Annotated in this window: 34 protein-coding genes and 5 pseudogenes (1 of these 39 running past the window's edge); 23 read left to right on the top strand and 16 right to left on the bottom strand. The window is 68.2% G+C overall.

The features are described from left to right. The 3 genes from BM242_RS23035 to BM242_RS23025 form a co-directional block, all read right to left on the bottom strand. Positions 1-331: the 5' portion of a helicase-related protein gene (locus BM242_RS23035; RefSeq protein ID WP_093840826.1), read on the bottom strand. It extends 2,786 nt beyond the left edge of the window; the window shows 331 of its 3,117 coding nt (coding positions 1-331); the start codon lies at positions 329-331; its stop codon lies off the left edge, out of view. Continuing rightward, positions 328-5,625 carry a DEAD/DEAH box helicase gene (locus tag BM242_RS23030; RefSeq protein ID WP_093840825.1) on the bottom strand — a complete coding sequence of 1,766 codons (5,298 nt, stop codon included), beginning with the start codon at positions 5,623-5,625 and terminating at the stop codon, positions 328-330. The genes BM242_RS23035 and BM242_RS23030 overlap by 4 nt, the downstream gene beginning before the upstream one ends. A gap of 113 nt (positions 5,626-5,738) precedes the next feature. Continuing rightward, positions 5,739-6,638: an NERD domain-containing protein gene (locus BM242_RS23025; RefSeq protein WP_281254711.1), complete on the bottom strand. Its 900-nt coding sequence runs from the start codon at positions 6,636-6,638 to the stop codon at positions 5,739-5,741. A 503-nt stretch (positions 6,639-7,141) separates the two neighbouring features. On the opposite strand from BM242_RS23025, the pseudogene BM242_RS31235 reads away from it, so the two are divergent. Further along, positions 7,142-7,309, top strand: a pseudogene (locus BM242_RS31235) (helix-turn-helix domain-containing protein); the annotation flags it as partial. A gap of 18 nt (positions 7,310-7,327) precedes the next feature. Beyond that, on the top strand, positions 7,328-9,346 hold the full coding sequence (locus BM242_RS23020; RefSeq protein ID WP_245834425.1) for a tetratricopeptide repeat protein: 2,019 nt from the start codon (positions 7,328-7,330) through the stop codon (positions 9,344-9,346). Between the two features lie 556 nt (positions 9,347-9,902). On the opposite strand, the gene BM242_RS23015 is transcribed toward BM242_RS23020, so the two are convergent. Continuing rightward, on the bottom strand, positions 9,903-13,052 hold the full coding sequence (locus tag BM242_RS23015; protein ID WP_093840823.1) for a DEAD/DEAH box helicase: 3,150 nt from the start codon (positions 13,050-13,052) through the stop codon (positions 9,903-9,905). A gap of 493 nt (positions 13,053-13,545) precedes the next feature. Between BM242_RS23015 and BM242_RS23010 the strand changes: the two genes are divergently transcribed. The 4 genes from BM242_RS23010 to BM242_RS22995 are packed head-to-tail and all read left to right on the top strand — an operon-like array spanning position 13,546 to position 21,789. Continuing rightward, positions 13,546-14,802 (top strand): PD-(D/E)XK nuclease family protein, encoded by a 1,257-nt coding sequence (locus BM242_RS23010; RefSeq protein ID WP_245834423.1) that lies wholly within the window; start codon positions 13,546-13,548, stop codon positions 14,800-14,802. After that, entirely contained in the window at positions 14,799-15,956 is a 1,158-nt protein-coding gene (locus BM242_RS23005) for a restriction endonuclease-related protein (RefSeq protein ID WP_093840822.1), read from the top strand. The genes BM242_RS23010 and BM242_RS23005 overlap by 4 nt, the downstream gene beginning before the upstream one ends. Then, complete coding sequence (locus tag BM242_RS23000; RefSeq protein WP_245834421.1) at positions 15,953-19,219, top strand: hypothetical protein; 3,267 nt, start codon at positions 15,953-15,955, stop codon at positions 19,217-19,219. The genes BM242_RS23005 and BM242_RS23000 overlap by 4 nt, the downstream gene beginning before the upstream one ends. After that, positions 19,213-21,789, top strand: a complete 2,577-nt coding sequence (locus BM242_RS22995; protein ID WP_093840821.1) for an RNaseH domain-containing protein — start codon at positions 19,213-19,215, stop codon at positions 21,787-21,789. Before BM242_RS23000 ends, BM242_RS22995 begins: the two co-directional genes overlap by 7 nt. Here BM242_RS22995 and BM242_RS22990 read toward each other — a convergent pair. Further along, a complete protein-coding gene (locus BM242_RS22990) occupies positions 21,761-23,002 on the bottom strand; it encodes a toll/interleukin-1 receptor domain-containing protein (RefSeq protein ID WP_093840820.1) in 1,242 nt (413 codons plus the stop codon). The genes BM242_RS22995 and BM242_RS22990 overlap by 29 nt on opposite strands. Before the next feature lie 964 nt (positions 23,003-23,966). On the opposite strand from BM242_RS22990, the gene BM242_RS22985 reads away from it, so the two are divergent. Further along, a complete protein-coding gene (locus tag BM242_RS22985; protein WP_093840819.1) occupies positions 23,967-24,251 on the top strand; it encodes a hypothetical protein in 285 nt (94 codons plus the stop codon). Positions 24,252-25,012: 761 nt separating this feature from the next. Here BM242_RS22985 and BM242_RS22980 read toward each other — a convergent pair. From BM242_RS22980 to BM242_RS22970, 4 genes are all read right to left on the bottom strand, one after another. Then, positions 25,013-27,109, bottom strand: coding sequence for an AAA family ATPase (locus tag BM242_RS22980; protein ID WP_093840818.1), 2,097 nt, complete (start codon positions 27,107-27,109; stop codon positions 25,013-25,015). 248 nt (positions 27,110-27,357) lie between these two features. Next, a complete protein-coding gene (locus BM242_RS29000; RefSeq protein ID WP_139238409.1) occupies positions 27,358-27,678 on the bottom strand; it encodes a PHP domain-containing protein in 321 nt (106 codons plus the stop codon). Between the two features lie 440 nt (positions 27,679-28,118). After that, entirely contained in the window at positions 28,119-29,009 is an 891-nt protein-coding gene (locus BM242_RS22975) for a phosphotransferase enzyme family protein (RefSeq protein ID WP_093840817.1), read from the bottom strand. Next, positions 29,006-30,400 (bottom strand): helix-turn-helix transcriptional regulator, encoded by a 1,395-nt coding sequence (locus BM242_RS22970; protein ID WP_093840816.1) that lies wholly within the window; start codon positions 30,398-30,400, stop codon positions 29,006-29,008. The genes BM242_RS22975 and BM242_RS22970 overlap by 4 nt, the downstream gene beginning before the upstream one ends. A 135-nt stretch (positions 30,401-30,535) precedes the next feature. On the opposite strand from BM242_RS22970, the gene BM242_RS22965 reads away from it, so the two are divergent. From BM242_RS22965 to istB, 12 genes and pseudogenes are all read left to right on the top strand, one after another. Continuing rightward, positions 30,536-31,090 (top strand): ATP-binding protein, encoded by a 555-nt coding sequence (locus tag BM242_RS22965; protein ID WP_093840815.1) that lies wholly within the window; start codon positions 30,536-30,538, stop codon positions 31,088-31,090. Next, positions 31,090-31,599, top strand: coding sequence for a DUF6415 family natural product biosynthesis protein (locus BM242_RS22960; protein WP_093840814.1), 510 nt, complete (start codon positions 31,090-31,092; stop codon positions 31,597-31,599). Before BM242_RS22965 ends, BM242_RS22960 begins: the two co-directional genes overlap by 1 nt. Then, positions 31,596-32,438: an endonuclease/exonuclease/phosphatase family protein gene (locus tag BM242_RS22955; protein ID WP_245834417.1), complete on the top strand. Its 843-nt coding sequence runs from the start codon at positions 31,596-31,598 to the stop codon at positions 32,436-32,438. The genes BM242_RS22960 and BM242_RS22955 overlap by 4 nt, the downstream gene beginning before the upstream one ends. Positions 32,439-32,684: 246 nt before the next feature. Then, a complete protein-coding gene (locus tag BM242_RS22950; RefSeq protein ID WP_093840813.1) occupies positions 32,685-32,852 on the top strand; it encodes an FxLD family lanthipeptide in 168 nt (55 codons plus the stop codon). Between the two features lie 89 nt (positions 32,853-32,941). Beyond that, positions 32,942-36,022, top strand: a complete 3,081-nt coding sequence (locus tag BM242_RS22945) for a lantibiotic dehydratase (RefSeq protein ID WP_093840861.1) — start codon at positions 32,942-32,944, stop codon at positions 36,020-36,022. After that, positions 36,019-37,290 carry a lanthionine synthetase C family protein gene (locus tag BM242_RS22940; protein ID WP_093840812.1) on the top strand — a complete coding sequence of 424 codons (1,272 nt, stop codon included), beginning with the start codon at positions 36,019-36,021 and terminating at the stop codon, positions 37,288-37,290. Before BM242_RS22945 ends, BM242_RS22940 begins: the two co-directional genes overlap by 4 nt. A 23-nt stretch (positions 37,291-37,313) precedes the next feature. After that, positions 37,314-39,404 (top strand): methyltransferase, FxLD system, encoded by a 2,091-nt coding sequence (gene fxlM, locus BM242_RS22935; protein WP_093840811.1) that lies wholly within the window; start codon positions 37,314-37,316, stop codon positions 39,402-39,404. Positions 39,405-39,449: 45 nt separating this feature from the next. Then, positions 39,450-40,565 (top strand): hypothetical protein, encoded by a 1,116-nt coding sequence (locus BM242_RS22930; protein WP_093840810.1) that lies wholly within the window; start codon positions 39,450-39,452, stop codon positions 40,563-40,565. 148 nt (positions 40,566-40,713) lie between these two features. Next, on the top strand, positions 40,714-42,240 hold the full coding sequence (locus BM242_RS22925; RefSeq protein WP_093840860.1) for a PQQ-binding-like beta-propeller repeat protein: 1,527 nt from the start codon (positions 40,714-40,716) through the stop codon (positions 42,238-42,240). A gap of 501 nt (positions 42,241-42,741) precedes the next feature. Continuing rightward, positions 42,742-43,362 (top strand): annotated as a pseudogene (locus tag BM242_RS22920) (site-specific integrase); the annotation flags it as partial. Positions 43,363-43,939: 577 nt separating this feature from the next. Beyond that, complete coding sequence (locus tag BM242_RS22915; protein WP_093840808.1) at positions 43,940-45,442, top strand: Mu transposase domain-containing protein; 1,503 nt, start codon at positions 43,940-43,942, stop codon at positions 45,440-45,442. Continuing rightward, positions 45,443-46,234: an IS21-like element helper ATPase IstB gene (istB, locus tag BM242_RS22910; protein ID WP_093840807.1), complete on the top strand. Its 792-nt coding sequence runs from the start codon at positions 45,443-45,445 to the stop codon at positions 46,232-46,234. A 183-nt stretch (positions 46,235-46,417) separates the two neighbouring features. Here istB and BM242_RS22905 read toward each other — a convergent pair whose 3' ends face one another. Genes BM242_RS22905 through BM242_RS22895 form a run of 3 tightly spaced genes read right to left on the bottom strand, consistent with a single transcriptional unit; the run spans position 46,418 to position 51,894 of the window. Further along, the gene (locus BM242_RS22905) at positions 46,418-48,148 is read right to left on the bottom strand and encodes a hypothetical protein (RefSeq protein WP_093840806.1); all 1,731 of its coding nucleotides are present in this window, start codon (positions 48,146-48,148) and stop codon (positions 46,418-46,420) included. Further along, entirely contained in the window at positions 48,145-50,556 is a 2,412-nt protein-coding gene (locus BM242_RS22900) for an AAA domain-containing protein (RefSeq protein ID WP_093840805.1), read from the bottom strand. The genes BM242_RS22905 and BM242_RS22900 overlap by 4 nt, the downstream gene beginning before the upstream one ends. Next, on the bottom strand, positions 50,557-51,894 hold the full coding sequence (locus tag BM242_RS22895; RefSeq protein ID WP_139238408.1) for a serine/threonine-protein kinase: 1,338 nt from the start codon (positions 51,892-51,894) through the stop codon (positions 50,557-50,559). A 143-nt stretch (positions 51,895-52,037) separates the two neighbouring features. Between BM242_RS22895 and BM242_RS31060 the strand changes: the two are divergent. Next, positions 52,038-52,163 (top strand): annotated as a pseudogene (locus BM242_RS31060) (DUF397 domain-containing protein); the annotation flags it as partial. Positions 52,164-52,401: 238 nt separating this feature from the next. On the opposite strand, the gene BM242_RS22885 reads toward BM242_RS31060, so the two are convergent. From BM242_RS22885 to BM242_RS22870, 4 genes and pseudogenes are all read right to left on the bottom strand, one after another. After that, positions 52,402-52,731, bottom strand: coding sequence for a hypothetical protein (locus tag BM242_RS22885; RefSeq protein WP_139238407.1), 330 nt, complete (start codon positions 52,729-52,731; stop codon positions 52,402-52,404). Positions 52,732-53,044: 313 nt separating this feature from the next. Next, positions 53,045-53,431 (bottom strand): annotated as a pseudogene (locus BM242_RS22880) (DUF3631 domain-containing protein); the annotation flags it as partial. A gap of 473 nt (positions 53,432-53,904) precedes the next feature. Then, the gene (locus BM242_RS22875; protein WP_093840802.1) at positions 53,905-54,696 is read right to left on the bottom strand and encodes a bifunctional DNA primase/polymerase; all 792 of its coding nucleotides are present in this window, start codon (positions 54,694-54,696) and stop codon (positions 53,905-53,907) included. Then, positions 54,683-54,883, bottom strand: coding sequence for a helix-turn-helix domain-containing protein (locus tag BM242_RS22870; RefSeq protein WP_093840801.1), 201 nt, complete (start codon positions 54,881-54,883; stop codon positions 54,683-54,685). Before BM242_RS22870 ends, BM242_RS22875 begins: the two co-directional genes overlap by 14 nt. A 38-nt stretch (positions 54,884-54,921) precedes the next feature. Here BM242_RS22870 and BM242_RS22865 point away from each other — a divergent pair, with 38 nt between their 5' ends. The 3 genes and pseudogenes from BM242_RS22865 to BM242_RS31055 form a co-directional block, all read left to right on the top strand. Further along, positions 54,922-55,533 (top strand): helix-turn-helix domain-containing protein, encoded by a 612-nt coding sequence (locus tag BM242_RS22865; protein ID WP_093840800.1) that lies wholly within the window; start codon positions 54,922-54,924, stop codon positions 55,531-55,533. After that, complete coding sequence (locus tag BM242_RS22860; RefSeq protein ID WP_093840799.1) at positions 55,526-56,728, top strand: tyrosine-type recombinase/integrase; 1,203 nt, start codon at positions 55,526-55,528, stop codon at positions 56,726-56,728. The genes BM242_RS22865 and BM242_RS22860 overlap by 8 nt, the downstream gene beginning before the upstream one ends. A 567-nt stretch (positions 56,729-57,295) precedes the next feature. Beyond that, positions 57,296-57,671 (top strand): annotated as a pseudogene (locus tag BM242_RS31055) (DIP1984 family protein); the annotation flags it as partial.

The raw sequence follows: 57,671 nt of genomic DNA, 5'->3' as shown, positions 1-57,671 counted from the left end.
CGATGCCGGACAGGCAGCGGAACGGGCCGGCGCCGTTGGCGGCCGAGATCCGCAGGGCGGTGCGCAGCAGGGAGGCCGAGGCGAAGTCGCCGATCAGCTCGCTGCCGGGGGCGGGGCGGCCGTCTGTCCGGGCCGTGGCGGACGGGGCGGGGGGCAGTTCGGGGGCGGCGAAGCGGGAGTCCCGGGTCTCCTCGGCGAACAGCAGCGCGTCGTACTCGCTGTCCCCGTCCAGGGGGCGCACCCGCACGAATTCCGTGGTGGTGCCGGGCAGCACCACCCAGTCCCGGCCACGGGCGTGCACGACCGCGCCGGGGGCGTAGGTGTGGGTCATCGCGGTGCCCTTCCGGGGCCGAAGACGTTCGGGTGGTCCCGCACGACGTTATGCCACTCGTGCTCGCCGCCCGCACCGACCTCGATGACCAGCCAGCTCCGGTTCTCCAGGCGGATGCGGGCCCGGGGGCCGCGCAGCTCCTCGGGGACCTGGTGGCCGGGCAGGTCCAGGAAGACCGCGACCTCGGCGTCGGGCAGCCGGTAGACGAAGTCGGGCACGGCGCGGGCGGCGGGGATCTCCTCGCCGGTGGCGTCGGGGAGCCGGTAGCCGTGGGTGCGCAGCCAGCCGAGGAAGTCGTCGGCCCGGCCGTGGGGGGAGCGGGAGGCCAGCGCGGCGGCGTGCTCGTCGGGGCTGGTGGCGCGGGGGCGGTCCGGGATCGCCTCGCAGGCCGCCAGCTCGCTGAGCACGGGGACCGCCGTGCGGCGCCGGATATCCGGGTGGAAGAGCTGGTTGTGGTAGGTGAGCAGGCAGTCGTAGCAGCCGTACTCGCAGGGCTCGCTGGCGCCGTCGGCACGGCCCAGGTCGTGCCACCGGCCGTCGCGCTCCTGGTGGTGGATGATGTCCAGGGCCTGGCGGGCGACGGCGGCGATGGTGCCCGGTTCGTCGTGCAGCAGCCGCAGCACACCGGCACCGCCCTCGGCGCCCTCGACGAACAGCATGCGGGCCCGGTCCTCGGGGTCGGGCAGGTCCTCGCTGTACAGCTCGGCGTCCTCCAGTTGGAAGTACGCCTCGATCCCCCGCTCCAGCGCATAGCGCAGGGTGACTTGGGCGTATTTGTCCACCGGGTACGCCAGCCGCAGGACGGCGATGTTCTTGCTGTCCTGGACATAGGGCACGACCTTCTCGGTGCGGGCGATGCCGGCGAAGGAGCCCATGGCCTCCGCTTCCGCCGAGGTCTCGGCGCGCTCCGCCGCCTTGGTGTCGCTGAGCCACTGACCGGAGACCGGGTCGAGCCAGAAGCCGTCGTCCCCCGGGGCTCCCCGGGTCCGGCTGCGGCGCCGGCCGAGGTTGATCACCTGGACCGCGGCGTCGCCGTAGGTGATCTCGGCAATCGTGCGGCCGGTGCCGCCGCCGGTGCCGCGGGAGGCGCCGGGGGTGCGGAAGCGGGCGGTGAGGTGGCCGTGGTGGAAGCGGTAGGCGGTGCGCAGGGCGAAGGGCTCGCGCAGCCGCTCCTCCTCGTCCGAGGAGATCCGGCGGCGCGGCTCGGCGTGCACGGTGGTCAGCGGCATCAGCCGGCGCAGCACGCGGACCAGCCGAGCCTCGCAGTGCGCGCACCGGTCCTCCCCGTCCTGGCGTTCGTGCCAGTAGCCGCACTCGTCGCACACCTTGGCGTCCAGGGTGGCGATCCGGCCCGGAGACTCGCCGATCGGGATCTGCGCCCGGGAGACGGTGTAGCGGCGGCCCTCGTGGTAGATCAGCGCGCCGGGGCCGAACTCGCCGATGGCGATGAAGCGGGGGCGCTGGATGTAGGCGCCCTTGCGCTGCCCGTACTTGCCCTCCCCCGCCTCACCGGGGACAAAGGCGGCGAGTGGCAGCCGGGGGAAGGAATAGCCCGGCAGAAACCCTTCGGAGGCGAAGTAGCGGTAGGTGTAGAAGTCCGACCGGCTGTCGTCATCGGTGGAGTCGTTGCGCAGCAGGTCCAGCTGGCGCTCGGCCTGGATGCGGCGGGCCCGTGCCTGGCGGCGCTCGCGCGCGGTGACGGATGAGTCGTTGGCCAGGCGGTCCTGCTCCTCCCGCTCGTTCAGGGCGCTCCGGTAGAGGCGGCGCCAGCGGTCGCAGGCCCCGTCGAAGGTACGCGGCGCGTCCCGCACCTGGTCCGCGATCCAGCCGTCGTACCACCAGGCGGTGCGGTCCAGGTCCGCCGCCAGCGGGGCGAGGATGCGGGTGCAGCGCTCCACGGCGGCACGGCGGTGGACATCGCTCTCCATCGTGGTGCGCAGCTCGGGCAGCAGCGGCAGCGGGGCCTCACCGTCCGGGGTGCGGGCCGTCACGTCCAGGATTTCCGACATGCGGGAATGCAGCGCGGCACCCGTTTCGGCCAGCCAGACCGCGTGCACGTGGGAGCGGAGCAGGTCCTCGTTGGTGAGGTCGATGCGTGGCGGGGCCACACTGCCGGACACCATCAGGCTGGGCCGCCGGAAGTAGTACTGGTCATGGGCGCTGCCGGTGGAGCAGTAGGTGGTCACCAGGGCCGGCTGGCCGGAGCGGCCGGCCCGTCCGGAGCGCTGCGCGTAGTTGGCCGGGGTCGGCGGCACATTACGCATCGTGACGGCGTTCAGCTCGGCGATGTCGACGCCCAGCTCCATGGTGGGCGAGCAGAACAGCAGGGGCAGCTCCCCCGTCCGGAAGCCTTTCTCCCGCTTGACCCGCACCGGGGCGTCGACCTGGGCGGTGTGTTCCCTGGCCTCCAGTCCGGCGAGCTGGTCGGCGGTCTCCCGGTACAGGTCGCGGAAGAACGGGTTGACCCGGCCGCCGGCCGCGTCCGGGTCGAAGGTCTTGCGCACCGGGTCCGGCTCGGCGGCGTCGCCCTCCCCGCGTTGCCAGATGAGCGCGGAGACCTTGAGCTGGTGGCCGAGGGCGCCGTCCGGTCGTTCCTCGGCCACCCGCAGCAGGCCGGCCTCGCACAGCACGCGCAGCAAGTCCCGGATGATCTGTTCGGCATCCGCCTCGGTGAGCCGCTTGCCGGGCAGAAACTCGCCGGGCCTGCGCAGGTAGCGGCCGAAGCCGCCGCGTACGCCGAAGTGCACGGTGTCCGTTGCCTGGGCCCGCTGGGGGCGCGGCCCGGCGAACGCGATCCGGGCGGGAACACGGGGGTCGGTGTCCGGCACGGCCCACAGCCCGATCAGCCGCTCCCGGCTCCTGGCCACCAGCCGCTCGTGGCCTTCCTTGGTCAGCAGCTCCTCATGGACGGCCAGGCCCCGGCGCAGCTCATCGAGAAGTGTCCGGGCGATCTTCTCGCGGTGCGCAGGGTCGTCGCCCTCCAGGGCCGGGTGGGTGGTGCGCCACAGGTCGGCGTCGGCGGCGATCTCGGGCAGGGAGAGGTAGTCGAAGCGCAGCAGGCCGGTCTGGGACAGGTTCGGCATGGTGAGACGCCAGCCGCGCTCCAGGTCGGCGTAGAGGCGGTAGGCCAGGGCGAGCCGGAGAGCCTCCTGGGTTTCCTCCCACGGGCCGTACTTGGCCTCCGGGTTCTGGGCGTACGCCTCCCGGGGCAGGTCCAGCGCCTCGGCGACGGCCTGCGGCAGGGTGTCGTGGCGCAGGCCCTCCGGGTGGGCCTTGTGCAGCGCCCGGTAGAGCGCGCCCCGGATCTGGACCACCTGGACGAAGTCGTTGAAGTGGCCGGCCTGGAGGCTGGCGTCCTGCCGGTTGTCCACGAAGGTCAGCAGCTTGCGGGCGCGCTTGTTCAGCTCGGGCTGGGCCCGCAGGGAGCGGACGACGCTGGCGCTGACCAGAGAGACGGCGGAGCTGCGGCCCTCGGCGGCGAAGGTGGCGAGTTTGGCGAAGTCCCGGATGCGGGGCTGCTCGTATCCGACGCGGCAGCGCGGGCAGAAGCGGAAGGGGCCTTCGATCCACCAGGCGCGCATTCCCTTGCCCGGTTCGGTGTGCTTGCCGTCGGGGCCGACCCACACCTCCCGCGGGAGGTCGCCGGCGCGGGCCTGGACCACGGCGCGCCGCCCCTGGTCGTCCGTCTCCACCCAGCTTTCGGGGAGGCGGTCCAGGATCTCCGCCCGGTCGGCGGGCCAGGGCCGCTCGACGTCCACGTACAGGTATCCGTCGCCCGCGTCGGCGGGCGCCTCGGGGTCCTTGCGGGCGAAGTAGCGCTCATGCTCCCGGTCGAAGGTGACCGCGAGGAAGTCGTGGCCGCACTCGCGGCAGAAGTGCAGCGGCACCAGCGGCCGGTCCTCGTTTCCGGGCACCCGGAGCTGGTACTGGCTGGTCAGATGCCGGGGAGCGTCCGGGGCCTCAAGGCTGGCGTAGACGGTGTCGCCCTTGGAGAGGAACTGGTGCAGGCGGAACGCGAACAGGGGACGCTTCTTCTCGTCCTTGGCGCGGGCGCCCGCCAGCAGCATGGCCCTGATGGCCTGCTCGCAGTCGGCCTCCGGGACGGTACCGCCGCATGCGTCGCGCAGTTGCGCCGTGGCCTGCCGGATGGTGACCGGCGTGCGGCGGCGCAGCCGGCCGGTGCCCTCCTCCAGCTCCAGCCCGAAGGTGTCCTCGATCCACACGGCGAGCGGGTCGCTGCCGAGCTCCCGATAGGACGCCGGCAGGGCGTCCGGGCCAAGGGCGGCGCGGCGCACGGCGTCGGCCAGCGCCGCCCGCTGCTGCTCGGCATCGCCCGGCCTGCCGGATGGGGTCGTGGCCCGGTGCAGGGTCTCCCCGATCACGTGCTCCGGCCGCACCGTGGTACCGAAAAGGCGGGTGGCGACGGCGGCAACGGTCTCCTGCGTCTCGGCGAACGTCCGCGCCCTGGCCATGGTGGCCGAGGTCCCGATGCACTGGAGCCCGGGGGCCTCACAGGCGTCGCGCAGCCGGCGCACCAGCAGGGCCACGTCCGCTCCCTGCCGGCCGCGGTAGGTGTGCAGTTCGTCCAGCACGAGGAAGCGCAGGCCCTTGGCCGCGGTGATCAGCTCCTGGCGCTCCTCGGGGCGGGTGAGCAGGTACTCCAGCATCATGTAGTTGGTGAGCAGGATGTCGGGTTTGCGGCGCAGGACCGACTCCTTGTCCCTGCGGTTCTCCTGCCCGGTGTAGCGGTCGAAGGTGACCTTCCTGCTCTCCTCCGGTACCCCCTGCACCAGGTACCGCTCGAGCTCATGCATCTGGCTGTTGGCCAGCGCGTTCATCGGGTAAACGATGATCGCGGAGATGCCGTCCGGGTTGGGGTTCTTGAGAACCGCGTCAACGATCGGGATCACATAGGAAAGGCTCTTCCCCGATCCCGTGCCGGTGGTCAGCACGTAGGAACACCGCGCGGCGGCCAGCCGGATCGCTTCGCGCTGATGGTGGTGAAGCGTCAGCGTGGCCCCCACACTCTTTCCGTCCCGGCCCTTGTCCCTGAAGTACTCCATGCACCGGTGGTCCAGCCTCCCCTCGACAGACTCATCATCTGCGAGCTGGGCCACGGTCCCGCCCTCCCGGAACCTGGGATTGAGGGAGATCCACGGATCGGGCCATCGGGTCTTGCGCCGGCTCTCCTCGTCCAGATGGCGCCGGATATCCGGATCGCGGACCCACACCAGGGAACGGGTGAACTCCTCGTAGTCCTCGATGAGCTGCTGATGCGCCCTGAAGACATCCATGGTGCCGACGGCCTCCCTCGCCCGACTGACGGCGCCGTACCCGGCGCTCCCCCTGCCTCGGCACCGGGCCGGACGGGCAAGTCCGCACATTCCGGTGGAGACAACCCATCACCCTACTGGCCAGGAGTACCGTGCCGGCCCGCGAGTACCGGTTGTGATCGGATCGCGACAGCCGACCTCGCGGCCGCTCGGTACCAAACCGACCGACGCCCTCGTGTGTAAGGTAAGAGAGATCGCCGCCGTCGCCGCGCGGCGCGGTCCACCTTCAGCCGCTGCTGTTCGGATGCCGCCTCGCCGGCCAGATAGATACGTACCCGGCCACGCTCCTGCACCAGGCCGTCGTCGCGGAAGGCGAGCCGGTCCTCCCAGCCGGGGCCCGCGTCCAGGACACCCGGCTGCAGTCTCCAGTCGTCCCCGTACCGCAGGTGCGCCGTGGAATGACTGATGCCGATGTGCTTCATCAGTGCTTCGACGAGCTGACCGGTCTGAGGAGTGATGCGCCAACCTTCCCGTTCCGGCGGCAGGCCGAGCAGATCGTCCCAGATCCGCGGCAGCCCGCTTCCGCCGTCGTTGAGCCCGAAGATACCCGGCCTCCGGAACTCGCCCTGCTCGCTCCGCAGCGTCGGGTCGTGCAGGAAGACGGCCGGCTTGATGAACGGCACCCGGCGCGGGTCCTTGCCGGTGGCTCGGGCCGCGCGCTCCAGCCGGCTCTTGAACTCCTTCGTCTTCAGGTCCGTGAGGTGCAGGGGGTTCTTCAGGGTGCGCACCCGGTCGCCGTGGAACTGCCAGGTGTCTCCGTGGTTCACCAGGCGTCCGGGATGCCCCTTGAGTTCCAGCAGGTAAAGGCCGCCCGGAACGATGATGAGCGGGTCGCACTCGTTGACGCGCCCGGAGGCACCGGTGAACTGGAACGTCCCCCAGGCACGGTAGGGCTCTGCCTGCGGCATCAGCCGCCGGATGTGGTCCAGGCCCTCCTGCTCCCATCGGTAGCCGGAACGGCGGGCTGGAACCAGCGCTCCTTGCGCGGCGGCGGTCCGGGCTTGGGCACGGAGGACCGCGCTACGGGCGTCACAGGGGTACCTCCAGTCGTCGAAGCGGCCGATGAACGCAGGCTACTCAGTGAGCCGCCGGGAGCGTCCACCGCGGTGGACGCCTTGCCGGGACGACCCCGGCTCTGCATCCTAATCGGCCCCCATGACCTCCGCGGATGGTCCGACAAGCCGCTCTCTGCACGCCGTGCGACACAGGAACACACATCCGACCGTACCCCGGACGACCCCACGGTCCGGCCGACCGGTAGGTGCGCCGTCGCTTGAAGGTTCCCGAACAGAGACTCGAATAGCTCCTCCCGTTTCCTGTTTCCAACCTCATTTGGAAACAGGGAAAACCTCACATCCCGGCTCCACTTGTGGGACGCTTATCCGCGTCAGGACCGAGCCACGTCATCTCCGACCCAGTCCAGTTGCCACATCTCTCACTTCCGTCAGATTGCGCCTCAGAATGGGAGTCACCAAGAATGGTCCGCTGTTTCGGTGATGAACTCCGCAGGAGACGTAAAGAGAAGGGATTCAGACTGAATGAGTTCTCCCGGTCGATCGGCTACAGCAGCGGTTATGTGAGCAAGGTGGAGAGAGGGGTGATCCCGGCATCCCGCAGATTCGCCGAAGCATGCGCCCTGGCGCTGGAGTCATATGAGGAATTAGTGGCACTGATCGACGAAGGAACGACAACGGGGAAAGAGATCAGCGACATGAAGGCTTCCTGCGGACTTCCAGTTCCTCCCTCCCACTTTTCCGGACGCTCGGCACAACTCGACCGCCTCGTCACATTCCTCACCGATGAGTCCAGCGGCCCTCTCTGCGTGCTCAGTGGTATGCCCGGATCCGGCAAGACCGCCTTGGCACTCCAAGGGGCCTGGAAGGCGGCGGCTCATTTCTCCGACGGATGCCTGTTCTTCGACGCCGGGCACGAGTCGTCCGGCGGAGTGGAGGATATTCTCCTCTCGCTACTCAGGCTGCTCGACGTGCCCGAGAAGAAGATCCCGCCCCGGTCGGACGCGATGGCCAGTCTCTGGCGAAGTCAGATTGCCGGCAAACGCCTGCTGCTCGTCCTCGACAATGTCCTCAGCTCGGCGGACGTCGTTCCGCTGCTGTCGACTGAGCCCGGCTGCAAGGTCATCGTCACCAGTCGGAAACGCCTGAGCGCTCTCGACGACGCGGCCCGCCTGACCATCGGCGTCATGAAGGACGCGGAGGCCGACGCACTGTTCCGAACGATCGGAGGGGAGCAAGCTGCGCGCGCCGCGGACCATAGCGTCCGGGCGGTGGTGGACCATTGCGGCCGGCTGCCGCTGGCGGTGCGGATCGCTGCTGCTCGACTGCGCAACGGGCCGGTGCTGACCGTGGAAGAACTCGAAGCGAGGCTGTCGCACGAAGCCCACCGGCTCGAACTGCTCGACGACGGAGACCGCAGTGTCACCGCCGCCCTGACGGTGTCATGCGACGCCCTGAGTACGGAGCAGCGTCGCGTCCTCGCGCTGCTGGCGCTCTATCCCGGGCCGGGTATCGATCTCCACAGCGTCGCCGCCCTGGCGAACGTGACCCTGGCTCGCGCCGCCCTGCTCGTCGATGGCCTCGCGGATGTGCACCTCGTGTCCCACGAGTCGTCCCATCGCATCACGGTGCACAGTCTTGTGCGTCAGTTCGCCGGGCTCGTCATCCTCCCGCAGATCAGCATCGCGGAGCAGCAGGCCGCCACCCGGCGTCTGCTCGACCACGGCCTCCGCCTCGCCGTAGCCGCGGACAAGCTGCTCACCCCGCAGCGGTACCGGCCGCCCGTTGTTCTCGACGACTTCCCTGTAAAGGCCCTTCCGTTCGACAACCGGATTGCGGGGCTCTCATGGCTCGAATCGGAGTGGCGCAGCCTCGTCGCACTCTGCCATACGGCCGCAGACATCGGTCTTCACTCCCTGTGCTGGCAGTTGGCCTTCGCGCTGCGAGATTTCTTCTTTCTCACGAAACGGTGGGGACCTTGGATCGAGACCCATCTGCGGGCCGTTGAATGCGCCCGAGCGGGAGGCACTCGTGCATGGCTTGCCATCAGTCTGCACAATCTCGGTGTTGCTCACTCGGACCGGGGTGATTTGACCGTGGCCGTCGGCTACTTCAAGCAGTCTTTGGCCCTCTACCAGGAGCTGGACGACGATCACGGTGTGGTCAACGCCCTCTCCAGCCTTGCCTGGACCGAGCTCTACCTGGGCGACTACGTGAAGTCCATGGACGGTCTGCGCAGGGCGCTGATGTACTACCGGCGTCTGGGGAACACGCGCAATGCCGCCATAACCCTCCGCGGTATCGCTCTGCTGGAAGCCGAGCTGGAACTCTGCCCTGCCGCTGTCCGGCACGCTCAGCAGGCCCGTGCGGAATTCCACGCCCTGGGGCTGGATCTGGATGCCGTGATGGCGGTGAACTGCGCCGCGTGGGCGCATTTCCGTTCCGGCGACCATGATGCCGCCCGCGCCTGTTACGAGGAGGCCCTGGCCCTGGCCGACGGGTGCGCCAGCCGTTACGAGAAGGCCCGTTCGCTGACCGGGCTCGGCAACATTCAGCAGGCAGCGGGCCACCGTGACAGGGCGGCCGAGCTGTGGAAGCGCGCCGATGCCCTGTACGGCGGACTCGAACCGATGATGCTCGGGGAAGCGCGTGTCCGTCTGGCCTCCTGAGGCAACCCGGCATTCTCCCGCACCGGTCCCGGAGGTGACCCCGGCGGAGGTGCTGGCCGCACTCAGGAATCTTCGCAAGGGCTTCGGGATCGACGATCCCCGGGCCCTGAGCCGTGCGGGTGACGCTCTCCGCCAGGTCGCCGGTGTCGCCAAGGATGAGGGAGCGGCGGTGACGCGCGCCAGGATCAGAAGCTTCCTGCTGGAACTGACCGGCGAGCTGCCCCCGGGCATGACCACGCTCGGCAGGCAGGCGCTGGCCCTGGAAGGTTCTGCTGCCGGACGGTTCGGACAACGGCTGAACGGCATCGCCGCGCAGCTCGACCGTGACCCGCGCAGCGCCCGCCGGCGGGTGGACGCGGTACTTGAACGCCTTGCGGAAGAAGCGGTGGCGGTTACAGCGAGGCGTTCCGACCTGCCCGACGGCCGGACGGCCCCGGTGACAGCCACCGGTGGCCGCGCGGACCGTGACCCGTCCGCGCACATCCAGGCACCGGACAGATCCGGCCGCCGGCGGGAAGGGGTTCCGCACGAACGCCGACCCGTACCGTACCGGAGATCAGCCGGTCGCGGACGGGAACGGAGCCCTGGAGCCGCCCGCTCCGGCTCCTCCGCACGCGGCCACCGCGGCCTCCTGCACCACCCGTCGACGCTCGGGATCGCCGCCGACACAGTCGAGCAGCAGATGCGGATCGGCCTTGAGGATGGCCTCGGGCGAGGCCAGTCCTTCCCGGGCCAGAGCGAGGTACACGGGCCGGTGGAGTGGGATCTCCGCATGCCAGGCGATGGGGACCAGGCCGGCGACGATGCCGAGTTCGAGCTGATGAGGCAGGACGTCCGGCAGACTGCCCAGCTCGGCGGCCGGCTGGACATGGAGGGCGATCTCGATGACCGTCCGGATCACGTCGGCGGCTCGCTGCACCGCTTGCTGGACCGGACCGGGGATCTCACGCCTCGTGATCTTCTCCGGGTCTGCGATCGCCCGTTCGATATCGGCAAGCCCCATTCCCTCTGTCCACATCAGGCAGGCGTAACTTCTGCGCGCCCGGCCGATGCTGATGCCGTCCCTGGAGCGCGCGCCGAGAAGCCTGGAAAGCACCTCTTTGGCAGTCCCGCGTCTTCTCAGTTCTCCGGCGAACCGGTTGTGTTCCTTGTGCGGGGCACGCGGGTGCCGCTGAAACCGGACGTCGTCCAACTCGGATGTGAGCTGCGCGGCACAGATCAGCGTGGCGAAGTTGATCCGGTCGCTGGGTACGGACTCCAGCGCCTGCGCCACCGCGGTGACGGAGTCGACGGTGAGGCCGCTATGGACCGTGAGCCTGCCCAGGTCCGTCAGAGCGAGCCCGTGCGGCAATTCCTCCGTTCCGGTGGGCGTCCCGTGAAGGAAGCCGCCGGTGACCAGTTCGTCCACCAGCCGCCGGACGTCCGCCCTCGGGAAGGGATGGACTCCGCCGCGGCTTCGGGACTGGTGTGCGGCGAAGGTGGCCGCCAGAAAGCGCTCCACGTCCGGGCCCGAGCGACGGCGCGTGAGGGCAGCGGGTTCGGCCAGACCGGCGAGGATCACCGCACGGATGTCGGTGGCCGGCTGGAGCAGCACCGACCGCACGGGTTCCGGCTTACCCCGGATGTACCGCTGCCACTTCTGTTCGGCGTCGGCACTGCCGCGGCCCAGGATGATGGCTCGCCCCTGTTTCCTCCCACGGCCGGTGCGCCCGGCCCGGCCGGCCATGTTCTTGTACTCGGAGACGGAGTACGGCCGGCCGTCCGCCGAGGGTTGATCCAGATCGCCGATGACAACGGAATCAGCGGGAAGATTGACGCCCTGGGCCAAGGTTGTCGTGGCCACAAGGACACGAACCTCGCTCTCCGGGCTCCCGAAGGACTCCTCCAGCAGAAGCCGTTCCTCGTTGGTCAGGTCTGCGATGTGGAACGCCACCCCGCGCCTCAGGCAGGCGCGCAGCAGCTCCGTCGTCCGGCCGCCGTCCCCGCCGGACAAGGCTGCGAGGGGGGTGTGGGCGGGAGGCAGGGCGAGCCTCTCGGCGAGCCGAGTGGCGAGGTCACGGGCCCGGTGGCGGGTGGACCGGAAGACGATGACCTGCTGTCCCTCCGCGACCAGCCTGCTCACCAGCCGCGTCACCGGTCCGTCGTCGCCTGTGGGGCCGAGGGCGTCGGGCCCGGCAGCACCCTCGGGCCCAAGGAGCAGTTCGGCGGACTCGCCGCCCTGTCGATCCGCATAACGGTAGCGGCCGTCCGGGCACATCACGCCTTCGAGCAGGGGGACGTCTCGACGGGCACCCGTCACGAGGTTCGCACCGAGCCACCGGGCGAGCTCGCCGGGTTCGCCGAGCACCGCGGACAGACCCACGATCTGAGGCGTATCGGTGAGACCTTCCCGCACCCGCAGCCAGGTGAGCAGAGTCTCCAGCAGCGGACCGCGCTCAGGCAGCGTGAGGGAGTGGATCTCGTCGATGACCAGGACGCCCACGTTCAGCAGACCCGGGCTCCTGGGCAACAGGCCGACGAACTTCTCATAGGTGAGGACGGCGAGGTCGAACTCGCCACTGATCAACCTCGGCATGTGGTCGCGCAGTTCGCCCGTGGCACGGATCGTCCTGATCCCGAGGGGCTCATAGTCGAGCCGGAAGTTCTCATACTGCTCATGGACCAGGGCACGGGTGGGAAGCAGGAACACCGCCTTCCTCCCCAGCGTCACGGCTCGCAGAGCGCTCAGCTCCCCCACCATGGTCTTCCCTGTCGATGTCGGCGCGCTGACCAGAACGTTCATGCCTTCCAGCAGGGCGCCCTCGTTGACGGCGGCCACCTGCAGCCCGTTGAGTTTTGTGATACGGCTCCGCCACACATCCAGAACCGGGGACGGAATCCCGTAGGGCTCGAGCGATGTGAACTCCGCGGTCACGGGCTTTGGCCGGGTGGCGTCGGCCGTGGCCAGATAGTGCGAACCCTGTTTGAAGATGTCCAGGGAGAAATTCGAGACGCTGCCGCTCAGAACCGGGTCCTGGGTCTTCTTGAGCCGGTGCTGTCCGTGGGAGCTGACACTCTTCGACACATAGTGAGCCAGCTTGAGCATGTACACCTTGCCGTCGTCGACGGCATCAGGCTCCCCGAGCAGTCCCTTGATCAGGTAATGGCTGAGCAGGCCATGACGGACACGCGGGTCCTCGAAGGCTTCCTGGTCCTGGTCGCAAGCGGCAATGACCACATGTCCGTACCTGCGAAGTGCATCGAGCCTTCTCGTCACCGAGACGGAGCCGTTGCGGCTCGTGCAATCAGCCTGCGAAATTCCCAGAGCCCGGTCAGCAGTGCGCCCCGAAAAACAGCAATCCAGCACCAGGAGGAGGGAGCGCGCCCGAATTTTACGCGCCAGTTGTACAAGTTCGTCAAGCGACAGCGAGTGTTCACCCGAGTCCTCCGGAAGAATACCATACGCGGCAAGGGATCCACCGGGCATACCGTGCCCGGAAAAAGTGATCACGACGAAGTCCTCGTCGGTACTCGCCTCCGCCAGGTGGTGCATTTCTGCCACGAACCGCTCCTTGGTGGCGTCACCATCGAGAAGCAGAGTCGACTCCCCTTCGAGATTATCCTTGAACAGGGCGCCGAGTACGGTGGCATCGCGCTTTGCAAAGCGTAAGCGCGTAAAGGCCGACTCATAGGAGTCGATACCGACAAAGAGTCCGCGAAACCTCATCCCGCCCCCTCTGACCCAACACACAGCATCGGCGTTCTTCTACGGCAACTCACAGAGTACCGCGATTCGCGTATCGTACGACAATCGGAGAGCAGTGATAGAGAATCCAAGAAGCACGGAACCAAGTCCTACACAGGACGAGCTTGTTCGAATTCGTCTCGCCGACGTTCGACGCCGCGAGAGGCAGTGCCCTCAACAACTGGCGGCGAAGATACGTCCCGGCACGCCTCGCCCCCGCCCGTCCGCCGTGTCCCGTGCGGCCCCTCGCGCCCTGACCAGCTGGGCGCTGCGCCCGCTGCACGACATCCTGGACCGCATCGAGTTCTGGGAACTGGCTCCGACAGAGGCGCTGGCCCGGTGGAGAGCCGCTCCCGGACGCCCTGCTCACCCCGCGCTCGTCCAGTGGACCGAGCACGCCGTCCAGGGATATCTCGCTGCGGCGGCAGCCATACCCAAGGCACCCGGAGTGCCACCCGACACACCGTTGGCACCCGTGTCGCGCCTATGGGCGCGTCAGCGCCGCCGGCGGAAGCCCGGCGACCCGGACATGTACGAGGAGATGGTGACCGACCGGCGCTACGCCGGATACGGCGTCCGCGAACTGCGCATCACCAGAATGGGATCGGTGCAGGACCGCCCACAGGACGACGTGGAGATCGCCGTGGCCGTGGGCGTCCTGGCCGGCGGAAGCCCGGTGCTGAGTTCTCAGTGGAACCGGGCCCCGCTCACCCTCGGGCGGTTCGAACCCGCCCGGCGCGTACGCCTCGTGGAGATCGGCTGCGCCGATGCCTCCCATCGTGTTCTCTTCGAGGGAACTCCGGAGGAAGCCCATGCCCGCTGCACCTCGGAGGTCGAAGCGCAGCTCGACCGCATTGTCATGGGCGGCTCGTACCGCCCCGGCAACGACTGCGCCCGGTGCAAGGCCGTTGCGTCCTGCCCCGCCGTCCCGTCCGTTCCGGACCTCCTCGGCATCAGCGGGCCGGGCGCTCCCCGCCGTTCCTGGTCGGTCGCGACAGGACGCACCTACCGCCGCTGTCCCGCCCGCGCCCACCTGGAGGGCCTGTTCCTGCCACGGGACAGTGCGTCCGAAGACAACGAAGCGGCCATACGCGGCAAGGCCGTACACGCGTGGATCGAGAGTCGGCACCGTCGCACCCCGCACCGGCCCTGCACACCGGACGACGTGCCGGGCCCGCCGGACGCCTGGCAGTACGCAGAGTGGTCGGTGACCGGGCTCCAGGCCCGGCTCGGCATTCAGATGATCGCCGACCACGCCCTCGTCTGCCCGTTGCGGGACCACCCGGACGACGCGGAAGTCCACCCGGAACGGACGGTTGCCGCATACGACCCCGGTGCCGACGTCGTGGTCATCGCCAAGACCGACCTTCTCTACCGCGCGGCAGGCCGGTGGACCTTGCGGGAGACGAAGACAGCCAGAGTCCCGGACGAGGGCGACCTGCTGGACCAGCACCCTCAACTGGCTCTCGCCGTGTTGCTCGCCCGCACCGGAGCACTGCCCGGAGACGGACACTGCCATGTGGAGCTGGAGCGGCTGACCGGCAGCGGCCCTGTCGTCACGCCACTTGATGTCACGGCTCCGGATGTGGTCTCCGAGGCGCGACGAATCGTGGCCGCGTACGTCCAGCCATGGCACGCGGACACTCGCTACCCGGCTAAACCGGGCAAGGCGTGCGCGGACTGCCCGTTCACCAGGTGGTGCCCCGACGCGGCGGAGGGAACCGGACGATGACGCAGTGGCTGACCGGCCCGCGGGACGACCCCGCCGAGCGAGCCCACCGCATGGTGGCAGCTTCCTTGCGGGCCGCGTACGCATGGTCGGTCCGGCGGCAACAGCCCGACGCCATGCGGGAGGTCGCGAGAATGACCGGTGTCGTCATGGAGGCGCATGGGCCCGGTCATGGACCGGTGACTCCGCTGGATCTCGTCGGCTGTCTGCAAGAGCGCCTCGGAATGATGCCTGCCCTCGCCAGTGACCCGGACCAGGCGATCGCGCAGGCAGTGCTCCTCGACAGCGACGGCCGGCTCACCGCGGAGGCATACGACCTCGCATGCGAATACGCACTCCCGATGGGCGAGCCGCCCAACACCCCTCACTGGATGCCCACCTGGACCCGGATGTGCGCCGACCAGATTCGCAGCGAGACCTTCAACTCGCTGACCGATGGCAAGGATCAGGAGAAGTATGTGGTTTCCAGGCGTTTCCTGATCGAGCACCCGGCGGATTCCCTCTCCGAACTACAGCGTCTGGTCAGCGAGACCGGGGTGACTCCTCCTCCAGGCGGATATACCGAGATTCCCGCCGATCACGTCTATCAGTCACCCGGCGGAGAGCCGTGGTGGTGGCCCTGCCCCTACTGCCGCTGGCCGATGGCGGTGGCGGGCACGACCGTACGCTGCCGGTACGTTCCCCATGCCGCCGTCTACCAGCTCACCGAAGGCAGGACAGCCATGTCCCGGCCCACGCTGAGCCGTGTCGATGAAGGACGGCCGCGTCTGACCACACCGGTGGCCCGGCCGGCGGCCGGTTCTCGCTGTGTGAGCTTCGGCGTCTGGCGATTCGTCGTGGTCCCCGGCGCGAGCGAGCTCAGAATCAAGCGAAGCCTGGAGAAACTGGGTGCGGCGGTCACGCTCTGGCCGAAGCTCGACCATTACGACCTTGAGGTACGGGCGGGTGAAAAAGAATTCCGGATCGACGTCAAGGAGTACCGCTCTCCACATCGGCTGATCGCCGATCTCCGGACGAAGGCACCCAACGCCAGAATTCTCCTCCCGAAGACGCATGAGCACCAACTGGGAACCGTGAAAACTGTGATGCCGTCGCTCCAGATCACCACAGAGACAAAATTCTCCACCGAGGTACGACGCGCGCTGAGGACAGCATGAGTACCCAGGCACCCGAAACCGAGCAGGTATTCCCCCGGATCATGGCAGTGGCAATCGGACTTGCTGCCGCGTTCTTTCCCTCCGGGGGCGGCAGCGGATTCAGGCGTACGACCACCCGCGACGACGTCTTCTACGTGCTGGACGGCCATATCGCGGACTGGTCCGGCTGGCACAACCTCTCCGAGACGGATGCCCGTCGCTTCGCAAGGCTGCTGCACCGGCGTCCCAACCAGATGGCGAACGCCAAGGCGGCCGGCCCGATCCTCGACAGGCTGCTCAGCGATGGCCGGATACCCGGCTGTACGGTCGATGACCAGGCCGGAGGCGCCGGACAGATAACCGTCGACCCCGGCATGCCGCTCCCGGCCTACATCGACACATTCCTGGGTCAGCTCGATGAACTCCACGCGGCGAAGAACCGCTCGCTCCCGCCCGCCCAGGCAGGTCCGCACATGACTACAACGAGGGTGGTCGTGGAGGACGGCCGGAAACAGACATTCGTCGACTTCCACTATGGGGTCCGCCCTCATCATCTCGACCCGGGGCACCCGATACCTGCCGTCCGCGACGCCCCGGACCTGCCCGAAAAACTTGTGCTATTTGCCGAGCTGAAGGAGATCGCCCACCTCATCGACCAGGAGGAGCGGAAACACGGCAGAAGCGCCCACCGCAGGGACGCAGTGGACCGCTTTGAAGAGCAAGTCCGCACCCGTGAGAACAAGACCGTCAAGGGACTGCACCTGACGGCCGGCAACCTCAACGAACTACTCGCCTACACGGGCTTCGGGAAGTCGGTCGTCCTTGTCGAAACCTTCGCCTGCTGGGCCGTCCGCCACGAGGTTCCGGTGGCCTTCGTCCTGCCGACCAACGCGGATGTCGTCCGGGCCACCCACACTATCGAGCGTGCCCTCAAGCTGTGCGGAGTGCAGTCGAGGAACGGAGTTGTGCCGCTGGTCTCACCCCGCGCGCTGATCAAGGTGGCCGAAACCGCGGCCTCTCGGGTCACCGCGGGCGGCCCGGACGCGGACTGGATCTGGGGACGGTTCGGCTACGGCTGCGCCCTCGCCTCCGTGGCCGAGTCCGACGACGGCGTCGACCGGTGGCAGCCGGGGAACGAGCCATGCGCCAAGCTGCGCAAACCGTCCCGGGGCCGCAGGAAGAACGCCACGGTCGCATGCCCTTGGCGGACCAGCTGCGGGCGTTACCGTGCCGCACGCCAGGCATGCACGGCCGACGTCATCGTCACCTCGCATGCGAATCTCCTGCTCGGAGTTCTCCAGACGCCCGTGGACGACGGCTACGGCGTGAACGACCGGCTGACCGTCGAAGAACTGCTGATGCGGCGTTGCCAGGTCATCGTCATCGACGAGGTTGACGTCTTCCAGAGCACGGCCATCGACCACGCGGGCCGGCATCTCGTCCTCGACCACGCGGGACAGACCAACACACCCCTGCGCAGGTTCGACCACGACTTCGCAGCGGCGTCCGGACGGCTCCAGGACGAGGTCGACGCCAGTGTCCGCGACTCCTATCTCTCGCTCCGCTACCTCTCCGAGACCTACGTGAGCCATCTGACCTACGAACGCCTCGGTGCCACCGTCCCCGCGAAGGGTCGCCGTCCCCGCGGGCCCGGACGCTACTGGATGGTGCCATGGCGCTGGGACAACTGGCTGACCGCCCGGCTGTTCGGCCTTGATCCCAAGGAGGTCGAGCCCGAACACCTGAAGAGGTTCAGCTCCCTCTTTCCGAACGGTCCGGCGCCCCGCGACAAAGAATCCGAAGACTTCAGGGAGGCTCGGCGGCACCTCGAGTCCGTCGTCTCCGGCGGGTCCGGCGGTTTGTCCCTGCACCGGGCACGAGCCGCGCTCGAACAGCTCGCCAAGAACGTACCGGAGGAGCACCGCACCAAGGTGGTCAACCGTATTCTCCGCCGGACCATGCTGGAGCCCATCCGGATGTTTCTGCACCGGCTGATGGCCAACAATGCCCAGCTGGTCGATATCGGCGTGGAATCCGCACAGGACTTGGCGGACGCACTGGGCACCTACGGCCGTTGGCGGGTGACTCCGACCGGTCCCCTGGGACGGCTCGTCTTCGCCTTCACCGAGTACTACGACGACACCGGAGGCGCGCCGGCCCGCCTGTCGACGGCGGCATTCGGCGGCGACCCGCACACCTACACGGTGGGGCTCGGCGACACCACCGCCCTGAGCCATGCCGGGGTCCGCCGCATCGTGCTCGGGATGTCCGCCACCTCGTATTTCCCCGGCGCGCCACACCACCACCTCCACACCGTGCCGAAATGGTGGGTGGCGGACAACCAGGAGAACGCCGTACGCATCCGGCCCGCCCGGATCGACGACGAAAGGGGACGGCCACGCCGGATCTCCGGCCTTGACGGAGCCGAGCGTGTCGTGGCAACCCGGCGGATCGCCAGGGCGCTGTGGGACACGTACCTCCGAGCCGAACTGAAGTGGCTCCACGACAACAGGCGGGAACGGCATCGGGTACTTCTCGCCACGACGTCCTACGAGGCCGCACGGCACGTGGCGGAAGGACTGTCCGCGGCCGGAGTCGACGCCGGACTCATCTGCCTGGCGGTCCGGCCGGGCATTCACGCGGACGAAGAGAGCACTGCGGTGGATGCCGGCCGTTGGCGGGAGATCCCGGCCGACCGGCTGGAAGAGTTCCCCGCCGTCACCGGGGCCGACATCCTGATCGCGCCCCTGGCCAGGGTGCAACGGGGGGTGAACATCATCGGGGAAGGTGACAAGTCCGCGCTGGGGTCGGTATGGCTGATCATCCGGCCGATCCCGCTGATTGACGAGCCGGCGGAACTCGTCGCGCACATCCAGGCGCGCGCACTGGCCAAGCACCGGGGCCCGTCCAGCGACCCGCGGGCCCTACTCGCCGAGCGCCGCAGTGTGGCCGGTCAGTACCTCGACGACATCATCCGCCGTCCGCCCTACTTCCAGGCACAGCCACTCGACGTCAAGCTTGGAGTGGTGGCCGAGATCATCAACGGAGCCGTCCAGCTCATCGGCCGGGCCCGGCGTGGCGGCACCGACGCGACGCTGCATCTGGTGGACGGTGCCCTGCTCGACCCCTCGGGCGGTACTGATCTCGCCACGCTCATCCTCAAACTGCGCGACACATGGCACCGCGACGGCGTACTGCCCGCCATGCGGCAGTACTACGGCACGACGCTGGAAGCCTTCCTGACCTACGCGGAGCAGCCCACCGAGGGGGACATCCTGTGCTGATCACGCTTGCCTACCAGATCCCGCGGCAGGACATGGACTCCGTGCTCGGCACCGTGACCGCCTACCCGCTGACCGAGAAGTTTGCCGCCGCCTGGGAGGACCTGCCCAAGCGGGAAAACCAACACCGCCCGCGCTACTCCGCCCTGGCCACGGGGCTCATCGCCGCGACGGGTCAGCCCGTCAGGCTGTTCGGGGAACGTGAACTTGCCGAGGAGGAACGGTCCGCGCGCAGCCGGATGCTGCTCCTCACCTGCGAGGGCGCCTTGGACGACCGGCTGCGCGTCGCCGTCCGGGCCTGGGAAGGACACATCCGGGACGGGAAGGGTACCGCCGCCCTTGTCGGGTTGCTGCCCGCGCCGGAGCAGGCGCGCTCCTACGCCGATTTCGTGAAGTTCCGCCCCGGGCAGGTGCCGGTCATGCCGGGCTGGGTCTTCGGTACGGCGCAGTGGCAGGTGATGCGCAGACTGGCCGCGAAGCGGCTCCGTGTGGACGGCCGGAAGCCCGTCTGTCTGCGGATGGACACCGACGGATCATTGCTGGCGTGGACCCCGCAGGATCTCCTGGTCAACCATGCCGGAACAGCATTCAGCATGCACAGGCTGACCGCACGGCTGACCACTCGGGTCGGTGTCGAGGACCCTGTCCTCTGCTTCGACGCTCACCTGTCCAGAATCTCGCCCCAGGGGAACTGGGCCAAGAACGTATGGATCGACCGCGGTGAGGACGGCACCCCCATTCTTCGGCTCCCGTTGAGGCGCCGCCGGGACGAGGAGACCGGCGAGTGGCACAGCCACCTCGATCCCGCCATCGCCAGAATCCTCGAAGCATGCCAGCTGTCCCCGCTGGACATGCCCCGTGAACTGCCCCGCGTGCCCGGAAGAATCAGGCCACAGCTGGCGAGCGCCCGGTTCCACGCGCTGGGAAGCGGCCCCGGCCCCAGGTTCATGATGCGGCTGCACGAACACATCGTCTCCGCCCTGCCGTCGCTCGTACCGCTGACCTACGAAGTGGACAAGAGGATCAAACTGGCGCCCCGTGTCACGAAGTACTCGCCAGGCGGTCTCACCTCAGCCGCGGTCGGACCGAGCGGTTTCCGTCACGTCACTCTCGCCTGCGTCTACGCCACGCCCGAAGGGCGTGACCGCATGCTCGCCGAAATCGCGGAGCTGGCGGGCAGTCCGGTGAACCCGCCCGAAGGAGGATCGTCCCTTCACCTCAACGCTCGCCTGGATGTCGTCGACCGCTACTGTCCGGATCTGCTCGCCCATAACACGGTGAACCGTGCGGATTGCCTCAAGACCCTGGACCTGCCCATTCCTGCGGACGGACTGGCCGCTGCCTGGCTGGAGACCGAATACCACCCTGACGCGCCCCGTCCCGAAGTCGACGCCAAGCCGCATCTGCGGCGTCTGCTGGGACACCTCGGGATACCGGCCCAGTTCCTCGCCACCGAGCCCGTCCTTCTTCCGCCGAAGGCCACCGCCGCCGGCCCGGAGACCAAGAAACACGCCGCCCGTGCCGCCCTGCGAGACCTGTTGCGGGCCGCAGGGGTCCTGGACCACCGGCTGCTGGACGCCGTGACCGCGGGCGGGCGGCCCCACGGACTCGACAGGAAAGTCCTGCTGGTCGGCATCCATGCCCGCAGGCAGCAGACCGGGAAGGAAGGTAAACCCCTGGTCCTGACCATGGTGGCGCTGTACATCGACCCGGACGATCTGGCGAACTGCCGACTCCTGGTGTACAGCGACCGACGGCAAGCGTGGGTTCGCGGTGCCGGAGGGACGGCGGACTTCCACTCCGGTGCAATCGGGACCACCCGCTTTGGTCGCACCGGAGAGAAGTCGGAGCTGACACGTGCCGTGGTCGAAGCCAGACTCGACGCTCTCCACATGTCCCTGAAGCCCGATGCCCCACGCAGCACCGATGACCCGTCCGGAACACCGATGGTGGTCTTCGTCGACACACAGGAGACCCGGACCATCTGGCCCGGAATCCAGAACACGAAGCTCGGTACCGGCCCTCTTCCCGGAGACACCCTTCACGCCAAGGGTGCCGATGTCGCCGTCGTCCGACTGAACACCGAGATCAGTGAGATCGGACGCCCCGTCACACGACGGGAGAGGGCCAACATGCCGAGCGATCCGCAGAAGCCGGCCGCGCCGGACCGGAAGGTGTACCGGCTCGCGGACACCGACCGGCACTGCTGGCTCTTCGCCGGCCGGTCCGCGTCGATCAAGGCGAAGGGCGGCGACCGGGGCGCGTTCTACACCCGGTGGACCTTGCCGTCGGCGCTCACCTCCCAGCTCGCCGTCCCGTGGCATTCCTACACGGGCAAGGAGATCGTGGTGGTGAGGGCAGGCTCCTGGGCTCCTGAGCAATTGGCAGGGCTCACAGCGAGCCTGTGCGAGCAGGCCCTCGTCTGGGACGACCGCACGCAGATGCCCGTTCCGCTGCACCTTGCGACCGTCCTCGACGAGGACCATCCCGACTACCGGGTTTGGGGGGGAGGAGGAGACCTGACACCTCACCGGCGCCCGCCCGTCACGGCTCGCTGTCACCCTCCGGCCTGAAGACACTCGGCGGCAGCTGACCGAGTGGCGGCGGGGCGTGCCGGGATACCCCGGTCATCGCCCGCAGCAGTTCGTCGATGCCCTCACGGGTCAGCTGCTCGACCTCGTAATGATCCGTCGTCCACGGCTGGAGCAGTTCGGGAATGTTGTCCACCAGCTCGTGTGGCAGGACGACGGGCAACACCTTGGCCGTCCACTCGTCACGGCATGTGTGGAGCTTCTCCATGATGATCTTGGCCTCGCTCCGAATCCCCGGGTGCTCAAGGCCGTCGACGTCACCGTCGAACGCCTTTCGACAGATCGGTGAGGCAAGAACAATGACAAAATCGACGGCGTTGATGTGTGCCAGCGCCCACTCAGCCCAACCCTTCCGGCGGTTGACATCCCACTGGTCCATGCGCACGTCGACGCCATTCCTGACCAGAAGGTTGCCGAAGCGTCGCACATAATCCTTGTGCTCGGGCGTGTCGTGCGCGTAGCAGATGAAAACCGAAGGATGGTATTCCCCGCTCCGGTCCTCGACCGTTGTGGAGAGCGGGGCTTTGACAAAACTCGAAGGCTTCTCGCGCGCGGTGAGACTCAGATAGAATTCGGCCGGTGACTGCGTGGGCCGGTATGCGTCATCGGGGCCGGTCGCCAGGTCGTATCGAACAGAGAACTCTACTCGCTGTTCCCGCTGTCCGGCGGGGGTCAGCAGGACGGTCCAAGCGGCGTACGACCCTGGGCGTACACCGGTTTCTTCGTGCGCCACGTGCCGCCAGCGGACGCCGTTGCCGCCGATGCCGAACGCGTCGATCTTCTCCACGGCCGCCGGAAGAAGGGCATACGTCGACGCGCCGTCCTCGCTCAGCACGAAGTTCAGATACCGATTGAGCACGTAGGACTTGGGAACGTCCGCAAACGTTCCAGAACGGGGGAGTGCGTCGACGACGATAGCCTGACCCTGCTCCTCTCCGGAGGGAAAGGCGAAAGCAACCTCGAACCAGGGCATTCGAGGCGACCCGGGTTCAAAATCCAGATCATAATTAATTTTGACAAAGTAGGCGTCGCGCCCCTCGAACATGTCCACAGGTGCGTCGATACGATCGATCTGCCAATTCCGCAGACATACAGCGCCGACCGCGACACCATTCGGCATGGGGTCCATCTTTCGACCCCCCTCGCCAACGAAGGTGAGATCGACGCGGACGGCCTTCTGGTTCTGTGAATGCACTGCTGCACCTCTCGATGTCACGCTGCAATGAAGCCCACGCTAAAGGCGCCGCCGCCACTTCGCCGGCCATACGAATATAATGTCACCTATCTGTCAACTTCTGCTGAGCCTCACGCCGGGTGGCCAAGGCGGTGGCGGAATGAACCGGGCTTGCTCTGCGGGGTCCTACAAGGGAATGAGAGGGCAGGAACGACGAGGCGGGGGCAGATTCGGGCTCCTGGTTGCGCTGTTTCTCCACCGACGGACTCCCCCTCGGGCTCCCGCGACGGCAGCAGGGCCGCCCGTCGACTGGTCGAGGAACTGGCGCCGGAGTGGACACCACGACATGACGTGCGCGCGGTCGAGCAGCTGTCGGACGGCAGGTGCCTGGCCGCTCTCGACCGCGTACAGCTCGAATCCTGGCTGCCGTCGGGCGAGCGTGAACGGGCGGTCACCGACCAGGACGGCGGACGGGAGATCGTGGTCGCCGCCGATGAACAGTCGGCCTGGGTCAGCGTGACAGCTTCCCGTGATGCCGGCGGGTACCGGCCTCCACGGATCGTCGCCCGCCGCTCACTCACCGACGATGCGGAACTGGACCGTGTCGTCCCCTCCCGCCCCGTCTTCCTGCTGCTGCGATCCGCGGACGGCCGGCCCGTCCTCATGCCCAGGGGTACGAACGGTGTCCGCAGTTTCCCTCCCGGTCGGGCGCGGGCGCCGGATCTATTTCCAGGAGACGGAGGGTCGGGATACACCATGGCGCCCCGCTCCGGCAAAGCAGCGGCTTGCCACCGTTGTTCTGCCCGCGAGCGGAAGGGGACGCCCGCAGGAGCCAATTCGTCCCGACGCCCAGTGCCTCTTCCCTTTCTCCTCGATACCAGGCGAGACGCACTTCGGCGGACCAGCAGTGGAGGCCCCGGACGGAAGGCTGGTCCAATCCGGAACGGTCCACGACGGCCGAAAACTTCAGCCAGGTGGCTCCTTGGTGGTGCGGTGGTCCCTGACCGACGGAGCACCGCGCTGGGTCTTCCGCACCGACAGGCAGGCCACCGCGCTGGACGCCGACCCCGACACCATCTCCATCTCCATCTCCTACGACGACGGCGAGATCGTCGCGCTCGCACTCGCCGACGGCAGCGTGTCCTGGCGGCAGTACCTCACCGTCGGGGAGGTGCCGGCGATACCGACCGCGCTCACCATCACCCAGCCGGGCCGGTTGCTCATCGGTACCAGTGACGGACGCATCCTCCTGTGCTCGACGGAACACTGACCCAGCCCCGTCACCTGCATCAGCCCGGAATACAGAAGGTCGGCGGTGCGCATGGCGCACCGGCTCGCAATGCCAGTGCCCTGCGTAGCAAGATCAATGCAGACGATGGCGCCTGGTTCTGGTCTGCAAAGGCGCGAGGGGTAGACCTGCGCTTCTGGCTGGCGTCCGCCCCAGCTTGCCCTCAATGCGCCAGATGAGGACATGAGCCGGGGCGTGGGCAGTCTCGAGTTCGCGCTGGGCTGCTGCGGTAGCGAGGTGGCGGCTGGGTCATGGCTGGCTCTCTGGGGCTGGGAGAGGGAGGCGGCCAGGGCAGGCCAGGCGGGCTCGGCGAGGATGCGATCGACGTGGGCCGGGAAGGTGGCGCGCAGCGCATCGCTCACACAGCGGGGGCGGCTTGGCCGGGGTGATGGCCCGCAAGCAGAGGGAAGGGGAAAGGCCAGGTCAGAGGGGGTCTGACCTGGCCTTTGTGGAGCCGCCTAAGGGAATCGAACCCTTGACCTACGCATTACGAGGGCCATCAAGATCATCCCGGGTGATGGTGCGCGGTGCCACCGCATCCCGTTCCCCCTGGTCAGAGGCGGACTCTCCTCCCGGCCATGCCGCCGAGTCCGCCGGGTGCCACCCCGTCCGCTCACGCATCGCTCACGCAGACCCCCCTCGCCTGCAGTGTCGCGCCCCAGGCGATGCTCTTCAGGATGCTCATGGACACGAGTGCCTGGTTCCAGCCTCGCCCAAAAATCACCCCGCCTGGGAGCCTCCTCTCACCCTCTCAGGGCAGCTCTGTACACACTGAGTTCATTGTTGTAGCGGCGTTCCCGAGCCATGAAGGCTTCCGTCCCGCCTTCCAGAATGTCTTGAATATCACGGCGCACGCGAGTCACCTCAATGGACCCTGCGTGCTGAACGAGATCACCTGCTTCAGATTCTCCACCGGCCTTGCTTGATTTCACCCGGATGGAATCTCCATCATTCTCGACTACGATGACACGCTCAGCGTCTGCATTGACCGGAATGTTGGCGTTATGCGTAACTACGATTACTTGACGCACCCAGCGACTCTTCCGAATCTCAGGGACGATGAGCTGGGAGATCCACGCTGTGTCTAGATCATCTTCCGGCTGATCAAGCACCAGTGGCTCGACGCCATGGTGAAGGACGAAGCTCAGCATTGCCGCACTTCGCTGTCCTGGAGAGCTAGTCGTAACCGACTGCCAATCTCCGTCACACGTCGCGTTTCCCCCGTCACGGAGGAAATACATATGAACGACGTCATCCGGATAAAGCATCGCGAGTCGAATGCGTTGGCCGGTATCAAGTTTTACAAGCTTGGACCACCAATTAACCCTGCACGCAACCTCCTTCTTGATCGGCTCAAAGGTGCCACTAAGAACACATTCCCGCCAAACCTTCAGCCGCTGCGACTGGACCTCTTGAGAGGTCTCCCAAATCCATTCAGCAAGCGCGGGAATGTCTTCCACGAATCCATCAGCTCGGATTCCCAGGAGCTCACGGACCTCCCTAACCCAGCCGCTAGAATTCCCGAAATGGTTCACCTTGAACCGAAGTGAACCACTACGCTGTTCGACTTCATTGAGAAGTTTCTTCCTTCGCCCGGATCTATTCTCATAAATCTGCCGAAGTCGACTCCAGGCGCGAGCCTCCGCTTGGCGCAGGTCATCAAGTCCTCGCGAAATTTCGTCAAGAGACCTGAGTTCCTCGATACTTCCGTTCAATGATTCAGTCAGAGAAAGGTATGTCGTAGGGTCAATACCCAGCTCATTCATGTACTCCTGGAAGGAAATGATGGAACGCTCTGCGGACTCAACCTTGACTGCCCAATCTTCGGATTGCTGGCGCTTACGCGCCGCCTCCACTTCTTGAAGGGAATCAGCGATTCTCTGACGGAGATCTCTCTCTAGCTCATCGCGAATCCTATTCAATTCCTCGTAATACGATGACACATCACTCGTGGCAGGCGAATGCGGAGCCGAACCTGCTTCCAGGTGACGCAGTAGTGATTCCTCAAGTTGGTGGACTGTATCAGTCAGACGCCGCGTAGAGGATGCGAGATTTGCCTGCTCGCGCAGAATTTCTTCGCTCTGTCGGCGCCGGCTCTGACTCTCCGCATCTCCGAAGGCTGAAACTTGTTGCTGAAGTTCTCTGATCCTCGCCTCTATCCCGGGACGACGTGACAAGCGAACTTCGGCATTCAGTCGCTCAGCTACGCTCGTCAAGCAAGCAGTCTGCGCGGCCTCAAGTGTCTGCTGGAAGGTACCGGTGAAGCCACTCTCGGCCTCTAGGGCGCTGTCGACGAGAGTGAACAGATGTCGCGACGCGGCAAATCTATCTTGATGATCTTGCGCAGTGCGCTCAAAGAGTTCCTTCTGACTGAAGATACTCATCGGGAAAGTTGTTGCGAGTGCACCGTTCCCGTGACGCATTTGCGAGCCGCTCTGTGCACTCCACTGCGCAGTGCCTGTCTCACGGGAGATCGCAATGCGATGACAGGCTGAAAGATCTGCCGAACGGAAAACTCCTTCGACAAACACCTGAGCCTCGCGCTGTATTCCTGGAGGTAGAAGATCAAGCCGACCGTACAGCTGGCGCAAGGCTGCGACAATTGTGGATTTTCCCGCCCCGCGTCCACCAATTATCACATTCAAACGAGGATCGAACCGTACTTCTAGCGCCTCGCTTGAATTTCCGAGATCTCCCCCCAGGCGCACCCTCTCAACCCAGGCGTGATCGACAACGTTAGGATCCGAATTTCCACGCAGCCGAACATCCCAACTAGGAATGATGCGAGCTTCGTAGTCAAGAAAAGCTTGACGCAGAGCCTCCTTCGAAGGCGAATCCATTCTGATCCACGTATACCTGCTGCCCAATTCGTCGAGTGAGTAGGCATCTGATGTTGCGATGAACGGAAGTCTTCGAATGCACGGCAAATCATCCAACCTGCGGCTTCGAAAGCGCCCTGCCCAAGAGGGGGATGCTGAATCGGACGGGTTCACGTCTCCAACGTCGATAGCCCCAAGTCGGTCGTGATGGAGAGCCTTCCATCGCAAGTCTCCCTGGATTGTCTTCTTCGACGCAATTCCATTGTCGTTCAGTGCGTGCGGTGCAACTGCAAGCCAACCCTCTGGAAGATTGTCGAGAATTTGCGTGACCGTATGTGGCGCCGGGGCAGGATGCCGAGTTTCGGATTCAGACGAGGATGATCTTCATTAAATCCACAAGTCTGCGCCAACATAAGGTCGATGTCGTGCTTGCTGCGATCCAACTCTCCAATGAGCAGGAGATGAACACCATCTGAACCAGATCCAGTTGTTACTTCAACCCCAGGGAAAACGATGACACCGTGACGTTCACCAGCGACCTTCATATCGTCAAGCCAGTCGCCTGTATTGTGATCCGCTAGCGCGATCACATCGATTCCTTGATCACGCAACTTTCGCATGTACTGATCAGCGAAGCCCTCCCGATCACTCCTACGAGAGAAATCGAAGTTCGCGCCAGGGGGAGCTTAAAATCGTACGCAGGTGTAGCTACCTGCAGGTCACACTTATACCAGCGAGACGCCTCACTCACCACTCTCTGCAACTAGAACCTCGGACTTGGGGGGGCAGAGACAATCATGAGGTGCCGCGATGCAGCTTCGCAGGGGATTTTTCCATCCTGTGACCATCGCTCGACGCGAAAGGAACTACTCGCAAGTAATAGAACTATCGTTCAATCTTGATTGAGCATGATCTTGGCTCCTCGGCGACGTCTAGCAGCGCTGCTACTAGATCATCCAGACTGCTCCGTAGCCGGTCCGCAGTCCCGGACAGAAGGTGCGCCGGCCGGTGCAGGCATTGGCATGAGCGACTACGTGATCCCTGTCCACTTCCAGGGGCGGGGGCCGTTGCGGCCTTGGAGGCAGTGGAGGCGGTGTTGGGCTTCGGGGTGCCAGGTGGGGTTGGTGGCGGCGTGTTGGGCGGCGTAGGTGGTGATGCGGAGTTCGCGGATGGCGCGCATGGTGTCGTAGCCGGGCCAGTCGAGGACGTCGTGGCCGTAGAGGGTGCAGAACTCCTTGTACTCCTGCGGGGACACGACGGCTGTGGTGGTGAGTTTGGCGGCGGTGGAGGTCAGGTCCCACTCGGGGCGGCCCACCGAGCAGCGTTCCAGGTCCATGAGACGGGCCGGGCCGCCGGCCAGGGGGCGGGCGACGTTGCCGGTCCAGGCGTCGCCGTGGACAAGGCAGTCGGGGAGGCCGTCGGGGAGGGAGGACCAGGCGGAGTGGAGCTCGGCGAGGCGGTTGCGGAGCCAGTCGCGGTCGGTGTCGGAGAGGGTGACGGCGGCGTCGATGCGGTCGCGGATGCGGACGAAGGGGTCCAGGCGGCCGACGGGGAAGTCGGGGAGGGGGAGGCTGTGGAGCTGCCGGATCAGGATGGCCAGGTCAAGGATGGTTCCGTTGGTGTGGGGTGGGAGCTCTTCCCAGAAGGAGACGGGGCGGCCAGCAGCGGTGACGGGGGTGTCGATGCCGGGGAGGGGGCGGACGACGGGGAGCCCTTGGGAGGAGAGCCAGCGGGCGAGGCGTAGTTCGCGTTCGGTCTGCTGGTACTGGCCGGCCTTGGTGATACGGGCGACGATGCCGCCGGGGAGGCGCCAGACGGCGTTCTCGGCCAGGCGTATCGGCTCGGCGCCGGAGGGGTCCAGGCCGACGGCCGCGCATGCGGTGGTGAGGATGGCCAGGGTTTCGTCGTGCGGGCCGGTCATACGGGAACCGTAGCGGTGACGCGTTCGCGCAGGGAGGTGGCGTTTCCGTTGGTGGGGTGCTTGCCGGCGAGGCGGCCGAGTTCGCGGATGTCGGCGGCGGCGCGGCGGGAGTGGAGATGCCCGGCCTCGGAGAGGGCTTGGTGGCCAATGTCGGCGGCATGGTTGGGATCGCCTGTGGCCATGACGAGGGAGGCGAGTTTGGTGCGGCTGAGGACGCGGGATCGGGCGTAGCGGTCACCGTGTCCCTTGACAGCGGCGGAGAGGCGTCGGGCGGCGCGGGTGGGGTCGTGTCCGTGGAGGGCGAGGTCGTAGAGGGCGTGGGCGGTGTCGCCGTTGTGCTGGGCTTCGTCGTAGTAGGCCATCCAGGGCGGGTCCTCGTCTGGGCGGGCGTGGGCGAAGGCGTCGTCGGCCTCGCCGACCGCGGAGAGGGTCTGCTGGACCTCTCCCATCCTGGCGAAGGCACGGGCCCGGGCGGCGTGGAGCATGGCGCGCTCGGTGGCGGTGAGCCGGTCGGCGCGGGCCAGGCCGAGTTCGGCGAAGGTGAGCCCGTCGTCCGGTTCGTTGGTCCAGATCGCCTGGCGGGCCAGGAGGGAGTAGGTCTTGGCGCGCAGGTGCCATTCCTTGGCTTCCTCGGCGCAGGCGGCGGCGAAGCGGAAGGTCTGCCGGGCGTCCTGGTGGGCGAGGGCGTCGAAGTTACTGGCTCCGACGACGATGCCGAGGTGAGCCACGGCTGCGAAGAGCCCCTGACGGAGAGCGGGCGGGCAGCTGATGTGGAGCAGGTCCTCGGCCCACATCATCGCGGTGGAGGCGGTCTGTTTGACGATGCCGTCGCCGCCGTACTGGTGGTCCAGGCGGGAGAGGAATGTCGCTGCCTCGATGAGTTCCTGGATGTCGTGCGGCCGGATTTCTGCGGGGAGCTGGGTGGGCTGGGCCGGCGAGAGCAGCCTGCTGGCGCCCGGGGTGGCCGCGAGCGCGGCGAGGCCGGGAACGGCGAGGAATGAGCGTCGGTCCACCGGTTCGTTACTCCCCTGTGCGGTCGGTGCTTGTGTTGCAAGCATGCGGCCACGGAGGGGTGTGACGGCGCCGGGAGAGGGTGCGGCAGCGCGGAAGTTGTCATCGCGGTGGCTTTTGTTGTCGCCGAAGGCGTGGCCCCAGCCGCGTTCCAGGAAGCCTCCGGTGTTCAGGGCGCGGTCCAGGGCGATGGCGGTTTCCAGGCGGCAGTTGTAGTCGCCGACCTCGATACGGCGGATGACCTCGCGGCTGACGTGCGCTTTCGCGGCGAGCTGCTGGAGGGACAGGCCGGCGACGTTCTTGCGCCAGTGGCGCAGTTCCGCTCCGAACCACTCCCTTGGGGAGGCGGAGGCGTCGAGCTGTTTCGGTGGCTGCGGCATGTCCTCTCCTTGTGCTGATGACAACTTCCGGGGAGTTGGCATCACGCACTGCACACGGGCGATTCCTCAGGGCCAAATAGGGGTTGAGCATTTCGTACCCAGTACACCGCGCTCCGTGAACCCCTCGCTGACGAAATGGAACTCCCGATGCCCGAACTTCTCAACCGGTCGGTGGAGCAGGACTCGTCGGACCGGTCCAGGCCCGCCCGTTCACGCACATTCGGCAGTCAGTGGGAGATGACCCTGACGGTGACGGAGCGATGTCTGGGGCCCGTCCGGGACATCGCCCGTGCGCACCTGCGGTGCTGGGGGATGGCGCAGGCGGAGGGGGTGGTGCTGCTCGGCATCACGGAGCTGCTGGCGAACGTGCTCCGGCACGCTGCCGTGAAGGAGGCCCGGCTGCTGGTGCAGGCCACGGTGGACGGCGTCTGCGTCACGGTGGCGGACTTTGATCCGCGGCTGCCGACGGTCCGGGTTCCGGACCCCTTCGCGGAGACGGGCAGGGGTTTGCCGTTGCTCCAGGCTCTGGCGGAAGGGTTCGGTGTCGCACCCAGCCCGAGCGGAAAGGTGGTGTGGTTCCGCGCCGGCTGTGCCGGGGAGGGGACGGGGCCGCCGGCCGCTGGTTCCGTGGCGGAGCTGGGTTCTGGTTCGGCTGTCCGGCTGGCGGTGTCGCCTGGCGGGAGCCGGTAATGGCGGCGACGCCCTCGGCGGGCGGTGCCCGGCTGGTCCAGCGGGCTCCCGACCGCGCCGTCCCGGCGAGGAAGTGGCAGCCGCCGCACGGCCGTGAGGTGCTGGAACGGCTGCTGGCCGCCCTGCGGGAGTGGGAGCCGGGCGGGCCGGTGATCTCGCTGGACGAGGTGTACCAGACGCTGGAGGACGTCCTCGGTGACGACTCCTACCTGAGCGGCCCCGAGCTGGCGAAGCTCGACGCCCGGTTGCGCGAGCACCTGGTGCAGCTCGTTCCCGTGCTGCGGCAGAAGGCCGGCGGGTCCGCGTCGCACGAGGAGCAGCGGGCCATCGGGCGGGCGCGGCGGCTCCGGGAACGGCCGCTGCCGGTCACCCACAGCCAGGCGCGGGCCCACGTGCGCGGGCTGGCCACCGCCGTCCAGTCGATTCTCTACCTCCTCGTCGAAGCCACCGCCGTCGAGGAAGCCGCACCACAGCAGCGTCAGAGCCGCGAGAACGGAGGGGCAGCGTGACCATCGTGCGCTTTGTGTCATGGAATCTGGGCAACGGCGGCATCGACGCCGGAGGTGACGAGACCCGCCGCAAGAGCCAGATCGGCATCGCGGCCGAGCTCGGCGCCGACGTGCTCGCCCTTCAGGAGCTGACCAACTGGGACGAGGGCGACTGGTGGCGGCTGTGGGAGCTGGCGGACTCCTTGGGCATGGTCCCGCTGCCGCCCGTCACCTCCCGCATCGGTGACGGACACAATCACCTTGCCCTGCTGTTCCGGCCGGAGGCGGTCCGGGTCCTACGCTACCGACCGGATGTCGGCAAGGGAGCTTTTCACCACGGGCTTGCCCGCGCCCGGCTCGCCGTGGAGGGCCAGGAGTTCGCGGTGCTGGCCACGCACCTGGCCTACAGCGACGGAGACACCCGGCTGCGCGAAGCGCGCTGGCTGACCGACAACGCCGGCTCCTTCCCGGGCCGGCCCGACAGCGCCGTGCTCATGGGCGACCTCAACACCCTCGCTGAGCAGGACCCGGAACCCGACTGGACGCTCGTGCCGCGCAACCTGCACGCCCGGTACCGGCTTGTCCATGCCGACGGCTCCTTCGGACCGGCCGACCGCCGGGCGCTGCGCGTCCTGCTGAACGCCGGCTGGACCGACCCGCAGACGCGGGTGGACCGGTCCCGAGCGGCGACTGTGGGCTACTGGTACGCCAACGAGCCCGTCCCCCTTCGACTGGACCACATCCTCACCACCGGCCGCATCCGGCCGCTGTCGTACACCACCTGTGACACCCCCGACACCCGGGCGGCCTCCGATCACCTGCCGGTCGCTCTCACGGCCGCGATCGGGGGCAGCCAGTGAGCAGCCACCTGGCCTGTTCCGTTCTGGTAGAGCGGCCGAGTTTTCGCAGTCGCGGGCCGCCGTCGGGCCCGGAGACCGTATCGGCCGGAATCCATCCGCCCCTGTCCACTTGTACGCACGCGGCGCGGAGGCGGGAGCCTCGCGGACAGGATGGCCGATAAGCAGTCGGGAGCGTAGCTGCGTGAATACGCTCCGCTCGAAGCGGGTTGACACCCCGGTCCTGACCGACCGATGTGAGGAGTGTTGATGTCCAACGTCCCTGTGCAGAACGGCATCTCGCCGTCGTCCCCGTCGGGGGACGGCTTCGACCTGGACGTGGCCCTGTTGGAAGTGGGCGATGTCGCCGGTCTGACCAATCTCACCGACGACAACTGCGGCACCACCTGCGGCGCCTGCACCACCAACGTCGCCTGATCTCCAGAACCGATCCCGGGCTGGTGCCGCCGCGCGCCACCGTGCGGCGGCACCGGCCTCCGGCCCCAGAGGTAGTGGAAGAGGCAGTGATGGCCCCGAGCACAACGTTCCGAGCTGGCAGAGCCGTGCTCGTGCGCGCTGTCGCACGGCCGGTGTTGTCCGTTCCGCCGTGCCCTGACGTGGAAGATCCGTCGCCTGAGGCAACCGCTGCCCAGCTCGTCTGGCTGCGGGAGGTGTGGTCCAGTGCCGGCTTTGCGGAGACGCTGGAGCACGCCAGTCCCGTTCTCGCCGATCAGATGCGGGCTCTGTGCTCGTCCAGGAATCCGGGGGCGCGGGAGGTACGGCGCGCGGTGGCGTCCGTGGCCCGATACGTCCAGCGTGCTGAACACCGGGCAACGCCTTTCGGCCTGTTCGCCGGCGTGGCAACGGCTGCTTTCGGGTCGCGAGCGCGCGTGGCGTGGGGCTCCGCTCCTGTCGTCACCGCCCGCGCGAGCGCGGCGTGGCTGACTGCGGTGGTCGGGCGGTTGGAGTCGTGCCCCGAGCTGCTCGACCGGCTCCCCGTGGTGGTCAACAACGCCGTGAGCCGACGCGATGACCGGCTCATCGTTCCCTACCAGCTCGACGCCCAGGAGGAGCGCACACGGGCGGTCGAGGTCTCCCTTGCCCTGACCGAGCCGGTGCAGGCGGTGCTGGCAGTGGCCCGCACGCCTCTTCCTTTCGCCGTGCTGGCCGACAAGATCGAGGCGGAATTCCCTGCGGCCGGGCCGGAGAAGGTGCGGACGCTGCTGCGGGAGCTGGTGAAGCGGCAGGTGCTGATGACGAGCCTGCACGCGCCGAGCACGGAGCCTGATGCCCTGGCGTACCTGCTCGGTCAGCTCGACTCCGTCGCGGCGGAGACCATCCCGGCGGTCACGGAGATGGTGCGTGGGCTGCATGAGGTCCGGGCGGGCCTGGCGGGCTGCGGAACGCGCGGCGGCCGACAGCACGTCACGGCCCGGATGCGTGCCATCGAGCCGGGCCTGCGTCGTCATCCACTCTCGCTCGATCTGAGCCTGGGTGCACGGATCGAGCTTCCCGAGGCGGTCGCCCGTGAGGTCGAGCGAGCTGCCCTGGTGCTGGCCCGGGTGAGTGCCCGCCCGTACGGGACCGCGGCGTGGGGTGCCTACCACCAGCGGTTCTACGAGCGCTACGGGGTCGGCACGATGGTGCCGCTCCAGGAGGTCCTGGCCGACAGCGGCACCGGCTTTCCTGACGGTTACCCGGGCACTCCGGCCGAGGCCCGCCGCCCGCGCCTCTCCGCTCGGGACGACGTCCTCGTGCATCTGGCGCAGTCAGCAGCGCTGGACGGACACGAGGAGGTGGTCCTTACCGATGACCTGATCGCCGCCATGGACGTGGGTCCGGAAGTTCCCCGGCTGCCACCACATGTGGAGGTCGGCGTGCGCGTGTATGCCACTGGAGCTGAGGAGTTGCAGCGCGGGAGGTTCCGGCTGGAGGTGATGAGCGTGTCACGGGGCGCCGGCGTATCCACCGGCCGTTTCCTCGGCGTTCTGGATTCCGAGGAACGCCGGGCTCTGATGGTGGAGCTGGCTGAGCTGCCGACCGCCGATGACGGCACCATTCCCGTGCAGCTCTCCTTCCCGCCGCTGCTGCCCGGGGCCGCGGATGTGACCCGCGCCCCGCAGGTGCTGCCGGTCGTGCTGAGCGTGCAGGAGCACCGGGCCCCCGCTCGTCACGTGCTCACGCCCGGTGATCTCGCGGTGGGCTGTGACGGCCGCCGCATGTACCTGGCCGCCCCCGAGCTCGGCCGGCGCATCGAGCCCGTGGGGATGCACGCCCTGAACCTCACCACCCACACCCCTCCCCTGGTCCGCTTCCTCACGGAACTGCCCCGCGCCCAGTGCGCCCAGGTCACCACCTTCGACTGGGGCGCGGCGGCCGGGATGCCGTTCCTGCCCAGGCTGCGGTACGGGCGCACGGTGCTCGCTCCCGCCCGCTGGCGCCTGACGGCGGCCGAATTACCCGCTCACGACCACCCTCGGGAGGAGTGGGATGCAGCCCTCGGCGACTGGCGGGTCCGTCGGCGGCTGCCGCAGCGCGTCTACCTGACCGAGGACGACCGGCGCCTGCTGCTCGACCTCGATCAACCCGGACACCGCGCTCTGCTGCGTCGGCATCTTCGCCGGTCCCCGGTGGCCGTTCTGGTCGAGGCGCCGCCGGCCGAGTCGTTCGGCTGGTGCGGTGGACGTGCCCACGAGGTTGTCGTGCCCCTCAAAGCCATCCGGCCGCCGGCCTGGCCGGCCCTGCCCGCACCCACCTGGGAGCGCGCCCTCACCGCGGCGCAGTCGCAGTCCCCAGGCGCCTCGTCGCTGCTGCTGGCAGCCCTGTACGGAGACCTCCGCCGCCAGGATGCTCTGCTCACCCGGCACCTGCCGGAGCTCCTGCGCCGACTCGGCGGCCCGCCCTGGTGGTTCATCCGCTTCCGGGACCCCGAGCAGCACCTGCGGCTGCGTATCGCGCTGCCCGGCCCTGACGCCTTCGCGGACACCGTACGCGCGGTGAGCGCCTGGGCCGACGAGCTGCGCGTCCTTGGGCTGCTGTCGGACCTGCGCTACCCCACCTCCTACCGCGAGATGGGCCGCTGGGGATCGGGCGCCGCTTGGGAAGCGGCGGAGGAGGTGTTCCGCGCGGATTCGCGCGCCGTCGTCGCCCAGCTCTCCCAGCGGCACCGCCCCGGCCAGCGAGCCCTGGTGGCGGCACACTTCCTCGCCATCGCTGCCGCGTTCCTCGGCAGCGTCGAGGCCGGGACACGCTGGCTGATCGACCACATCCCGCCGACCTCGCCCACACCCGTGCCGCGTCCGCAGCTCACCGAGGCCGTACGGCTGGCCGACCCCTCGGACGGCTGGGCGGCGCTGCGCAGCGTCCCCGGCGGCAAGGAAACCGTGGCGGCCTGGGCCGACCGCGACATATCCCTTGCCGCCTACCGCGCCCATCTCCCCGGCCCGGACACCAGAGGCATTGATCCCGACGACGTGCTGACCTCTCTCCTCCACACCCACTTCGTACGGCATGTCGCGGTGAACTTCCCCGAGGAAGAGGTCTGCCTGTACCTCGCCCGCTGCGCCGCGATGGCCTGGGCCGCCCGCACTTCCGGGAGGACACCGTGACGGCCCTCCCCGCACTGGAGCTGACACAGGCGGTCGCGGACCTGCTCGCCGATCCGGAGACCGCGCCCACGGGGTCGCATGCGGCGGCGGACCGGCAGCACCTCGCGTACGGCGTGCCCGGCATCGCTCTGCTGCACGTCGAACGGGCCGCGGCCGGCCTGGGTCCGTGGCAGCGCGCCCATGACTGGCTTGCCGCCGGTACCCAGAAGCCGCTCACCAGCGGCGCCGACAGCCACCCGTTTTACGGCGCTCCCGCCTTCGCCTACGTCCTGGCCTGCGCCGCCGAGCATCAGCCCGGCTCTTACCAGCGGGCTCTCGCCACGCTGAATGCCCAGATGGCCAAGGATGTCCGCCGACGCCTGGACGCCGCCCACTGGCGCATCGACACCGGGCGTCCCCCGGCGCTCGCCGAGTTCGACGTCGTCCGCGGCCTGGCAGGCTACGGCGCCCACCTGCTGCACCACACCCCGGCAAGCCCGCTGCTGCGCGGAGTCCTGGAGTACTGCGTGCGCCTGACCGAACCGATCACCGACCACGGTGACCTCCTCCCGGGCTGGTGGACGGCAAGCGGCCCCTCGGGACAGCCGGACGAGCGGTACCCCGGTGGGCACGCCAACAACGGTGCGGCACACGGCGTCGGTGGAGTCCTGGCCTTTCTGGCCCTGTCCGCCCGCAGGGGCATCCTCGTCAACGGGCACCGTGAAGCCATCCGCACGATCCTGGCGTGGCTGGACCGCTGGCAGCAGGACTCAGGCCAGGGAACCGGCTGGCCGTACTGGGTGACGCGGGCGGAACTGCGCAGCGGACGGCTCTCCTCGGGCGGGCCGCGCCGTCCGTCCTGGTGCTACGGCACCGCCGGCCTCGCCCGCGCCCAGCAACTGGCCGCCATCGCGCTGGAAGACGCCAACCGGCAGGCCGAGGCGGAGAGAGCCCTCGCCGCCGCTCTCACCGATCCCTCCCAGTTGCGGGCCACGACCGACCGCGGCATGTGCCACGGATTCGCCGGTCTCGCCCACATCGCCGCCCGGACCGCCGACGACGCCCGCCCCGAGACCGCCGCACTGCTCCGCGCCACCCTCCCGCCACTGCTCAGCGCCGTATGCCCGCCCGGAGCCGACCCGGCCGAGACCGCCGCCGCCATCGCGCGGGACAAAGCGGCCGGCTCCGGCTTCCTCAACGGCGCGGCAGGAACAGCGCTGGCACTCCTCGCCCCGGCCACCGCAACGCCGCCCCGTTCCGCCTGGGACGCCTGCCTGCTCCTCGCCTGATCACTGACCGAAGGGCCCCCGACATGTCCCAGGACCGCTGGCAGCAGCACAGCATCACCTTCACCGACCGCGAGACCAGGCAGCGCGCCATCACCGAGCACATAGGCCCGACGCTGCTCGCGGCCGAGGAGGCCGGGCAGCTCACCGGCTGGTGGTTCATGAACAAGCAACCCTGGCCGCTGCGCTACCGAGCCGCCGAGCCGTCCCCGCTCATCGTCTCGCTGCTCAGCGGACTCACCGCCGACAGAACCGTCCTGTCCTCGGCACGCGGCATCTACGAGCCGGAGACCTTCGCGTTCGGCGGCACCGAAGCCATGGAGGCCGCTCACGAACTGTTCCACCAGGACAGCCGCCACCTGCTCGCCCACCAGCCCCGGCCCGGACGGCTCGGCCGCCGGGAGACCGCTGTTCTCCTGGCGAGCGCAATGATGCGGGCGGCCGGTCTCGACTGGTTCGAGCAGGGTGACGTCTGGGCCAAGGTCGCCGACCTGCGTCCAGCCGCCGGACCCATGGCTCCCGGACGAGCCGCTGCCCTGGCACCCGCGATGCGCCGACTGATGACCACCGACGCCCGCAGCCTGTGCCGTCCGGGCGGGCCGCTCCACGGGCACGTGGGTTGGGTGGACGCCTTCGAACAGACGGGCGCCGCGCTGGCCCGCCTCGCCGCCGACGGTCTCCTCACTCGGGGGCTGCGGGCCGTCCTCGCCCACCACCTGATCTTCCACGCCAACCGCGCCGGTCTCCCCCGCGGCGACCAGCACGCCATCTCCCACATCGCACGAGAGGTAGTCATGGGATCGAGTGACACCACCGCGTCGCCCGCCGAGGGCACGCCCCCGGCCGTTAACGTCGGCGCGGTGACTTCCCAGAACACCGGCACCATCACCCCGCAGGAGACCGACGCCGAACGGCTCCGCAACGCCCTGGTCGACCGCATCCGCGCCAACGGCCACGCCCGCACCGCCCAGGTCGAGAACGCCCTGCGGACCGTTCCGCGCCACCTGTTCGTGCCCGACGCCACGCTCGAAGACGCCTACGCCAACGCCCCGGTGCACATCAAGTACGACACCGACGGCACATCGATCTCCTGCGCCTCCCAGCCCGGCGTCGTCGCCCTCATGCTCGACCAGCTCGACGTCCGACCCGGTGACCGCATCCTCGAACTCGGCGCCGGCAGCGGCTACAACGCCGCACTCCTCGCCCACCTGGCCGGCCCGCAGGGACACGTCACCACCATCGACGTCGACGAGGACCTGGTGGATGGCGCCCGCACACACCTCGCCACCGCCGGATGCACCAACGTCCAGGCCCTGACCCGCGACGGCGCCCTCGGACACCCCGAGGGCGCACCCTATGACCGGATCATCGCCACGGTCGGCGCCCACGGCATCCCCCACGCCTGGCTCGACCAGCTCGCCCCCGGAGGCCGCCTCCTGGTGCCGCAGCGTCTGAAGGGTAGCGTCGCCCGCTCCGTCGCCTGGGAGCGTCACGACGGCCGATGGGTCTCCCTGAGCAGCGAGATGAACACCTTCATGCCGCTGCGCCGCGGCATCGCGGATGACGACCGCCGCGTCGTCCCGCTCAGCGCGGACGGCAGCGTGCGCCTCCAAACCCCCGCCGGGCAGCACATCGACGCCGACGCACTGGCCGGTGTCCTGGACCAGCCACGCACCGAGAAGTGGACCGGAATGACGGTCCGGGCGATGGAATCCCCGGAGTGGATGGAGCTGTTCGTCACCTGTTCCGTCCCCTCCGGCCTGATCCGCATGCTCTTCCCGCCCACCGCCAAGGGAACCCTCCTCACCGACGACCCCTACCCCTCCTCCACCGCGGCCGTGGACAAGGGCGCCCTCACCTACCTCGCCCGCCGCCTGTCCCCGGAGAAGACCCCCGAGGGCGGCAAGCTCTGGGAATTCGGCGTCATCGGCCACGGCCCCGGCAGCGACGAACTCGCCGCCAAGGTCGCCGACGCCATCCGCACCTGGGACCGCGAATACCGCGACCGCACCGCCTCTTTCGAGATCCAGCCGCTCGACGCCCCCGCCCCAGAAGACCGCCCAGGCGTGTTCGCCGTCACGACCCCGCTGAACCGGATCGTCGTCGACTGGACCTGACGGCACCCGCCCACACGCCTCGCCCGCCCGCCCCTCGGAGGGCTCATGGACCCGCACGGCCCCACGGCCCAGCGCTTCCCGCTCGTCGCCCGCTTCCGGCCCTCATGCCTGCCGCTGCCCGAACGCGTCGCCACCCTGACCGAGCTCTCCCGGCGGGCCCAGCGCGAGGCCGACCAGGGCCTGGCCTCAGCGGTCTTCAACCAGGCCGCACTCATCACCTCCGACCTCGGCCTGCCCGACCCGGCCCGCACGATGTGCCTCCGGCACGCCGCCGCCTACCTCCACGCCTGCCCTCTGCCCGGCATGACCGCGATCCGCGCCCTCGAACCCGTCGTGAACCTCGCCCGCCTGCACATCCGCGCCGGCCAAGGCGACCACGGTCGCCAGCACCTCCTCACCCTCTACGAAGCCGTCAGCAGCAGCACCGCCACCGACGTCGAGGGCGTCACCATCCCGGCACACCTCACCCCGACGGCCGAGGACCGCCAGGAGGTCCGCGCCTGGCTGTGGCGAGTGGTGCTCGCCGACGGCACCCGCACCCTCACCACAGCCGGCCGCTGGGCCGAGGCCCTGGCACACATCACCGCACACCGCGGCCTGGGAAACCACATGCTCGACGGCCGCCAAGTCGCCATCGTCGCGGCTCTGGTCTCCGGAGACGTGGCTGCCGCCGAAGCCCTGCTGGCAGCCACGACACCCGGCGCCCCATGGGAACAGGCCGTCACCCACTGCCTCTCCGTCCTCTGCCAACAGGCCCTCGACCGCACCGCCGACGAACCTCTCGCCACGCTGATCGAGGGCTACGTCCGGCGAGCGGCCGAACCCGGCCTCACCGTCTTCGACATCCGTCTCGGCCTGGTCATCCTCGACGCCACCTACGCAGCACACGATCGCTCCGCTCGGCAGGTCAGCGACCGTCTGCACCACCGCACCGTCATCGCCACGGACGGCTACGCGGCCCGGGAATGCCTCGCCCATCCCCGGTTCCGTACGCTCGCCACCGAGCAGCAGATCCGAGACTGCACCGATCTTCTCCAGCGCTGCGCCCTCGGCTTCGGCGTTCTTCCTGATGACCTGGGAACGGAACTGATCCGCGCCTTGGCGACCAGCGAATCCGTCATCCGCGCCAGCGTCACGCCGCTCCCCGGACTGAACAGGTAGAAATCACGAGCTTCAAAGGCACGGAGAACTCGCCCGCCTTGCGGCCCAGGAGTCAGGCAGCCTGACCAGCGTGGGCACCTCTTGCCACCCGTACCCTGCCGACCGCATCGAACGCCCTCAGCTCGGAGCCCTTGAGATGATCGCGAACATGACTTCGCCGCTGCATGTCGATCGTATTCTCGGGGACCGGCCTTTCGCGGAGACCGGCGATCCCGCCCTGGTGGTCGCCGACCGGGAGCGTGGCATGCTCGCCATTGCCGGCAGGCACCGCTACGGCTTCATCAGCGGTGCTCCCGTCGGGGTCTACGGCATCGGCGACCAGTCCTGCCGTGCGCTTGTCCGCTCCCACTACCCGGTCCACGGAATGGCGTTCCATCCATCGCAGGACCTCTTGGCCATCGGTGCCGGCCGCTACGACGGCGGCTACTTCTTCGAAGGCGAACTTCTGCTGCTGAACCTGGAGACCGGCGAGGTCGTCTCCGCCTTCGAGGAGAGGCTCGGCCGCCAGGTGCTGGAGCTGGAGTGGCTGAGCGGGACCGAACTGCGGCTGACGATGGCCCCGCCCGACGACTGGGGCGATGAACAGGCCCACCACGAAGGACACACCGCCACGGTGACCCGGCGCGACTGGTATCTCCTCGCCCCACGATCGCTCACTCACCAGGAACTGGCCGGGCCGCGCGGGCCGGCACCCCGCCGCGAGACCAACCGGACCGCCCGTCGGCTGGTCGAGGAACTGGCGCCGGAGTGGACGCCACGCCACGACGTGCGCACCGTCGAGCAGCTGGCGGACGGCCGGTGCCTGGCTGCTCTCGACGGAGTGCGGCTCGAATCCTGGCTGCCGTCGGGCGAGCGTGAATGGGCGGTCGCCGACGAGGAGGGCGGACGGGAGATCGTGGTCGCCGCCGATGAACAGTCGGCCTGGGTCAGCGTGGCCGCGTCCCGCGATGCCGGCGGGTACCGGACCCCACGGACCCTCGCCCGGATCTCCCTCGTCGATGGAAGCGAACTGGACCGTGTCGTCCCCTCCCGCCCCGTCTCCCTGCTGCGGTCCGCGGACGGCCGGCCCGTTCTCATGCCCAGGGGTACGAACGGTGTCCGCAGTTCCCTCCCGGTCCGGCGCGGGCGCCGGATCTACTTCCAGGAGGCGGAGGGTCCGGGCAGACCAGGGCGCCAAGCTCCGGGAAAGCAGTGGCTTGCCGCGGCCGGCCTGCCCGAGGGCGGCACGGGCCGCCCGGAGGAGCCTGTGCGTCGTGACGCCCAGCGCCTCTTCCCCTTCTCGTGGATACCCGGGGAGACGCACTTCGGCGGACCGGCGGTGGAGACCGCCGATGGGACACTGGTCCATGCCGGAACGGTCTACGACGGCCGAGGACTTCAGCCAGGTGGCTCCTTCGTGGTGCGGCGGTCCCTGACTGACGGAGCGCCGCGCTGGGTCTTCCGCACCGACAGGCAGGCCACCGCGCTGGACACCGACCCCGACACCGTCTATATCGCCTACGACGACGGCGAGATCGTCGCGCTCGCACTCGCCGACGGCAGCGTGTCCTGGCGGCAGTACCTCACCGTCGGGGAGGTGCCGGCGATACCGACCGCGCTCACCATCACCCAGCCGGGCCGGTTGCTCATCGGTACCAGTGACGGACGCATCCTCCTGTGCTCGACGGAACACTGACCCAGCCCCGTCACCTGCCGTCGCCCCGGAAGAAGACAGAAGGTCGGAGGTGCACAAGGCTGCACCGGCTCGGTACTCCAGTGCCCTGCGCAGCAAGATCAACGCGGACGAGGGCGCCGGTCCTGGTCTGCAAAGGCGCGAGGGCAGACCTGCATTTCCGGCTGGTGTCCGCCCCTCCCGCTTGCCCTCAATGCGCCAGATGAGGACGTGCGCAGGGGCGCGGGCTGTGTCGAGTTCGCGTTGGGCTGCTGCGGTAGCGAGGGGGGCGGCGGGGTCGTGGCCGGCTCGCTGGGTGTGGGAGAGGGCGGCGGCCAGGGCGGGCCAGGCGGGGTCGGCGAGGATGCGGTCGGCGTGGGCCGGGAGGGTGGCGCGCAGCATGGCCTCGTAAGGGCTGAGTTCCATGGGTGTAGGCACCCGGGCCATGAGGGCGGCGAGGTGGGGGCGGCTGGCGTGGCCGTAGGCGTTCTCCAGGTGGGTGAGGGCTTGCCGGGCGGCGGCGCGCACACCCTGACGGTCTCGGCCCAGCTCGTCCAGGACGGCTGGGACGTACGGAACTCCGAGCCCAAGACCGACAGCGGCTTCCGCGTGATCGCCCTGGACGACGACACGGTGGACGTCCTCAAGCGTCACCGCGAACGCCAGGACGCCGACCGGGCGGAGTGGGATTCGGCATGGGTGGAGACAGGTCTGGTCTTCACCCAGGAGGACGGCTCCTGGCTGCATCCGGGGAAGGTGACCGACCTCTTCGAGCGGCTGGTGGCGGCCTCGGATCTGCCGCCGGTCCGGCTGCATGACCTGCGGCACGGGGCGGCCACGCTCATGCTCGCCGCCGGCGTCGATGTGAAGGTGGTCTCCGACACTCTCGGGCACAGCGACACCCGGATCACGCGCGACATCTACCAGAGCGTGCTGCCCGAGGTCGGCAAGAGCGCCGCCGAGGCGACCGCCAAGCTGGTGCCCCTCAAGCGCAAGGCCGAGGCCGAGAAGGCCCGCAAGGCCGCACGGAAGGCGAAGCGCGAGGAGAAGGCCCGCAGGGCGGCGAGGAAGGCCAGGCGGGCCGAGAAGGCCAAGGCCACGGGACGGAAGAAGCGCGGGCGGAAGCCGGGGAAACGGAAGGACTGACCAGGCCCGCTCACGCATCGCTCACGCACGAGGGGTGAGGGCGCCGTCGGAGTGATGGCCCGCAAGCCGCGGGAACGGGAAAAGCCCGGGTCATGGGGTAGATGACCTGGGCTTTCCTGGAGCCGCCTAAGGGAATCGAACCCTTGACCTACGCATTACGAGGTCATCCACGACACCGCCGTGACCAGCGGAGACATCGCCGCAGGGCACCTGACCTGCGAAACCACCCCTCACTGGATCCCGACGCCTCTCACGGCTTCTCGACGCCATGTGTATGGGAACGCTTCCTCAAGCACAGGTCAGACCCGCGCCTCGTCCCAGCGTCCGACGCCGACCACGGGCGGACGTGATCAATCGCCCTCGTCGACAGGCCCCGGTGCTTCGTCTCCCGTTGTCGTAGGTGGACAACAGCGTGAGAGGGTCGGCCAGCGGCACACGCCTGTGCTGACGGCGGAAGTGCGAAGCTCCCCGTAGGCGGTCTCCGGGTGTCCCCGCTGGCGGACAGCAGATGTCCCCGCTGATGGACGCGTGATCCTTCTTGGCTGTCTGAATCACCCGACATGTTCTCTTGGCGGGTGTGAAGAGCAAAGAGGAGATCATGGAGATTCTTGAGGCTTACGACCTCACGGGGAGTTACCGTGCGGCGGCCGAGCTGGCCGGAGTGGATCACCACACGGTGAAGCGTTATGTCCTGCTTCGCGGCAAGGGCGATCCGACGAAGCCGAAGCTGCGGCCGAAGATGATCGACGAGTTCATGCCGAAGATCGAGGAGCTCGTCGAGCGGTCCGGCGGGCGGATCGGTGCGGACAAGGTCCACGAGAAGATCACGGCGATGGGCTTCGCGGGCACCGACCGCACGACCCGACGGGCAGTGGCCGCGGCGAAGGCGTCGTATCGGGCCGGGCACCGAAGAGTGTTCCGCCCGTGGATTCCCGAGCCCGGGCTGTGGTTGCAATGGGACTGGGGCGAGGGGCCGAGAATAGCGGGCCGCAGAACGTGGCTGTGGTGTTCGTGGCTGGCCTGGTCCCGGTTCCGGGTGGTGATCCCGGTGCTGGACAAAACACTGCCGACGATCGCGTCGTGCATGGACGCGACGCTGCGGCGGATCGGCGGGGCCCCGACCTACGCGCTCACCGACAACGAGCGCACGGTCACCGCGGACCACATCGCGCGGATCCCGGTGCGCAATCCGCAGATCATCGAGATCGGCCACCACTACGGGCTCACGATCCGCACCTGCGTTCCCGCGGATCCGCAGTCCAAGGGCGGATCGGAGGCGACGGTGAGGATCGCGAAACGGGACCTGGTGCCCACGGATGTGAACCTGCGGGCCGCCTACCGCGACTTCACCGAGCTGGAGGACGCCTGCGCCGCTTTCACCGACGAGGTGAACAGCAAGGTCCACCGCGCGATCCGCCGCCGGCCCGCCGAGGCCCTGGCCGAAGAGGTCCTGCGGCTGCACCGGCTGCCGGACCGGCCCTTCACCGCCGCCCTGGGGACGACGAGGAAGGTCGCGGGTGATGCGACGATCTCGGTCGACTCGGTGCGTTACTCGGTCCCGCACCAGCTGGCCGGACAGACGGTCTGGGCCCGCTTCCACGGCGATGAGCTGGTGGTCACCGCCGTCGGCGAGGGCGGCGCGGTCGAGGCCGCCCGCCACCGCCGGTCCACCCCGGGCAACCCCTCCATCAAGGACGAGCACTACCCGCCCAGGGAAGGCAAGGACGGCGACCGCACCCCGAGGGCGACATCCGCGGGGGAGGCAGCGTTCCTCGCCCTGGGTCCCGGGGCGGCGTCCTGGCTCATCGAAGCGGCGGCGGCCGGGGCCCGCAGGATGCGGCCGAAGATGGCCGAGGCCGTCGCGCTGGCCAAGCTGCACGGCCCGGCGGAGGTTGACCGGGCGCTCGGGACCGCGGCGATCGCCGGCCGGTTCGCGGAGAACGACCTGATCTCCATCCTCGACCACCACATCGGACGCAACCTCGCAGAGCCGACCCGCGCCTCGGAAGACCACAGCCTGCAGCCGGGCACCTCGGCGTGGTCCCGCTTCGGCATCGCCCCCGAAGGAGACGAGCACTAAATGGCCACCCCTCTTCGCACCTTCACCGGCTCCAGCGGCGACCCGCTGGCCGAGGCCATCGATCTGACCCGCCGCCTCAAACTCCCCCACCTGCGGCGGGCCCTGGCCGACCTGATCCCCACCGCCAAGGCCCAAAGGTGGGACCCCGCCGAGGTCGTCCGCGTCCTCCTCGCGGAAGAAGCCGCCGGACGCGACGCCGCGAACCTGCGGACCCGCCGCAAGCGGGCCGGGTTCCCCGCAGGCAAGACCTTCGGCGACTGGGACGAGACGAAATCCTCCATCCCCCGCCAGGTCCAGGACTCCCTCAAGACCCTGGAATGGGTCACCCGCAAGGAGAACCTGTGCGTCTGCGGACCCTCCGGCACCGGCAAGAGCCACTTCACCGAAGCCCTCGGCCAGGCCGCCATCGAAGCCGGCATGACAGTGGCGTGGTTCGCCATCGAGGATCTCGGCGCCCTCGTCCGCCGCCACCGCGTCGACGACTCCCTGGCCCGGGCCATGACCAGACTGATCCGCAGCGACCTCATCATCGTCGACGACATCGGCCTGCTGCCGGTCTCCTCCGACGCCGCTGAGGGCTTCTTCCGCCTGGTCGACGCCGCCTACGAACGACGCGCGATGGCCGTCAGCAGCAACCTCCACCCCTCCGGCTTCGACGAGATCATGCCCAAGACCCTCGCCACCGCGACCGTCGACCGCCTCCTCCACCACGCTCACGTCATCGTGACTCAGGGCGACAGCTTCCGGCTCACCGAAGCCACCTCGGGCAAGGGGGTGAGACCCCTGAACTGACACCCACCCCGAGAAGGATCACGCCGACCAGTGGGGAACTCTGTTGTCCGCCACCGCGTGGTTGCCGCTGTCCGCCACCGGGGCAGACGAGCTTTCCGTTGACACTGTGCGCTCGACGTCAGGTCGTCTTCCTGGATCTCCCGCACGCTGCATGCTCGCCCCCTTGCGATCCCATACGGCCGGTCATGCTCGCCGCTTGACATCTTCGTTAGGAATCGGCACCCAGTCGCTCGCCGCCCTCGTCGGATCGCTGTCCGCTCTTGCCTGTGTCCAGAGTTCGGCGGCCACGCGACCGCGGAGAAGGAGGGCGAGCGCCGAGACTGACGGAGTATCGAGTCCGACCACCCACTCCTCAGCCGTCCCGACCAGGCTTACGGAATCCCACGGCTTCCTGAGTCGGCGTGATACGAGTGCCGCGGCGCTGGACCCGATCAGCCTTTTTCGGGCCGCGGGGCCCTCGGCACCGACCAGCAAGGTGGCAGTAACAGAATTCTCATTGACCGGCTGGGGTGAGGGGACGTCCGGCGTCGGCACGTTCCAGGATGCCTCCGCCTCTTCGGTGCACGGCGCGGCTCCGCTCAGCGCCGCTTCCTCGACCCACCTCTCCGACAGGTGGCGCCAGCGGCTGGCCGCCAGTTCCGCGTTGTCGTCCGGGCTCCCCTGCCACCAACCGGAGGCCAGCAACGCCAGATTGCTCAACCCTCGCACATCGCGGACGAGCACGGCCGGGCTCAGCGCCTTGTCCTGCGCCGCCACGGACAGCAGCCCGGTACCCATCACAGCCACCGGTCCCTTGTCGGTGGCAGCAAGCACGAAGTCGGCCAGGGCATCCGTCGGCGTCCTGTTGAAGAGGACCTTGCCTTTCAGGCCCTTCGCCCGCGTGGCACCGAGCGCGTTGACTAGGCGCTTGCGCAGTGCCTCGTCGTTGGCGCACGACCAGAGGACGTCCACGCCCACCCCACGACTGCGGAGATCCGCGGCGACCTCGATCACCCGTGCGACCTGGTGGTCGTCCAGTTGCGAGATAACGATCAGCGCATGGGTGGTCGCGTCCGCCAGGGCTCTTTCTGCGAGCCGACGGCTGTCACCCGCCAGCAGTGCCGTCTCGACACAGGGCACCGTGACTAGTTCCGCCGCCTGCACGGAGGACCGCCTGACGCGATCGCGCTCCCGCTGCCATTCCTTGATCATTTTATCGAAGCGCTCTTGCGCGGCCGAGCCGGAGGCCAGGCTCTGGTTCTGGTACTCCTGCTCGGTCTCCTCCAGGATCAACGAGGTGAGGTGGCTCCAGTTGACGGGCAACCCCAGCACCGTCGCCTTGTCGAGATCCACTCTTAAGGGCAAGTAGTACCTTCCGGACACCATGCGCGCGTTGCTGTCGATCCGGCGGATCCACTGCTGCTCCTCCGCGTTCCGCGGGAGCAGCCACTCGGTCTCCCCACCGTTGAGGGTCTTCCGGTGCTGTCGCTCCGTGAGCGCGAAGCTCCGCGCTCCACGGTTGGTCTTCCGCCGAACGTCCCGTGCGGTCACCAGATCGAGGTCCGACTGCCGGGCGAGTTGACCCTCCATCAGCTCACGAACGATGTTCTCCTGCCTGCGCTGGACCCGCAAGCTGCTCGGCCGTCGACCGCTGGAGGTGGTTAGCAGCCCCTCGGCGGTCGCTACGTAGCGGATCTCCTGGTCGTTCTGGACCATTGCCACCCAACCTTCGCGGAGCAACGTCACCAAGGCTTCGATCAGTAGCCGGTCGTGCACCTGGAACGCCTTGCGGAGTTCTTGGAAGGTGCGGCCCTCGTCGCCCTGGTCGTCGCAAATGAGCCGCAGCAGCAGCTGCTCCAACCTGCTGTAGGGGCGTCCCACTGCGACGTCGTACGAGACCCGGAAGAGGTCCAGAGGCAAGAGAATGTGGATCACAGGTGTCCCCCTTCGGACTTCATGCCCCGCCCGTGCTGGTGGCACATGCGCTGCGCCTCGATATCCCGAACGCGCTCGTCGAGTCCGGTCAGGTCGGCCGGTACCCGCACCGCCCGGCCCTCGACGAAGAGCTTCTCCAGCTGGTCCACTAGAACGGCCACGTGGCGGAGTTCGTCGTACTGCCGTTCGTCGCGCGGGACGTCCGCCACCTGGGCACGGAAGAAGTCCCACGACCCGACCAGGATCAGCAGGCGTTCGGCACGCGAGATGAGGACGTTCATCCGCGAGGCCGCCTTGAGGAATCCGAGGCCCTGCCCGGGCTGCCTCCTGTTGTTGCGGACCAGGCTCACCGCCACGATCTCCGATTGATTTCCCTGGAACGAGTCGACGGTGAAGACACCGCCCTTGTCGGGGGCACCCGCCGTACCAGCCAGCCCGCCGCTGGCACCGCGAGGATCAGGAGCCAGCACGATCCCGTGACGCAGCAGCTCGGCACGGAACTCCGGCGTACGGAGTCGCCGACCCAGGACCACCACCTGCTGGGCATAGGGCGACAGGACCGCGAGGTTGGCGGGATGCTCCGAGTCACCGCGCAGTGAGCTCAGGAACATCTCAAGTGCTTGGGCCTCCGCCTCGTTGCGGTACTTCGGCTGCGTGGTCTCCGCCGCCCGCGGGTCGACCGCGGCTGCTGGCAGGTCGAGCCACACCACCGCCTTGCCCTTCAGGTCCGCCGGGGCGATCAGGCTGTGGGCGGCCCGATCATGGGTATGATGCTGCAGCTTTCCGCCGTAGTACGTGTGTGAGACAAGATCACCGATATCGGGGTGCATGCGGTACTGTCCGGTGAGCAGACCTTCCTCGGGCTCGTGCGTCGTACACAGCCGGTGCAGTTGTCCGAAGAAAGCCAGCCACCGCGCGCAGTACTTGGTGAAGTACGTCTTCTCGTCCTCAGTCCTCTCGCGCCACCGAGTGAACAGATTCCGATCGACCAAGCCGTCCGCGCCGCCGAGGTCTCGCAGCGCCTGAATGACCTGGTCCAGGTTCGACAGCGCCTTCTGGTAGTCCTCCATGCGGTACGGCGGCAACTGCTGCGCGTCTCCGATCAGCAGCCATCGGTGGCCGAGGTAGAGCGGCAGGGCCAGCTCGAAGCCGTGGGCCTTCCCGGCCTCTTCGACGATCGACCAGTCGTAACTCACTTCACCCGCGAGTCCCGCCAAGTCCCCGTCACTCGCGCTGCTGTAGGTAACGCTGGCACTCCGCCGGACGAGCTCTCTAAATTCATGGGCCTCGGAGGCGTTCTGCGTGTCGAGGTCGCGAAGCATCTCCCTGCAGGCCTCCAACCATTCGGCTGGCACCACCGGCAGCGGCGCTTCCTCTCGCAGCGCCTCCAGCCTCCCGATGGTCTTATCCAGAAGGTCCCGCGCGACGTACCGCACTGACCCGCGCTCGTCCGTCGCCACCACGTTCTGGCGCGGATCCACGGTTCGGCGCAGCCTGATCGACAGCGGGCGGCTCTCCTCAGGGATCCCGTCGAACGCCTCGCTCTCCACCTTAGACCTCAACACGTCCACGGCGGAGTGCGCCTGCGCCGTGATGAGGATCTGCGCCATCGGGTCCTCGGTCAGGATCTCCCGCAGCAGCCACGCAGCCATATGCGTCTTGCCCGTCCCGGGCGGACCCTGCACGGTGTAGATCGGTCGCGTGCCCATGATGGCGCCGATCTGGGCGCGCTTGCTCGCATCGACCTTCCGGGGGTCGGGTGTGGCTGGCAGCGCCCCACTGTCCATGAAGACCTGGCCCGGAGCCGACAGGCTCTCCAACAGGTAAGTGTGGTCCGCCAGACGTTCGATCGCCTTCTTCCGGCGCTGGACCAACTGTAGTTGCCGCCTCAGCCCCCTGGTGCGCAGGATGTATTCCTGCCCCGGACGGGGACCGCCGGCCTCGGAATCGAGCTGTTCGGCAAGACCACCGCCACCCGCCAGGGCTCCAGCGGGCCGAAGCCGGACCGTCTCGTCCAAGACATAGGCCTCGACCAGTTCCCAGTGACCGTTGGTCGGGGAGCCTCCGCGAAGGCCCTCTAGCTCCGGGGAGCACAGCTCAATCTCGTTGCTGCCCCACTTTCCGCTGTACTTATCTCGGAGCAGGAACGCCGCCATGCCGCCGTCGGCCGTAAAGAGTGTCAAGGGCGGGTGTTCCCGGGGGATCTCCTGCACCTCGATCCACTCTACGCTGCCGTCCTCCCGCCGCCGCACCTCCGAGACCTGACACCGGAAGACCTCCGCATCACGGATCAGCAGATCGATCTGATTGGTCAGCCGGATGAACTCGGCCAGATCCTCCTGGTTCTTCTGCCGCTCGCTGGTGTCGTCTGAGGAGGGAATCTTAAGATCCCAGCTTAGCGCGGGCATCTAAACCTGCCGACGCTTTGTAGTGATGAAGGCCAGTTCCCCGGCAGCTATCTCCCTGCTCCGCCGCGGATCGATCTCGAAGTCATCGCGAACGCTCTGACAGAAGGCCTTCTGCCAGCTCTTGATCTTTCCATCGTCGTGCTTGGCGAGCTCGAGGTGCAGAGTCCGGCCTGAAAGCACCATTGTTCCAACGGTCAATCCCGGGGAAAGTACGCCGCCATCGGAGAAGTCGTCGTGCAGAAATCCGATCAGCTTGGTGACGTGGTCCCCATCCATCGAACTGAAGGCGTCACCGGGCTGCAGCCCGAGCGCGGCCCGGAGGCCCTGTGCTTCCAGCGCGTCAACCAGGCGCTGATTCTTAGCGTTGACCACGACGAAGTGCCGTTGATTGGCATCAGCGCTCTCGAGTGGCTCCTCGAGCGAGTCGATGACCTCCCGGATGAGCGCCTGGACCTCGTCACCGCGCCGCAGCCGCTCGGTCGGCTCCTCAGCGATCAGCCGGCCGATAACCTCCTGTTCGAGGGGCGTCAGCTTCCCGCCGCGGGCCGATTGGATCTCGCGCTTTCGCCTCGCACCTCCCACGCCCCGGCCCAGTTGGTCCCGGACGAGCCGGTGGCGCTCCACCGGATCCACGGTGGAGCCTATGTGCTCGATGTCCAGCATGCACCGTGCCACCAGCATGCCGAAGGCGAACCAATCGGCGTCGGGACCGAAGGCCTGGCGGCCGGAAGCCCACTCCGGCGGTGTCTCCCAGCCTCGCCGGGTGCGTGCTGCCGCTGGCGGACGCCCCAGCCGGACGCTCCATTCGAACCCACCGAGCCGCGCCGACTCGGGACCCGCCTCCGGGTCCAGGAACACCGTCTCCGGCGACACGCAGCGGTGCACTACATGTTGCCGGTGAAGCAGGTCCAGACCGGATGCCAGCCGGTCGAGCATCTTCCAGATCGACTGGCGGTCGGAATCACGGCCGGAGAGCCAGGAACAGCCCGGACGGTCGGCGAGCAAGGAGGCCAGCGTCCGATGGCCGTCCGTCTCGAAGACCATCACGAAACAGTGGTGCTCAAGGTCGATGCCCACGTTGTGGAGCTGGAGCAGCGAGCGCTCCGAGCCGGGCGTGCTCCTCACCTGGTACAGGGAGCGCAACTCGGTGTCCCACAGCGCTCGTTGCACCTGATCCGGCCCGCTCTCCGAAAAGTGCCAGGTCTTCATCAGGTACGGCTTCACGTACTCGTCGGTGTCGTTGGCGGTCCAGAGCCTCCCCTCGTCCGAGAACGAGTCCAGCGGCTGGAGGATCTCGTACCGCCCTCCCAATAAGACATCCCCTGGCACGAGTCGCACGCTCGTCTCCTGTCATGTTCGGCATGTCGAGGATGGCCCACCCAAACGCCCTAAACATTCAAGGGAGCCAGTTAATCAACAGAGTTGAGGTGAGGCAGTGATCAAGTCTCACATTATGAAAGATCACCAGATCGAGTAGCAAGTTGATCAAAAGCACCCTGGGCGCACCTCACAGGTTCCGCGCCTGCAGTGGCGCGGACCGCGACCTCGCCCGTGCCAAGTGGCGCAAGCGCTGCAGGAGTCAGGCCAACGGGAACTGCGTCGAGGTCACTGACGACTTCCCCGGCGTCGTCCCCGTCCGCGGCTCCAAGCACCCCCGGCCCCGCCCTGGTCGTGTCTGCCGACGCCTGGCGGGCATTCGTGGGGGACCTCAAGGACTGAGCCCTCAGACACCCGAACCCCGGGCCGCCCTCTCGGCGCCCGGGATTCGCTATGTGCGGCTACAGGTGGGGCGATATCCTCGCGGGCAGCGTGCCGCACGGGCCACCCGCTTCTTCGTCCCCAGGATCACCAGATCCGCGAGCAGACCGACCAGCAGCCCATGGCTTCCGACCACACGAGGTAGCCCCGCCGCTCAGGGCCGAGCAGGTCATCGGGGATCGGCGGGCGCTTCAGCAGATCGGCGTCCGACCAGGCCGACGAGTCGAGGCCCAGCGGACGGACCACTTCCCTGCCGGGCCTCGCCACCGAGAGCCACCGCGCCGCCTGGTAGGCCGCAGCCCTGGCACGGTTGCCCTTGGTGGCTCCGGCGGAGCGGTTACACGACGCATGAGCCCAGCCGAGATAGCCGTCACCGTCGTCATCATGGTCGAGGTCGAGCTGGTCGCCGAGCAGCATGATGCCGCCGCAGCGAACGCAGGGCGTGCCGTACGCCGCCTCCCGCGTCTCCGCGACCAGCCGGCGGTGCTCCGCCCCGTACCGCGCCCGCCGGTGGCGGGGACACCGTTTCGCGGGCCTCCCCCGCAACTGCACGAACGGCGCGCCACAATCCGCACACGTAAGCCTCATCTGTATCCCTCCAAGATCATCTCCCCAGAAAAATTCACCGGGGAGAGAAATGTTCTGACTGCGGGGTCGTTAAGCCTTTGACTTCCTACGGCGGTACCCCACCCCCCTACTCATGCCGGGGTGGGGAGCGAGGTGTCGTCCTCCCGGCGTTGATCAAGCCGCGGAGTTCCTCGTCGTCCTGGGCCTTGGGGCCGAACACGGCGTCGATCTCGTCGAACAGCAGGGTGGGCCGAGAATCGAGGTCGGAGACGGCACGGAAGAGCGCGGCGGGGGTGCAGTTCTCCGTCCTCATGGGGGTCGGCACCAGCGACTCGATCACCTCCAACGCGCGGGTCTTGCCGCTGCCAGGCTCGGGCGAGAGAAAGGCCAGCCGCGGCGCGGAGTCGAAGCAGTCGAGCAGGCGGGTGTGCGCGTCCCACAGAGTCACAGCCACATACGCGTGCTCGGAGGGGAAGGCGTTGAACCGGCGGTGGAACGCCTCCACCTCGTCGAGCAGGGCGGCGCCATCGACCGGTGCGGCCGGCGTCAACTCGGGGGCGTCCTGGACACCCGCCGCCTCGCGATTGAGCTCCGTCGTGGTGCTCTCCCGCAGCGACGGCGGCGGCGCCGAACTCGTCGGCGTCACCTCGGCGGCATGGTCCGCCGTCACCGTGGTGATGAGTGCGTTGAGGTCTCGCGGCTGGGCCCACCCGTCGTTGATGGCGTTGTCGATGGCGTCGTGCTGGTCCGCCTCGGTGCCATCCCGTGTGTAACTCCACCGGGAGATGGCGTCGATCATGACGTGGCGCACACGGTCAGCGGGCAGAAGACCGGGGTCGAGCTGCGAGACGGCAGCACCCAGCGTCGCCAGCTTGAACGTCGCCGTGTTGAGGATCGTGTGTCCGCTCCCGTCGTCGGGACAGTCCCGGACCGTGGCGGCCTCCCGGGCAACGGCTTCCTCGACGTAAGCGATGAGGCGGTCGGCGTGGAGCTCCGAGTTGTCGGGCTGGGCGAAGGAGGTGCTCATGACGCACCTCCCCTCTTGCTGCGGAGGGCCGCCGCGAGGCGCTCCCGAACGTCCTCCGTCACCGTGTGGTTCGCGGTGGAGACGGGTTCGCGGCGCTCCCGGTGTGGCTTGTCGTCGTGGGTCAAGATCAGCGCGAGCCAGCCGGGGGCGAGCATCGGCGGCTTGAGGCCGAGGACGTGGTAGCCCGGCGTCGGGGGTGCCGCGACGAAGCCGCCCTTCTTGTGCGGCTCGGCGGAGGACGCCTTCACGTCGATGCCCGGCAGCATGGCATCCCGCCCGGGGGTATCCCAGGGGTCGACGAACCACAGGTGCAGCCCGCCGCTGCCGGTGCGGATCAGCGTGGTCCTGTCGTATAGGCACGCGGGCGCGGCCTGCGGATCTCCCGAGGCCAGGGTCAGCTCGGCCCAGTTGTCCGGGCCGCTGACGGGCGGATGCTTCACATCGAGGTCGACGACCAGCAGCCCCGAGGGCTTGCACGCGACCCCCACCCAGGCGTCGGGCCAGCGGCGGCCCCACCGGTTGATGGTCGCCTGGTCGGTGGTGGCCTCGTTACCCCAGCCCACGAGGGGCTGTTTCCGGCCGCGGATGAGCTTGAAGGGGAACACGTAGAGGCCGGCGGCGGCCAGGATCGGCGCCCCGCAGGCGAACGGCGACCCCGTCACGTCGTCGGCTGCGAGCAGGGCGCCAGGTATATTGATGGTGGTCGATACCGCTGCCGGAGTGTTGATCACCAAGGAGCCGTTACCCTGCCCGGGGGTGGCGGCTCCGGCGCTGTCATGCCGCACCATGATCACCACCCCTCGCCCGCGCCTCCAGCCACTCCTCCACGTCCTCGATGCGGTATCGGCGGTGGCGCCCCACCCGGAACGACCGCGGGCCGACCCCCCTGTACGTCCACTGGTACAAAGTCGCTTCGGGGATGCCGAGCATCTGGCTCACCTCGGACGGCGACATCAAATTCTTCTTGCTAAGCATGTAGTTCTCCTAAATAGCTACTCAGCGTCTCCGGAAGTATGGCACCATCGCTTGACACCTGCAACCGTGGGAGGGAGACTGCTTGCGTGGATGAAACCAGGAAGCGCAAGCACAGTGGAACTGGCCCCATCGGCAAGCAAGTTGGCGAAAACCTGGCGCACATGCGCAACGCCCGACGTCTGACGACGGAGCGGCTAGCCGAGGGGGTGCGTCAGCTCGGAGTAGAGATGACCGCATCGACGGTCACCAAGATCGAGAAGCAGAGCCGCCGGATCACGGTGGACGAGCTGGTCGCCTTCGCCGCCGTGCTGGACGTGTCACCGGTGTCCCTCATGCTCCCGGCCGGAAGGACAGAGCAGGTCCAGCTCGCCGAAGAGCTGACGGTGCCGTGGGAGCGGGCGTGGCGGTGGGCCCACGGAGAACAGGCTCTCCCGAAGAGCGGGGGCAGCACCGCGGCGGAACGCACGCAGTGGCTCGACTCCAACCGGCCGTACATGTCACCCCTCACGATCAACGAGGTCGAGCGGCTCCTGGAGATCCGCGAGGGCTTCGCGCCGTTCCACGTCGAGATGAACTACGACGGTGAGCGCTGGGGGGAGTCCGTTGTCACGCGGCCGGGAAACAAGAGACGGGGCGAGGACAGTGGCTAAGGTCTGGATCGAGGACCGCTCGGCGCACACCGATTACCGGGCGGCCGTGGCGGCGTGGAAGGCCGCGAAGAAGGGCGGCAGCCGGCGCAACCCGCCTGGTCGTTGGCGCGTCCGGTGGTACGACCCCAGCGGGAGGCCGAAGGCGAAGACGTTCGCGAAGCTGCCGCAGGCCGAGGCCGAAAAGGATGCCATCACGGCGAGACTCGACAAGGGCAGCTACCGAGACCCGCAGTCGGCGAGGGCCGCTGTGAGGGTCGTGGCCGAGGAGTGGTTCGCGTCGTTGCGGAAGCAGGGGCGGACCACGAAGCACGACTACCGCGAGCTGCTCGACAACTACGTGATCCCGCGGTGGGGGGACTGGCAGGTCGGTTCGATCCGCTGGGAGGACGTGTCCGACTGGGTGGACGAGCTGATCGAAAAGCCGGGGATCTCCGGGCGGAAGCTGGGGCCGGCGCGCATCAGGAAGATCTACCACGTGTTCGCCATGGTGATGAAGCGCGCCGTGAAGACGGGCAGGATCGCCGCCATCCCCGCTCACGACCACGATCTGCCGCGTGTCGAGGACGACGACGAGCACGTCTACCTCACCCATGAGCAACTGGAGGCCCTGGCGAACGCCGCGGGCGAGTACCGGCTGCTGCTGCTGGTGCTCGGCTACTACGGCATCCGGTGGTCCGAGGCGTCGGCCATCAAGGTCGGGAGGCTCAACCTGGACACGCGCCGCATACGCATCGTGCAGGGCTACACCGACGTCAAGGGGAAGCTCGAACTCGGGCCCGTGAAGAACCACGAGAAGCGCTCCGTGCCGCTCCCCCGGTCGTTCGCCGAGGAGTTGCGCCCGCTGACCGAGGGCCGCAGCCACGAGGATCTGGTGTTCACCGCGCCGGAGGGCGGCCCGCTGAGGTACAACAACTTCCGCAGCCGGGTGTTCAACAAGGCCGTGAAGGCGGCCGGGCTCGACGGGCTCGGCGTCACCCCGCACAAGCTGAGGCACACCGCGGCGTCGCTGGCGATCGCGGCCGGCGCCGACGTCAAGGTGGTGCAGCTCATGCTCGGCCACAAGGACGCGGCGATGACCTTGAACGTGTACGGTCACTTGTGGCCGGACCGGCTCGACGAGGTCGCCGACGCCCTGGACGTCGGCCGCGTAGCGGCGCTGGACAAGGTGCGAGAGTCGCTCGCCAAGGTCGCCTGAAGGGCGGTGTGTACGGAATGTGTACTGCCCGCCCGGGTGATCCGGACGGGCAGTTGCCTCTGGTCCTCTGACCAGCAGCTTTCCGTGAGCCGCCTAAGGGAATCGAACCCTTGACCTACGCATTACGAGCACCAGCTCACCTGTGCCCCGCAACGCCGCCCTATGCTGCCCAGTCCCATTATCCCTGATCAGCCATCGCGCCCGGTCCAGGCCCGAACAACTCGTGCTGCGCCGTCCAAAGACGTCCGGCCACCCCTCGGCCGCCCCTTGCCCTCCCGCTCAGCCTTTCGGATGCAACGGGGAGGGTTATCGGGGACCTACTAGGACCAGCACGACGCCGTTCTGACCGACCTGCGCTTCAGCCGGTCTGAGGGCGCCTTCGGGCCCGCTGTGAGGGCCGGATGTCTGCAAGCGACAACGCCCTCCACCCATCCGGCACCGACTGCTGGCTGACCATACGTATCCTGGAGGTCGTAGAGCTGGAGGAGGGGGATCGTGAAGCTGGCCGAAGCACTGGCGCTGCGCGCGGACGCGGCCCGGCGGGTGGAGCAGTTGCGCTCACGCATCGTGGGCGCCGCCCGTTACCAGGAGGGTGAGCGCCCGCCGAAGACGCCGCGCAGCTGCTGAGCGAAGCCGGCGAGGTCCTCGACCAGCTGGAGTCGCTCATCCGCCGGATCAACCGGACCAACGCCGCAGTCGAGCTGGCCGAGGGCGGCACGCTCACCGACGCGCTGGCCCGCCGGGACGTCCTGCGGCTGCGCCACTCCGTTCTCACGGCCGCCGCCGACGCCGCCGCCGGGAAAGGGGAACGCGGCTTCGGCCGGCAGATGCGGTCCGAACTGATGATGCTCGCCGCTCTGCCCGTGGCGGACCTGCGGGCGCAGACCGACGACCTCGCCCGTCAGATCCGGGAGATCGACATGCGTATCCAGCGCACCAACTG

The sequence above is a fragment of the Streptomyces aidingensis genome (genome assembly GCF_900112355.1).
GTDB lineage: Bacteria > Actinomycetota > Actinomycetes > Streptomycetales > Streptomycetaceae > Streptomyces > Streptomyces aidingensis.
The sequence above is the reverse complement of the archived record's forward strand: the minus strand, read 5'-3'. Positions and strand labels throughout refer to the sequence as shown.

Coding starts and splice junctions, on each gene's coding strand:
- BM242_RS22885 (WP_139238407.1), bottom strand. CDS start 52,731: ATGCTGCTCGGCGACCAGCTCGACCTCGACCATGATGACGACGGTGAC.
- BM242_RS23030 (WP_093840825.1), bottom strand. CDS start 5,625: ATGGATGTCTTCAGGGCGCATCAGCAGCTCATCGAGGACTACGAGGAG.
- BM242_RS22945 (WP_093840861.1), top strand. CDS start 32,942: ATGGCCCCGAGCACAACGTTCCGAGCTGGCAGAGCCGTGCTCGTGCGC.
- fxlM (WP_093840811.1), top strand. CDS start 37,314: ATGTCCCAGGACCGCTGGCAGCAGCACAGCATCACCTTCACCGACCGC.
- BM242_RS22925 (WP_093840860.1), top strand. CDS start 40,714: ATGACTTCGCCGCTGCATGTCGATCGTATTCTCGGGGACCGGCCTTTC.
- BM242_RS23000 (WP_245834421.1), top strand. CDS start 15,953: ATGAGTACCCAGGCACCCGAAACCGAGCAGGTATTCCCCCGGATCATG.
- BM242_RS22960 (WP_093840814.1), top strand. CDS start 31,090: ATGGCGGCGACGCCCTCGGCGGGCGGTGCCCGGCTGGTCCAGCGGGCT.
- BM242_RS22970 (WP_093840816.1), bottom strand. CDS start 30,400: ATGCCGCAGCCACCGAAACAGCTCGACGCCTCCGCCTCCCCAAGGGAG.
- BM242_RS22870 (WP_093840801.1), bottom strand. CDS start 54,883: ATGCTTAGCAAGAAGAATTTGATGTCGCCGTCCGAGGTGAGCCAGATG.
- BM242_RS23005 (WP_093840822.1), top strand. CDS start 14,799: ATGACGCAGTGGCTGACCGGCCCGCGGGACGACCCCGCCGAGCGAGCC.
- BM242_RS23015 (WP_093840823.1), bottom strand. CDS start 13,052: ATGAGGTTTCGCGGACTCTTTGTCGGTATCGACTCCTATGAGTCGGCC.
- BM242_RS22900 (WP_093840805.1), bottom strand. CDS start 50,556: ATGCCCGCGCTAAGCTGGGATCTTAAGATTCCCTCCTCAGACGACACC.
- BM242_RS22975 (WP_093840817.1), bottom strand. CDS start 29,009: ATGACCGGCCCGCACGACGAAACCCTGGCCATCCTCACCACCGCATGC.
- BM242_RS22950 (WP_093840813.1), top strand. CDS start 32,685: ATGTCCAACGTCCCTGTGCAGAACGGCATCTCGCCGTCGTCCCCGTCG.
- istB (WP_093840807.1), top strand. CDS start 45,443: ATGGCCACCCCTCTTCGCACCTTCACCGGCTCCAGCGGCGACCCGCTG.
- BM242_RS22865 (WP_093840800.1), top strand. CDS start 54,922: ATGGCACCATCGCTTGACACCTGCAACCGTGGGAGGGAGACTGCTTGC.
- BM242_RS22965 (WP_093840815.1), top strand. CDS start 30,536: ATGGAACTCCCGATGCCCGAACTTCTCAACCGGTCGGTGGAGCAGGAC.
- BM242_RS22875 (WP_093840802.1), bottom strand. CDS start 54,696: ATGGTGCGGCATGACAGCGCCGGAGCCGCCACCCCCGGGCAGGGTAAC.
- BM242_RS22980 (WP_093840818.1), bottom strand. CDS start 27,109: ATGGATTCGCCTTCGAAGGAGGCTCTGCGTCAAGCTTTTCTTGACTAC.
- BM242_RS22930 (WP_093840810.1), top strand. CDS start 39,450: ATGGACCCGCACGGCCCCACGGCCCAGCGCTTCCCGCTCGTCGCCCGC.